Source organism: Patescibacteria group bacterium, assembly GCA_034659915.1.
Taxonomy (GTDB): domain Bacteria; phylum Patescibacteriota; class WWE3; order JAUXAW01; family JAYEID01; genus JAYEID01.
The window spans coordinates 1-57,671 of sequence record JAYEID010000012.1; the positions used below are offsets into that span (position 1 = coordinate 1).

Sequence of the window (57,671 nt, forward strand, 5' to 3'; positions counted from 1 at the left end):
AGAGGCAGGGTATTAGCAAGTTCTTATAATGACTAAAAAAGTAGGAGTACATTATATACTCAAATATAGGATAGGTAGCTTACCCCATAGGTCATTAAAAAGGTCAGGCAGCACACTTTTTCATAAAACTCGCACTGCCAACCACAAAAGGGGCCATTGCCTCTTCAAGTTTCGATCTTTGTGCCCCAGATTCAAGATCAATTTGATCTTTCAAAGCATACAACCGAAAGAAATACCGATGGACGCCAGATGGGGGACAGGGTGGATAATAACCAACCTCTCCACTACTGTTTATTCCTTCTACCGCCCCAGCAGGTAGTGAATTCTCTTCTATTTTAGAAGTATCCGCACTTACATTCCAAACTAACCAATGGGTAAATGTGCCTCCTGGAGCATCAGGATCATCCATTACCAAAACCAAACTAACCGCTTCTGGGGGAATGTCCTCAATTTCCAAGGGGGGACTAATTCCAGCCCCGTTACAAGTATACTTTTGCGGAATATACTGCTCTTTTTCTAGTACAGAGCTCGTAATTCTCATAATGCTGATTTAAAGCTAACAAATTTCTATTAATTATAAGTTAAAAAAGTGTAAGATTTCTTAAAGATTAAAACTTCCTAGCGATACGCCCGGTGCAAGTATTCCTGTACCATCCTGCTAGCATTGAAAAATGAAGCATTTAGCACAATTGCTTGCTTCATAATATTTTGCCACTTAGCCGGTTTGTTATAAAAAGTAGGAACAATATCCTGTTCTAGTTTCTGGTACAACTCTTCCGAGCCCTCGAAAGCCCACCCAGTTTTACCTTCTACCCAACCCTCACGCCACCAGCCATCCAGTACACTAAGTTGAGGAACACCATTCAATGCACACTTCATCCCGCTTGTCCCTGAGGCTTCCCGCAGTGGCTGGGGGGTATTAAGCCACAAATCCACGCCAGCAACTAAGTCCTTTGCCAAATCTATATTGTAATTTTCAAGATAAACCAAACTTAACTTACCAGTAAGTTTCCGGGACAATTTGATAATTTCCCTAATTAATTCCTTTCCCTCCTTATCTCGGGGATGGGCTTTCCCCGCATAAATAATCTGCAACTGACCTTGGGTATTTGCAATATCTCTTAGCCTTTCTTTATCCTCCAAAAAGAGCAGGGGACGCTTATAAGAAGTAAAGCGCCGCGCCCAACAAAGAGTTAAAAAGTCGTAATCAAAGCCAGCGTTTTTTTGACTATTGACATAGTCAATAACCTTTGTTTTTGCCTTTTGGTGCGCTTTCCAGATTTTTTCCTCTTCAATTCGAGTTGCAGATCTTAATGTAGAAGGATCTCGCCGCCAATCCGGTAGTTCTAAATCATAAAGCTCTTGAAACGGCTCAGAGGTCCAAGTCTGAGCATGTACCCCGTTAGTAATAGAATGAACTGGGAAATTAGGAAACATAGATCGGGAAATTTGCGCATGCCGCTTTGCAACACCATTTATGTAACCAGACATCTCTAACGCTAATTCAGTCATATTCAGGCGATCTTTTTCCTTAAGCCCAGAAGGTATTGCTTGAAAAAGAGAGTCACTAAGAACCAACTTCACATCCCTAAGGGGAAACTTGTCATGTCCAGCTGGTACAGGTGTGTGGGTAGTAAACTTACAAAATTCGCGAACTTTTTCCCTGCTACCTAGTTGCTTTTGAAGTTCCAAACAAAGAAATGAGGAATGCCCCTCATTAAGATGATAGTGCTCAACTGAATCATAACCTAACTCCTGAAGCAGCCGAACCCCACCAACCCCCAAAATAAGTTCCTGCTTCATCCGATACATATCACCACCGCCGTACAGCTCATTGGTAAGACCTCTATCTTCATTCGCATTTTCCGGCAAATCCGTGTCCAAGAAAAATAATGGGACTCGGTATCCGGAAACACCCTCAATCAAATACTTCCAAGCAGTAACAGCTACATCTCGCCCCGCCACTTTAACCTGAACCTTAACATCAACAGGTTCTAAAAAGTCGTCCAACCGCCAACTAACTGGAGCCTCTACTTGCCGATCACCCTCAACCTTCTGGTAAAAGTAGCCTCCACGAGAAAGCAGAGTAACACCTAAAATGGGAAGCGAATTGTCTGCGCTTGCTTTTAGAAAATCCCCAGCCAATACACCCAAACCACCAGAGTAGGTGGGTATTCTAGAATCTACACCAACCTCCATTGAAAAATAAGCAACCTGTCGTCTATCTTCCTGCATAATGTGATTTTATCAAAAAGGGGAAAAAATAAAAGGTTTCTAAAATTCAAACTTAAGGCATAAAATAAAAACCGTAAGCTTACTTCTAATTTACTTGGTCCTGCTACCAATGCTGAACAATATCTCTAACCCATATCTCAAAATCATTTGCGGAACCCGAGGGATTATTCTTGGAACAGTACTCCTTCAAAACTCGCATAATATCGGCGCATTCTTCAAGGGTAATTTCAAAACCCAAACTCCTCAAAAAATTGAGAAAGCTTTTTTCATCAAAAAGAAGTAAATTTAAATAATAATTGCTAAACATGATAAAAGTGTTAAGATATAAATATAGCCCAAAAGAAATTTCTCAAGATTTCTTTTGCGGTTTTCGGGGCTGGTGTAAAAGCCAGCCCCAGCCCTTCTCTTTTGTTATTCTTCAAACATTTCTTTTGTTATTCTTCAAACATTGTCAAAATAATTCCATCATTTACATTTTTATTGCTGGGTATTATTGTTTTTGCTCCTACTCTCTTAGCAATAGTTTCACCCAAGGCATTGCTAACTACCGCCCCATCTATCCACTTTGGATTACTAGGCATATAGCTCCGAAGTTCGTCTTTCGGCATCTGACGCATCTTTTCCGCATGTTTTTCCAAAGCACTAATAGATAACTCTTTCGGATGCTGCCGCGAATAATCGGAATTTTCCAATGGAAAACCAGTTATCAGCATATAATCAAGTTCTCCTCCAGTATAAATAAACAGAAGGTCACCCTCCAGCTTACCTATACCTTTTTGATCCAAAACTTCTTCAATCTCACCAACCAGTTTTTTGTAGTCAGTTGCGGAAATTATATCTTCCGCATAATACTTTTCATTAAGATCAGTTACACTCAAAGGGAAGCTAACATTCTTAATTATTTCTCCATCCGGATCACTTGTTACCAGCCGGGTAGTACTTCCGCCTACGTTCAAAACAGCCAAAGGACGTTCAACTCCCGCAAAACTTTCATGAACAGCCTCAAAAACTAAGCGAGCCTCGTCTTCCCCCGTTAAAACCTCCAACTCCAGCCCTGTCTTTTGCTTTATTGTAGACATAAACTCCTCGGCATTTTTAGCCATCCGCAAAGCACCAGTCCCTACCAACTTCACATCAACTGCACCGCGAGAGTCTGCTTCTTCCAAAAGCTCTTCAACTGCCTGAAGAGTTCGCTTCCGCGGCAATTCGCCCAAAACTTTTTTTTCAAAGAAGTTTTCTACCAAATTAGTATAAACTGATTTTTTGTGGACGGTCTCCGCGCTGCCATCCTTATTAACTTTACAAACATAAAGTTTAACTGTGCTAGAACCAAGATCAATAATTCCCAATATCACCGGATAGTTAAGTTTCTTACCACTCTGTAACTCTGCCTTTTCTCCTATACTATTAAAAATATGCCAATTGCTTTCATCAACATACTTTGGAATACCAATATCACCCCAAGTTACAAACCTTAGAGGCTGATCTGGCTTATGAGCAAGCCAGAAATAAATCTCCGCCAAAACACCCTCCGGAAAATTGGAAATATGCGCTGAAGTTTCTTTTCCATCAAACAGCGGACGCTCCTCTCCAAAGACCCACAACTCATCACACCCTTCAAGCAAGGAAAAACAATCCTTTACAACCTCTTCCTTCTTATTTTTATGGGAAACGCTACTCAGATAATAATCGAGAGTACCAATAGGGTGAATAGGAACGTAGTTTAAGGAATAAGCAAACTCCCGCATAAAGTTTATGTATTTGTAAAACCTGCCTCCGCTAGAGAGATAAACTGTTTTTCTAAGATCTCGGTCAGGGTTGTGAGAAATTTTATTTAGCTTTTTCCTTTGCCCCTTATCTAATAATTGGGCAAAATTGTCAAAGCTCAACTTGGTGGGGGAGGGAAGGCTATTGCGAGTGTTGAAATTTTTGTCACTTGACATTTGGCACATTAAGTGTCATTTTTAATAAAATTAGGTGGCACTTTTTACATACTGGTTTTAGTTAACTATTTTCTAGTTACCTTGTCGAGGAGTTTATAGATTTATGAACGAAATTGTTCGCGCCTATTTTGATGCGCAACCTAAACAAAAGGAGGAAGAGGTCCTCTGTCACAAAATTGTAGATATTCTTAGTCAAAAAGGCTGCAACGTAATCCAAACCACACTGGGAATAGAATGGGATTACATGGAAGAGTGGGGGAGGGAAGCTGCCACAAATATTTACAGTTCAAAAATCGAGGATATAAAAAGCTCTGATATTATTGTTCTAGAAATGTCGCGTAAATCACACCTTCTAGACTTCGAAGCAGTAGAAGCTATAAATCAATCCAAACCATCTCTCATCCTCTTTAACAAAAACAAAAATGAACGCCCCGACGTTGCTCTACTCGGACACCCCTCTAGCAATTTAAAAATTATTGTATATAAAGAAGAAAATTTGGAAAAAATAATTGAGGATTTTCTCAAAAAAGCACAAAAGAAAGTTCCCCGGGTACGCTTTACAGTCCGCCTTTCCGAAGAAATAAATAACTATCTAAAATTCCTGAAAGCAAAATTAAAACTATCTTCCAAAAACGATGTTGTTAACAAGATACTTGAAGAGAAAATGAAAAACGACCCCGACTATCAAAACATAAAACTCTAACGCCCCACAAATAATTCCAGCCCGCCACAAAAAAACATTGTGACTTTTAAAGGATTTTTTAGTTCTACTAAATAGAGTGCTCATAAATATTACAAACGATTTGGTTGAGTTTCTTCGGGCTCAACTATTAAAAAAACATAAAGCAGCTGCCTTTGAAGAACCAAGAAAATCACCTACCAAGAGTAAAAGGTTAGCCAAAATCCAAACAAAGTCGGAGCCAAAATAGGTTATCTTTGATCCCCAGAAAAACCGCGCTTACGTCAGCTGTATGCGGGGGAAATGCATTCAAATCTTTAAGATAAAAAATAAAAACCTTTTCCTAGAATCTGAAATAAGCCTTCCCGAACATTGCATAGAGCTAGAAACTTTTGACTCGCTGCTACTTGCTACCACCAGTAACTTCAAACGGGGACCAATAGAAAGAAGCTATCTCTACATTATCAACAAGAACACTCAAGAAATAGTCTCTAAAACTAGGACAGGTGGGTCTTGGAGCAAAGTTGCAAAAAAGCATCCCCAAAAAAATTTGGTTTTTGTTTCCAACTGGAGAAGTAATAACATCTCAATCATTGATATGGAAAATACGAAATCGCCCAAAATCAAACAGGTAATTCACTGCGGCAACCGTCCCCGGGGAATAACATTTACCCCAGAAGGCACAGTCTTAGTAGCAGGTTTTTACTCACGAAAACTACATTTCCTTAAAGAAAATAGGGGAAAATACCAAAAAAGCTCTAAACTTGTCCGGTTCGCGTCAAAAGCTTACAGCGGAAATATGCGAGATGTGCTCGTAACCAAAAATGGTAAATATGCCTACGTTTCCAATATGGGAAAAAATATGGTTCATAAATTTGATTTAGAAAAGAAAACATTTACAAAATCCACACTGGTAGGAAAATTTCCTAGTTCAATCCGCTTTTTAAACAATAAAGAAAACGCACTCCTTGTATCATGCAGAGAATCAAATTTCATTTATTTTCTTGACACAAAAAGAATGAAAATTATCGGTCACTCAGAAAAAACAAGCAAAAAGCCAACAGGACTAGCCCCTGTGCCAAGGGGTTTTCTTTGCACAGCTTTTAGATCAAATACCTTGGAATATCACAAGATTTCGACCAATATATTAGTGTAAAGAAAAGGCGGAGGGTGAAGCCTGCCTAAAACAAGGCAATTTTGCAATTTCAAACCTCCGCAAAAAAAGATCAAACCAAAACCTTCTCTCCCTCTTCAACTGCTTGTGGGTCAACTGTAGTCCCACCCACATAAACAACCTCGAAAGCACCAAAAAGAATAAGGGTACGCCAATACTCATATTTTTCAACAAAGTCCTGGATTCTATCCAAGCAATCATTGGCATCACCCGCAGAATCAAACCGCAAAGTGACTGCCCCCTCTTTTTCCCCGCCATAAAAAGTATCAATCTCAGAATGTCTGATTACACTTGCGGGAATCTTAAAACCGTTCACAGATCCCACAAAAATAACTCTCTGAAAGTTTAGCTCCACAGGACCAGATTCCTCTTCGCACGATAGCTGTATCCGAGCCTTATTGAATTCGTCTCTGCGCTGCCTGCCGTTCGGGAAAACCAAAGTAACCCAAGCCGCCATTCTACACCAACGTCCCTATTGTCCACAAGCGGAATTACATTGGAACTTTTTCCGAAAACACAGTATTGAAACTTTACAACCAACACAAAGTCCAAGAAGATCTTTTGGTCAAAAATATTAAAGATACCTTAACTTCTCGCGCAAATACTGCTGAAGTAGAGTTTTTAGACCCTAACGTTAGCTTTTATGAAGTTATGTAACAGTTTCAAAATTACATCAATGAAGGAAAGCGGCTAGGCGTAATTTACCTAACTCCCGGAAGCAAAAAGTCCGGCAATATAAAAGGAATCATAACCGCCTGGGACCTTTATAAGGGTAAAGAAACATAACTACTTTTACTGGCATTTCCAATGGTCTGGTTTCCTATCATAGAACTCCATTGGCCCTCCGCCATCATATCCTCATCTCCACCACCATCTGTACCAGGTTTAAAACTTACTTAAATAACAGACTCACACCAGCAATAAAAACAAAAGCATAAATCGCACGCTCTATCCAAATTGGGCTCACTTTCTTAAAAAGCTCTGTTCCCAAGAACAGCCCCAAAAAGAGGCAAGGTAATGCGAAAAGAACATAACGCAATACTTCTCCAGTTATCCGCCCGGAAAGAAGGTGTCCCACAACAACAAAAACCCCGGTAATACCCATATAAGTAGCAACCAAATCCTTATTCTCATGTTTAGAAAGGTTTTCGTTTGCAATCGAATAGAGCCCAATCAAAGGACCATTAACATTAAAGGAAGCACCAAAAAACCCAGCAATAGACCCCATAATAAAACCGCCAACATTGCCCATCTTTAAGAAACTCTCTTTGCTAAAAAAGTTATAAAGGACGTACACAATAAGAACCACCCCCAAAATCAAAGAGAGTGTTTCCTCCTGAGCATATCCCAAAAATAAAATTCCCAACGGAACTCCAACAAAAGCTCCCGCAAAAAGCGGAATTAGGTGTGGAGAAAGATTGTGCGTTTTAGTCTTTATAGCAACAATACCAGTAGCAACTAGCGAAATAACAGCTACCAGGGGGATAGCAGTAGAGAGAGGCAAGATAAAAGGAAGGAGAGACATTAAAATTGCAGAAATACCAAAACCAATTAGCTCCACTCCAACACCAGCAATTAAAAAGGCAATTGCAAAAAGCAAATACTGCACCATGCAAAGTCTATTATAACAAAAGCTTATTTCAAAACCACAAAGAAAGAAAAAAAGCGGAAAGAGTAGAACCTGCGTTCTTGCTCAAGAGCGTTGAGCTTTTCTCCCCAGGGGAGTACTCTTTCCGTAATACTGCTCTTCCTAACGCGCATTTAGCGCTTGGAGGGAGGGGGTCCCTGCTTACTCTCCAACTTGTCCCAAGCGTTTCGGTCCGCTTCTTGCCTGTCTCGGCCCCAAGCTCTCGCTCGGTTTCCAGTCTTGGTATCCTCAACAGTCGTCGAGCGACCCGTGCCGAGCAGGGCATCTAGAACACCAGTACTGTCATACTTCTTGAATCTTTTACCCATCAGTCTCACCTCCTTTCCATCTCTATCTGCAGCTAACTTTTTAAGGTTCGCCAAAATTTTAAAACTACCTAGAAAAACAGGCAATTCCACATATTTATGCTGTGCATAATTTTTATGCACGTAAGAACAAAAAATTATCTGAGAAAGTAGGAAAAAGTAAGTAGGGGAGGGGTTTTACACTTCTTTTTTAATAAGCTGGCGAATAAACTCCGACTTGCTTACCGAGTTTCTCTCAGTAGCTTCATTAAGCATTTTGTCAATTTCTGGCGAGATGTAAAAAGTAAATCTGCGATTAAAAGTATTTTTTACTTCTTCCAAACACCAATCCAAAACATCTTCCAAAATGTCCTCATCGTAAGCAGACTTAATTAATCGGCTGGAATCAGCCCCGTTTGCAAAAATAGGATTCCTATTACTTTTGTAAATTAGTATGGTCGGTTTTTGCTGGGAAACAAGTTGTCCCAGCTGATACCCAGTGTGGATCGAGGATGGATACGAACCTTCAACAACTGCGCAGTCAGCTTTTGCCATCTGTGAAAACCACTCCTTACTCAACTCATTAAGCTTAAACTCAGGCAAGTTGCTAAATTCCTTTACATCCCCTGAATATAGTGCTTTGTAAACATCATGGCCTTGACCTTCTAAATAATTTACAATTCTTTCGTAGATATGCTGAAAGTCCGCTTTTTGTTCTTGCGAAGCTGTAAAATATATTTTCATCTTTTCTTTACTCCCTAATAAAAAAGCTCCCATTAAGGGAGCTCAAACCGCGGATTTTCTATATTTCCGCGAAAAAAAAAAAAAAAAGCTCCCTTTTGCGGGAGCGTCCAAGAATTATCAAGGTGCTAGTCACTATTCACTTGTTATCAACTTTATAGCACAAAGAGTTTTGGTTGTCAAACGTTTTTTACATAACATAACATTCATCTGCTCTAAGCCAGAATTGATCATACCCATGCACAAGCCAAAAGTTTGTGCTACCCTAAATTCAAAGCAAAACAAAACAAACCTAAAAGGGGGTGAATTTATGTATGGTTAAAATAAGAAAGAAAGATAATAGCTTGGAAGATTTTGACCGCGAAAAGCTTCGCCGAAGTGTTTTGGCAGCTGGACTTTCAAAGGAAAATGCTAATGATGTTACTAACCAAATTGAAACCTGGGTACAGCAAAGCGAGGATGTCGTCTCCACTGCCCAAATTCGGTCAAAAGTGATTAACTTTATGGAATCCAAAAATCCAGAAGCTGCTAAAAACTACAAAAGCTACAAAAAATAAATTTAGACCTCTAAGGTCTAACAGCCGCTACCCTACAGGGAGTTTCAATTGCTTGCACACTTTTTTACACTCTTTTAGTTGTTAGTTTATTTCTGAGAGTTCTTTTGAGTACAAAACTAAAAAGGCAATCAAAGGTAATACCTTTGCGAGCAACCACTTACACAGCACTGGGTAGCACACTCCTCGTACCTACTTGGCCAAAACTATAGCAATGGGAAGTTCTCTCCCCGGACCTACTGCATATTTACCGTTAATATAAAGGGCAGAACTTGCCCCGCCGTCCAAATTCAAGGCGTCCCTTGCTCCCAAAGCTTTCATCGCATAAGCCGATTCTGGCACAGTCGCCCCATTAACAAGCGCTAGGTAAAGGTTACTACCATCCACACCAATTGCTCCTCTTAATCCGCGAATATCAGTCTGGTAAGAAGTAAGGTCATCTATATCTACCACAACTTCACCTTCTGACAAGAGAGTAGGATAATTAGAAAGCCCAGCAGAACCCGCCTCGCCACCATAATCAGAAGATCTCTGGTAAAACTTTGCTGAGCTATCTTTAAACGTGGCTAAACCCGTCTTGCTCCAGCTTAGAGCTTCTTTTTGCAACCACCGCCCATTACTAGAATTGTAAAATGCAAAATCAGTAGAATTTGTTTTATTGGCACAGGTAACGTAATCCGGGGGGCAAAAATAACTAGCACTCATCCCCGCATAACCGCCGTGATCTTTAATATGCTCTTCCAGAGGTTTAACTGGACAGTTGTCATAACAAGTATCTTCGCTTGCTGAAGAAGTTACTACCCGCACATCAGAAAGAGCAACTTTCACCAAATGCACTCCAAAGCTTCCTCTCTCTGTATTTACAGTAACAAAGTCGTACCCTTCAATGTCAGAACGAGGAACTTCCCGGGGACGGAGTGACGCCAAGTATTCTTCGTGATCATCATCTAAAGAACTTATTATATCCAGCATATTCTCTTTTAAAACATCGAAGTCTTTCTCCAAGAGCAATCCCTCCAAATCTTCCATTTCTTCTAATTCGTGAGCCACATCTAAGCCTAGTTCCTCATTTCTCTCCAAGTTCAACTTAAGAGAATTGTAAAGGCTGTATATTTCCTTCATCTCCAAATATTCCTTATTTTCTTCTTTTTCCGATAACTCAGTAAGTTCCTCTTCCAACTTAGATGCTTTTGATTCAACCTTAATTTTTTCAATGTGCCTTAAGTGATCTTCATAAATACTTCTTTCATAACTTTCTTCTTTCCGACTCAATTCTTGTGATAGGCTTTCCAAGCGCTGATTAACACTTTTTAACTCATGAAAAAGATAATTAACTGTATAACCAAAAGACCCCACTATCACCAAAAACACAAATCCAATCAATACTATTTTTCTAGCCCAAATTTTTTGAAGTAGGGAACTCTCCATATTAGATATATTACTACGTTAACCAAACATATAAAAGCAAGCTTACACCGTAGGTCCTTTATAGCATCTTAGTGAAATCTACAAAACAAACACCGAAACGGCGTATCAAACTAAGTTAAAGCCTGAGCTGAGTAAATAGGGGAAGTGGTCTTTACTATTGAACTTGAAATTAAAACAAAGTAAGCAACTTTATGGAAGTCGGAAAACCCGAAGCTGTTGAAACCAATCAAAACTACAAAAATAAGGAGGAAAGAGTAGAACTTTCGTTCTTGCTTAGTGGCCATAAGCTTTATCTCCGCAAGGAGTACTCTTCCCTTAAACTAGCCACACGTATCTGAGTTTGGCATCTCTATGCCTCTTCCTTATTGGTCCGCGCCTTAAACTAAGACAACCAGCTCTATATGCTAGTCATCATCCGAACCATCACTGTCCGAACCATCACTATCCGGATCAGGGCAAGGCGATCGGCCGCCAGCCTCTTCGAAGCACCAATTTGCAGCCACCGCATCCTGCTCACTAGTGTGGACGCGACCATCCGCCGAAATGTAAAGATCTCGCCCTCCTTCATCCTTATCATCTGGGCACACCGCAACTCACCTCCTTTAACCCCGTTCTCTTCCGCTCCAAACCCAAAGCGCGCCAAACTTGCTCTCAGTATAGTAAACAAAAATAGGTTAAACTTATCACAAAAATATACAGCCAAAGAGAAGGAAAACAGAAAAGACCAACTGCTTAAAAAGCCCTAGAAACAGTAACTATGTAAAACATTAATCACATTTTTGTTACAACACAAAGCCTTTTGCAAGAATAGGTTTTTAACTTGAATTTCTAATCACAAGTGTTAATCTGTTCAAAATATGAAAAACAAGGTCCGAATTGCTTTTTTTGCTGATCCTCACATTAAGCACAGGAAAATCCAATCCCAAACCGACTTTGGCGCCCCTAGCAAATGGCTACCCCGCAAAGCAATCCGCGCTCTTAACGATATAAAACCTAATTATATTTTTGGACTGGGAGATCTCACTGCTACAGGGCACAAAAAGGACTGGCAAGGATACAAGAGATGGGTCCAAAAGTTAGAAGCTCCTGTCTTTGACCTCATGGGCAACCATGACCGCGACTACACGATATTTCAATCTCACAATTACGGAGAAGGCTTTTTCACTGTTTTGGGAAGAGTATCTGCTACCAAGGCAGTGAAGATTGGAAACTTAATCTTTATTCTTATCTCGGAAGAGCACGACCCAGAAGGAAACAAAAAACTCTTGACTTCTACAGTACCACTAAGAACCTTCGAATTTATTGAAAAAATACTAAAAAAATACTCCCCAGACCATAATATCTTTGTTCTCAGCCACACCTTGCTTCGAGGGACAACTGCACTCTCTAATGATTGGTCATTTAACGATATCAACGATTGGAAAACTATTTCCGAAAGATTTTTCCAGCTGTTTGAAAAATATCCCGTGGTAGCGCATTTAACAGGGCATGCGCATATTGACTACCGCTACCGCGCAAAGCTAAAAGATATTGGTGAAAAAAAGTATAAACAAAAAGTAGGAAAGTTTATAAATGGAAAGGATTTTGAAAGCTTACCTAATACCCACTTTTTAAACATGCCTTGCGTAGATACTGCCCACGGTTGGATTGGAAGCAACTTCGCACTACTACGAAAGCTGGGTAAAGCAACAGCTAAAGCTAAGCGCTCTCCATTCCGCTGGCTGTATATTCAACTAGAAGAAAAGGGACCACCTATCTTTGACATTTTGTACACTTCAAAAATTCACTATATCCTAGGCAGACCGGCTGTCTATTACTTGGACGTGGTTCCTGGAAAAGATACTATAAAAATAATCACTCGGTGGGTAGGAAAGAATAAGGATACAGAACAGTACAATGTGGATCTAAAAATCCCAATTGAGCTTGGAATAACACCACACGCAGAGGTTATTAGCACTGCTCTTAGCTTACAAAACAAAGAAAACCTCCAGATCACTAGAGACAACTGGTTTCAGATCCCAGCTAGTAAAAAAGGTTGGGGAATCTTTTCGCAAAGATTTACAAAAATGAGAGAATTAATTGGGATCAAAGTAGATGCAAAAAACCTAGAAGACTACACTGTCTGGTGGCAAGGCAGTACAACCAAAGGTAAAACCTGGACAACAGAATGGACAAGGACCTTCTCAGAACTAGGTAAGGTCAACGCTGTTAAAATAAAAGTTGAGTTCCAAGCGGAAAAATCACCTGCAAAAATAAAAGACATCATAATAAAAACTAAAAAGCCAGCCTCCTGACACCGTTAGGTAAACTTCTTTTAGCCTATTCTAAACTCTCACTTTCTCATATGTTATCCTAAATGTTAGAGGACCTTCACAATTAAAAAGTTCAGTCGCAGAAGAACAAGAAAAGGAGCGTGACATGAGTAGGTCGAAAGCTGTCCTTAGTATAACCCTTATCATTAGTATACTGCTAGCACCCGTAGTAGGGTGGGGAGCAGTACCACTCCAAGCTTCAAAGCCTGTTGATAGTTTTAACTTGGAGATCGATATCGAAAATGACGGGAGTATTACTATCCGCGAACTGGAGGTGGGGGATCTAGATATTTCAATCCCGGTAGACGGAGAAGAGGTTGAAATGCATCTGGATGGACTCCAGTTACGAAACATAAGCACCCGTACCTTGGGAAAACTACTTGCCAACTATGGTATTGAAACCGAGATTCCAGAATTTACCCTGGACCCTCAGCAGGTAAGGGTACTGGTAGGTTATGGAGTTGAACACCTTGGGCTACGCAAAGTATCCCACGGAGCATGGCAAGAGCTAAGCCTCTACATCAACAACACCAAGTCTTTAGAAGCAGGTTTTGCAGATGAGACTCTAGACCTCCTGCTTACAGAAATGCGGTTAAGAAAAGAGGAAGCAGAGATGCTTAGAAGCTTTCTCTTGAAAGGCGCGGGGCAATTACTAGTTAACCTACCCAAGGCAGAAACAAAACCCTTATTCACCGACCAAGTCGAGGCTGAGAACAACCCACCGTTAAACACGGTGAGAGTAGGCGCTACACTCTCAGGAACAACTTCTGCTGGGGAAATAATCTCAGTGGGAGGAATAACCTTCGAGGAAGCAAACAAGGTACTACAAGGTATGGGCATCCCAACCCGTTGGCCCTTCTTAGTAGCCAACCCGTTAACAATCCTAGAGACGGAAACCCTAATAGCCAATGCAGGCAGAAACGGATTCCGACTGGAGAGCAACAACGGGCACTGGGCTCAAATAAGGTGGGACCAAGAAGGACGAGAAGCCCTATACAACATAGCCCCTGTTGCCTTCGACCTGGCAGAACAGTACAACTACAAGCTCCCTGTTTCGGCAGAAGAAGTTGCGACTGCTGCCTCGCTAGCAGAAGTTGCGCTGCCCAAAACAGAGCTGGTGCTTACTATTCACAACAGCACAGCACAGGTGGAAAGCAGCCCCAAAATCAAGGTTGGCCAAGTGCTGACATTCGAACTAGACAAGAGCGGCAATATCTTGCTTAACGGTGTTCCAGCGGGAACAACCTTCCTGGATTACAATTGGCTTGACTATCTAGGACCGGTTGCTGTTAGTTGGGACGGAGAAGCAAGGGAAGTCCGCTACACTGCAGATGAAGTAGCTTTACCACCAATATTTGTAGCCGAAGATGCTGCTGTCCAAGCAGGTGAAATTGCAGCCAAGAGCTTCCCGAATAGTCCAACGCTTGCGGAAGCTCCCTGGTCTAAGCTAGATAACTTGCTAGCAAACACCAGCTTAACAGGGATTGTTCTAACCACAGCCGGAGAAGCGCCCAAAGAGCTGAACTTGGAATACAGTGCAAAAAGTAGCATCGAGCCGCAAACAAGTGTTCTCCCTTCCTTGGCTTTGGATAGGGAAGGGAATATTGCACTGGGAAGCGATAAGGCAGCTCTCAACCTAACGCCCTACTTGGAAGAGAATGGCATATCTCTAACAGAGATAGCAAGCCTAGTTCCGCTAGGTATTAAAGATGCCAGACTCTCTGTAGATTCCAACCAAGTGGGCATCAACCTCAACGGGGCAAGTAACCCTATAATAGGTCTGCGTTGGGATTACGGATTACGGAAGAACGCTTTCAACACAGCAGACAAGGCATTTGGCGTGCGAAACTTCGTAAACCTCACAACCTACGGGATCGCAGACGCAATATTCCCTTACTGGGAGGAAACCGCCACCGAAATGGTTGCAGGGGGTCGCGGGTTCCAGTGGGGAATCCGAGTGATCATGGTAGAGAATGTAGAAGAGCTACCATCCTCACCCGCCGAGAACCTTCTCAAAAGACTAGGCATTACGCCCTAGCTATACAAGCGGAAGGAAAAATGTAAGGTCCTCAAAAAGGAAAAAGAAGAGAAGACACGTTCCTGACTCACAAAGCCTTGGCCACCCCTGCCAAGGCTTTTTTTCTGGAAAAGGCTAAGCCTCTTAGTTCTTTGCTATACCCCAATTCAGCAACCCAATTTAAATACTTAAAACTAAGTCCTCTAAAAATAATTATTCAGATAATATGACTATTGAAACTTCCTAGCTTCTAATATATAATGAGGCCTACGATATAGGCTAGATCTATTGGCCGACCATCGGGTGGGAAGAACTCCCACTTTTGCTCAATCTTGGCACCTAAACAAACATATTCCTAAGGAGGGAAAAAGTACATGCGGAAGATACTAGCAGTATTGATAGTTCTGACATTGGCACTTACGATCACATCTTCAGCCTTGGCCGACGGTGAAGAGTACACCGAAGGCATTGCCGACAACCCCCACAAGATCCGCAACAAGTGGGATCTGTCGGGAACCTTCGAAACGCGCTCCGGATACGATTGGGGAGGGCTTGCTGAAGGAACTTGGACGTACAAGTTCCATATCAAAGAAGCAATGGACGGAGAGTACTCCGTCGGCTCGATCCACTTCATTAATGGTGATATCGATGTCGTTGCTCATGTAGAAGCAACGGCAAGGGATTACGGTTATTGGAGTGGAAATGAGGGCAACCTCGCAGCAGTAGGCACTACCAACTACAACGACACCACCTATTACTTCATGTTTTTGTACGGGGAACGTTCCGTCTGGATGGCTCTAAGTACCACCCCTTACGATTCGTACTGGGCTAACCAGACCGTATGGGGAAGTTCCCTGCGAGCATACCAAGTCCACAGCCCCAACACCTACGACTTCCCACTCGACTACAAGATGATCAACCAGTAGTGATCAGCAACATCAGCCAAGATTGAGCAACCAAAGGTGAGGAGAGGCAACAAGCCTCTTTGCGCATACGCGCCCTCACCTTGTTTTTTTTTAAAACTTACTAAGCAGAGCTGCCCTTCCATCCAAATTTAAGACATCTCTTGCCCCGAAACTTTCATTTCATAAACCGCCTCGGGCACTGTTGAATCACTAACAAACGCCAGATAAAGACTATTACCATCTACATCAATTGCGCCTCTTAGTCCGCAAACATCAGTTTGGTAAGAAGTTAGATTAACTAACAATATTTCCTTATACTACTACGCTATTAGCTTTCAGAAAAGCAATTAACTCGGGAGGTAGCAACTTCTTTACAAATAGTGTACAATAACCGTCTGCAACTTAGAGATTTTAACTTAAAATCTCCAAGTAAATTAGCTTTAGTGCACAGAAGTTCAAATAAAAAGGAGAGCTCGTTGAGTACAATGGGCGCGTTACTAAGCCTGAGTTTGGTACTTTCCGGAACAGCCTCACAATACGCACCGGGAGTAATGGAAGCAACAATCCAGACTCGGCAAAGCGGAAGAACAGCCTATAATCTACCCAAGAATCTGCCGCCAGTAGATGGCTTTGCAGCTCTAGCTGAGGAGTACTACATAGGGAAAATTGTTTTCTTTCGCTCCCAGGGAGCAGGCGAGTGGGAAGCGTTCCTTGTAGTAGACTACGCAGGAAAGAGCGATTGGCAAAGCGCAACGGATCACCGCTCTGGTTACCAATGGATAAAGACCAGCAGTATTGTTGCAGAAGTAGATGCTGCTACCGGAAGAAGGTGGGGCAAATCCTGGGGAGGTATTCCGGTACAAATGATTATCCCTCCTAAAGGATCCCTCATATTCCCCTCAAGGCTAGGTAACAGATTGCCTAAACATATGCTAGATAGCTACTCCGAAGCACAACTAGCTGGGTTCACAATCCTCCTGCCCGAAAAATAAGCCGCAGCCTCTGGGTGCTCTTTCAACGTGCGTCCCGCACAAAGAAGAGCACCTTCTTTAGACCTCCGAGGTCTATAGACGCTGTCTCCACGGGCTTAAAGGCGTGGTTCTAATTTAGCCCTTTTCAAACCCATCATTACAAGGTTTTTATACCTCGGAGGTCTAGGAAGGGCTAAGCGATAACCACTGCGAGGGGGGTGAGGGTAATTTCCATCTTTGCCAAACTTTTTTGGTCTTCAACCACACTTTCAATATCTTTGTACGCCCAGGGGGATTCTTCGGGGATATCGCTCTTTTTAGCTTTACCTAGAACTACACCGCGCTCTTTAATGTCTTCCATCACTTCCTGAACAGAATACTTCCTTTTGGCTTCTTTACGGCCCATTGTTCGTCCGGCACCGTGGGCACAAGACTCAAAGCTATCCGGGGTACCCAAGCCTTTGCCAATATAAGAATTGGTACCCAAACTACCCGGAACAATAACCGTTTCTCCCTCTCGCGCGCGAATTGCACCTTTGCGGTGAACCCAAACCTCCTTACCAAAATGTTCTTCCAAAGCCGCGTAATTATGGTGGGCATTTAACTGCTCCCCAAACTCAACCGGACCAAAGGTTTCCTCAAAGATTCTCTTAGCTACCTTCAAAATACGACGTCTGTTTTCCCGAGCAAACTTCATTGCTAACTGCATAGCCTGAATATACGCCTGTGCATCTCCTGTTTCCAAATCCAAATAAGCTAAATCCCAATCGGGTAAATCCAAACCTCTCTTTTGGCATTGCTTTTGCGCTTTCTTATGAAAATGTTCAGCAATTGCGTAACCAAAATGGCGGGAACCAGTATGGACCATTAAAGACACCGAACCTTCATCTGTTTTCAAAACATCCACAAAATGATTACCCCCACCCAATGTACCCAAAGATTTTTTCGCTCGTTTAACCTCATGCTCCAACTCTGGGGGAAGTAAGTTTTTATCTAAAAACCCGGAACCAGCCTGGACTTTATCGTGAACACGGAAACCCATCGGCACTGCACGCATAACTTGCCCCGTGAAGTGCTGCAGCTTTTCTTCGGCAGCTTCTGCCGCAGGAAAATCTGTCGAAACGTAAGCCATCCCGCAGCCAATATCTACCCCCACCGCATTAGGGCAAATTGCCGCCTCCAAGGCCAAAACCCCACCGATGGGCATACCGTAACCAATGTGGGCATCGGGCATTAGCGCGGTGTGGTGGTAAGCAGGCAAAAGGTTGGACATATTCCTTGCCTGCTGAAGACAATCTTCTTCCAAATTTTTGGGATCTGTAAAAACGTAAAGAGGAACTCTCTCGGTATCAATTATTTCCATGCCTTTATATTACAACAAGTAACAACCAATACCAAAGTTCTATGTGCTAAAATATCAAATAATGAGCTTGATAACGGAAAGGGGTTTACGAGAGTTTCTAGAAAAATATACTATTCCTGTTGCTATCAATATTGTCTGGTTAGTCCCAGCTTTGGGTTTAGCTGCAAGTTATTTTAACCTCCTACCTCATTATGGCTTTCTTTACTCACTATTATTCGCATTTCCCGCTGCTCTTATCCCTTTCATAGCTAGGGAAATTCTACAAAAGCGCCAATTACAACAAACCAAAGAGAAAGAATTTAAAGAAAGTGCAAGAGGCGAAAGTTGGAAAGAACCCCACTTTGTGCGCAATCTAACCAAGAAAGAGAGAAAAATACTGGGTAACCAAGGCAAATTTGCCAAACAGCTGTACCTAAAATCTTTTAAAACAATATTTTTAATCCTACTAGGTGTTGTCGCGCTTTCCCTTCTTTTTGGAATAGCCGCTGCAGCAGAATATAGCGCACCACTCCTACCTCAAACTTTAATATATTTTTACATTTTCGGTACTTTAGCAACTTTTTTTGTAATAAGAGAACATAGCAAAGAAAGAAAAATATACAAAGACTTGCAACTACCAGTAAAAAAGGTCTGCGGTAACCTTATAAAACAAGAGGATTATTACGACGAAGAAAATTATGATAGAAGACTTATTGTTCGTGGTGTAACCTTTTCCGGAAAATACAATGATATTGATAACTTTTGGAACATAGATGAGGAGGATCAGGTAATAATTGAGTACAGTCCAAACACAAAAAAAATCTGGAACCTAAAAACAGTTAACAATAATTAGCTTTTTTCAAATCTTACAAAAAGATAGCATGTATTACTTTTATATTCTACGCTGTTCTGATAATTCTCTGTACTCCGGAGTAACAACCAACCCCAAAAGAAGGGTTAAGGAACACAATTTTGATAATGTCAAAGCTTCAAAATATACAAGGGCGCGCCGCCCGGTAAAACTAGTTTATACAGAAAAACACAAAAGCAAAGAAAGCGCACTGAAGCGGGAAGCAGAAGTTAAGAGTTGGAAAAAGAAAGAAAAAGAAAAACTAATCTCTTCTAACTAACACATTTTAGAAAAAACCTGTGCTAAGATAGGAAAGGTAACTAGTAAAGGAGGTGATACTTTTTGGCTAAACCATACCAAAACGCAACTACAATTTGCATTATTCTCACAATAATTGCAGTCATTGGAATAATATTAGGATTTGCAACCGCTAATCCTCTTTTCCCAGTTCTATTACTTTTACCTACTGCCGGCTATGAGCTTTACCGGACAGAAGGGAAAAGTACCAAGTTTGCTTCCATTGTAATGTTAGCTGTTCTTGTTGCCGAACTAGCATTCATCTTATTTGGTATTAACTTCAATGTTGCTGAATACCTGGGACACTCAGGACAATATATTAGCGGTTATTATGTACCTTTCGGTGATATTAAAATTCTTGCTCCATCACTAATGGCGGTAGCTGCTGTAGTTTTAATTAGTAACACAAGGGGAAAATACACAAAATGGCTAGCAGCAATTATTTTTGTTTCAGCTTTTGCTATTGTCCATATTGTTGATCCTACAGCTTTTCAGCAACTGTTAAATGTTGGCGTGAAAGAAGGAATGCGCAGATTGCGCTTCTAAGAACACAAATTACCCCAGCCTCCTTAATTATGAAGAGGAAAGTTGTTGTAAATGACAAAATGCAGCAAGGCTACACTTATTACTGCACTGATCCAATAGGGAAAGACTTTCACCCTGAATTTAAACCCGAGTTAACTCCAAAGGAAATGTTGGAGCTTGGTGTTTTTGGCGGCAAGTACATGACAGATTGCAAAGAAGAGTTCCCAAACAACTGGTTTGAAAATGCTAAATTATCTCCAGAAAAGAAAAATCCAAGCTTAAATTACTTTGGCGTGGAAGCTTCCATGCCGTTGAAGCACTGGCAAGAAAAGGGCTGGATTTATGAAGAAGATCCCCGCGGCTGGTTCCAATGGTATGCGCGTTATTTCATGGGTAGGAGAATACCAGAAGAAGACGAGCGGCAAATAAAAAGGTGGAAAGCTTTTCGCAGACATAAAGCTGCAGTGGAAAAGAATTGCAAGAAAGGTAACCTTACTTGCAGAAAAAAGCAACGCCAAGCGTTACTCCATTGGGCTTACGATTCAAGAAAGATATAAAAAAGTGCTTGTATGATAAAATAAAAAGCGCGTCAAATGCATTCCGGTGGAAAAGCTAGATAAGGAAAGAACTATCCGCTCTCTTCCGTTTTCCTATGTCCGAATCAGAACTATCCTTTGTTAGAAGAAAGGAAAAGATGCTTTGAACACAACAATTACTCGGCTCTAGGTTCTGTCTTTTTCTTTTTATAAGCTACTACTAACAGTTTTTCAAAAAAAATCGAAAGTGAAAAAGCCAAGCAACTGTTGCAAATATTATTACCTCAATCTTACATTAACTTAATTCTACTTTTATCTGTAAGGTGTATATTTACAAGTATGGAAAGCAAAATCCTTAAAAGAAATGCTGCGCAAAAGGCTGTAATTATAGTGCTAATATCATTTTTTGTTTTGGGAGGAGCTAGTCTATTTATAATTTCTCGAAATAAAGGGCGAGTTCAACAACTGCTACCATCCACTGCACTCCAAGAAATACAAGAAACAGGACAAAAACCACAGCTAGAAGAATCATCACAAAAAGACACAGAAATTGTAGCTAAAAATTTAAATATTCCTTGGGAAGTAGTTTTTCTTCCAGGAGGCGACTTGCTAGTAACGGAACGGCCAGGAACCTTACTTAGAATTTCTGAAACTCAAGCCGAGATTCCCATTCAAGGAGTGGAACACAGAGGAGAGGGAGGACTGTTAGGGCTTGCTCTTCACCCCAATTTCCAAGAAAACAGCTTTATTTACCTTTACCTTACAACCCAAGGTGAGGGAGGTTTAGAAAACAGAGTAGAGCAGTACCGTCTAGAAGAAAACCAAGTAGAAAAAACAGCTACTATTATTGACAGCATACCCGGCGCAGTTTATCACGATGGGGGAAGGATTAAATTTGGTCCTGACGGTAAGCTTTACATCACTACTGGTGACGCTGGTAATGATAATCTAGCTCAAGACGTAAACTCTCTAGCTGGTAAAATACTGCGCCTAAACCCAGATGGGAGCGTACCAGAAGACAACCCCTTCAACAATGCGGTATGGACATACGGGCATCGCAACCCCCAAGGTCTAACCTGGGACAATCAAGGCAGGCTTTGGGCTACAGAACACGGACCCTCAGGATTACAATCCGGTTTGGACGAACTTAATTTAATTGAAAGGGGGCAAAATTACGGATGGCCGGAAATACGTGGAGACCAAACTCGAGAAGGAATGGTAACACCAGTTATAGACTCTGGACGGGACACCACCTGGGCTCCTGCCGGCGCAGTTTATTTGGATGAGAAAATCTTATTCGGAGGGTTGCGCGGATCAGCACTTTACGCAGCAACAGTTTCCAAAGGAAAAATTACACAAGCGTTATCCTATTTTCAAAACGAGTTTGGTCGTATCCGCGCAGTAACACTTGGACCGGACAATTATCTTTATATAACCACTAGCAACACAGATGGTCGTGGCAATCCAGCACAAAACGATGACAAGATAATTCGAATCAACCCTCGTGTACTTCGTTAAAAAACCAAAAAACACTAAGTAGCTATTTTCTTTCTACTGGTTTATACTTAAAGCATAACTGTTTTAAACTTTTTAAAAATTTACATTGCAGCTGGCGTACCATTTTGGATTCTAGATGCGATCTGGCTGGGAATAGTATCCAAAAATTTTTATCAAAAAGAGCTTGGGTCACTCCTAAGAAAAGATATAAATTGGTCTCCTGCAATTATATTTTACCTACTTTATCCACTGGGCATTACTATTTTTGCCCTTGTTCCAGTTAAAGACACAAACTCTCTACAAAAAGCAGCTAGTCTAGGCGCACTGCTGGGTCTTATTGCTTATGCAACCTACGATTTAAGTAACTTTGCCACACTAAAAGATTGGCCTATTTCTGTAGTTATAACTGACATCTTTTGGGGAATATTTGTAACAGCAACAAGTACTGCTATTGCTTATCTCCTGCTTAACAAATTTTGAACTTAGTCCTTAGGAGGTAGGGGAACAAAAACACTAGTTTTCTTCTTGTACTCTTCAAATTCTGCATTACCTTCCATCTTCTTTTCCAAAAGAGGAATTCCCGAAACTTTTAAAATTAAGATTGTAATTGCCAACGGACCAATAATACTTACCAAACCATAGGGATGGGCTAACGCTAATAAAAACACGCCCCACCACAAAAGAACCTCACCAAAATAATTAGGGTGCCTTGAGTATTTCCACAATCCTGTAGTAAGAAGCTTGCCCTTATTATCCGGGTCCTTCTTAAATTTATACAGTTGCCAGTCAGCAAGAGACTCGAAAGAAAAGCCTACAACCCAAATTATTAGACCTAATAGATCTGAAATCCAAAAACTGCGTCCGGAAGTAGAGTGGATTAAGAGTAGGGGAGTAGCAATAACTAAAAGCAAGAATCCCTGCAAAATAAAAACTTGAAAGTAACTATAAACAAGGGCTTTCTCTCCCCATTGCTCTCGCCACTTTTTATAACGAAAATCCTCATCCCGCCCGCGCCCTCGTAAATATATGTGGGTAGCCAAACGTAGCGCCCACAAAGTAACCATGGTTAAACTTAAAATTTCTCGCAAGGTAACCTGACCCTTAGTAAGAAATGCAGTATAAGTAACAACTATAAATCCTAATCCCCACGCAATGTCAGCTACTGAGTTATCTTTTCGAAGAGTAGCAACAATAAAAGCAATGTTCAGATGAATGAACAAAATTAGAGCAGGAATCTTAAATATTTCAAGCCAGAACTGAATAAAATCCAACATTATAAAAGAGATAGCATTTAGTTGACTAATCTATTATAATCACAATCAGAACACTATGTCCAATATTATTAAATTTTTTACTTCGCTGTTAATTACTCTTAGTGCTGGCGGCATTGGTTCTATTTTTACAACGCCAGCTATACCCACCTGGTATGAAACTCTAAAAAAGCCAAAATTTAACCCCCCGGGATGGGTTTTTGGCCCTGCCTGGACTATTTTATACATACTTATAAGTATTTCCTTTCACCTTATTTGGTCAACGGTGGGTTTTGAAAAAAACAAAAAAGTTTTAGTGATTTTTGTTATTCAACTAGTTTTGAATGCTTTGTGGTCCATAATATTTTTTGGCTTACAAAACCCAGCCCTTGCCTTCATTGAGATAGTAATTCTATGGGTAGCGATCCTCCTAACCCTGTTAAACTTTTACAAATTAGATAGGACTGCGGGGCTACTTCTCGTACCTTATCTACTTTGGGTCACCTTTGCTGCACTCCTAAATTTCTCCATCTGGCAACTAAACTGAAAAACTGTGACAAAACCTCTTTAACTCGTTTCCCTAGTCGATGACTATAAAAAGATACGCAAAGTCTCTTAAAGACCACAACCTCATCCTAGATACAAACCTCCCTCAAAATCTAGAAATAAGTGGGATCAGTTCCGACTCCAGAAAAATCGAAAAGGGTAATATCTTTGTAGCCATAAAGGGTTTAACATTTGACGGGCATCGCTTTATAACAGAAGCAAAACAAAAAGGAGCTGTAACTTTTGTAGTAGAAAAAAAGCTGCCCCAAGAATACCCCTATATTCAAGTAGCCGATACCAGAAAAGCTTTGGCTTGTCTCTGGTCCACCTATTACAACCATCCGCAAAAGAAGCTTAAAATAATTGGAGTAACTGGCACAGATGGAAAGACCACCACTACATATCTGATTCAACACTTTTTAAAAGCTGCTAGGTATGAAGCAGGACTGATTTCAACAGTTAAAGCGTGCTGGAACGACAAAGAAATCCCAACTGGCCAGCATGTTTCCACACCAGAACCCAAAGATTTGTTCAAAATACTTTCTCAAATGGTTAAAGATAACTGCACCTACATAGTAGTAGAAACAACCTCACATGGGCTGGATCAAGACCGCGTTTTTGGCATTAACTTTGAAGTAGGCGTACTAACTAACATTACACCTGAACATCTTGATTACCATCACACATTTGAAGAATACAAGAAAACCAAGGCCAAACTTTTCCAAAATTCCCAAATTTCCGTCTTAAATGAAAATGACCCCCAAATAAATTATTTTAAAAACAAGGCAAAAGGTGCAATAAAAACATATGACCACAAAAAAGAAAAACTCAACCTAAAATACGACAAGAAAAAATTACCCGGGGACTACAACCGAGCTAATATTCTTGCTGCAAAGAAAGCAGCCCGTATCTTTAATGTTTCCGACCGTTCTTTACAAGAAGGACTCAAAAAATTCCAACCCCCAAAGGGTCGGTTCCAAGAAATAGTTAGCAACCAACCGTTCAAAATTATTATTGATTTTGCCCACACCCCCAACGCTTTAAAAGCATTACTTTCTACTGTTAATAAAATCAAAAATAAAAACTCAGGAATAATCTGCGTGTTTGGCTGTGAGGGTGAGCGAGATAAAGGAAAGCGCGTTCCTATGGGCAAAATTTCTGCTCACTACGCAAAAATCTCTATCCTCACCGCAGTTGACCCCCGCAACGAGTCCCTAAAATCAATAAACAAAACAATTGCCTTCGGCCTAAAAGTGGGTGGTGCTCACAAAATTCACCAAAAAAATATTCATAAATTGGACAACACTAATACAAATAAACACTTTTTTATACAAATTCCGGATCGCGCTCGGGCAATTAAAAAGGCTTTACAACTCGCGAGAGTAGGGGACTGGGTACTGGTTTTAGGTAAGGGCCACGAAAAAACAATGAATCTTGGCAGCGGGGAGGTACCCTGGAGTGACCAACAAGCAATAAAAAATGCTCTCACCACTTTTAGTACGTAATTAGAGTTGAGAGTTGGGGTTAAATATGCTTAAATTGGCGTAAGCATCCATCTTATCCTCCTTTCAAAAAAGGAGGTGGCAAGTGTCTGAGGAACGGCACATATTCGAGGAGACGGTAAACGAAGAAATTGAAAGGTTGCTGGACGTGCACCTAGCAGAAGAAGGAATCTACAGGTTAAGGGAAAACCTCAAACTAATCGTCGAGGTTATGTTGAGAATACCACCGGAACCCGTAAGGGAACTAAACACCTTAGCCCGTGCTTATGTGCAAGGAAACAAAAGTCAAGATGAGCTTATTAATGCTCTCGAGACTTTCCTTGCAAAAATCCCCCCAGAGGCGGTAAGCCTCTTAACCGAACAAAGGGACGGGACGGGCACTCTGATGAGCAACCTACGCAAAAAGGTAGAGGAAAAACGCCGCTTCGTCAAAACACAGGGGAAAGTATACAGATGAAAAGTGCAAAAAGGAAATGCGTGAGCTCCACAAACAGGAGGAAAAGATGGCTAGCCCCAAACGTGAAGCGCGCCGTCCCAATGCGGTCCCAACAAAGGCGCTTCACATTTTTTTAATTGGTAACGCTTTTCCACCATTCAAAATAATACCCCGTTTGCTATACTTAACCTGTGCAAATTGAACTTAGCACTGATCAAAGAAAAGTCCTCAGAAAAATCTGGAAATGGTTTGTGGGGAAAAGACACCCCTTCTTAACCTTTGGTGGTTACGCTGGTACAGGTAAAACCACCATGACAGCACTTTTCCGCCAAGCTCTAAAGCAAGAATTCCCCGAAGTAAAAGTTGCTTTCTGCTCCTACACGGGAAAGGCAGCTCGTGTTTTAGAAGAAATATTAAAAAACCACCACGCACAGTTCCCAGGTGACACCACCGGTACTATTCATTCTCTAATCTATGAACCAGAAAAGGATGAAAAGGGACACATCCTTGGCTGGTATCCAAAAGATGAATTAAAAGCAGACTTGATAATTGTTGATGAGGCTTCCATGGTAAATAGAAAAATTTGGCACGATTTACTACGATTTGAAAAACCTATTCTTGCTGTAGGTGACCATGGTCAACTACCCCCAGTCCACGGGGAGTTTAATCTTATGGAAAATCCTAACCTAAGATTAGAAAAAATTCACCGCCAAGCTCGAGGGAACCCTATAATTGAATTATCGGAAAAGGTAAGGTCAGGAAAAGAAATACCTTACGGCGATTTTGGTAAAGTTAAAAAGTTAAGACGAGAATCTCCGGAAACGGGAGAATTAGTGGAAGAGATTCTCAGCGATTATAATGAAGAACTTCTTGTACTAGTAGGTTATAACCGCACGCGTGTACAATTGAACAACGCAATTAGGGAAATGCAATACCGAAAGAGCAGGGAACCACAAAGTGGGGACCGCATAATTTGTTTGCGGAATAATCACCGCAAGGGGATCTATAATGGAATGCGCGGAAAGATACAACAAATAGAACCCTGGAGAGGTGATAGGGGAAGAACCTTGTGGTACTTTTTAGAAGCTGAGATGGACAACGGGGAACTGTATACGGGAAAGGTTTTAAAAAAGCAGTTTAATCAAGAAAAAACAATTCAAGAACTGCCTAACCTTTCCTTCAAAGAAATGGGAGATTTGTTTGATTTTGGGTATGCTTTAACTGTGCATAAAGCACAAGGAAGCCAGGCTAGGCAGGTGCTGCTTTTCGAAGAGCGGTTTCGCCAAATGGATGACGACGATTGGTTCCGCTGGCTTTACACCGCAGTAACAAGAGCAGAAGAAGAGCTGGTTATTGTAGGATAACTATGTTAATTTTCAAATTAGAATTATGAGCAGTCTTACCACTTTTGAATTACTCTTAATCACGCACCTAGTAATGGATTGAATTTTTCAAGGCCATAAAGAAGCAACCAAGAAAAGCACCCAACCCAAATATTTGCTCCGCCACAGTTTAATTTACACCCTTGGATTTATTCCCGCTTTTACCTATCTAAATATAAATCTTCTTTGGCTTGCGCTCCTTTTTACAAGCCACCTTATTCTTGATGAAAGAACGTTTGAAACCTGGATTATGGAAAAAATAAAGGGAGTAACTGAGAAAAACACAACACCAGAGCTGCACCGCATTGTCTCGACCGGAGTGGATCAGACACTACATATCTTAATCCTAGCTACCATTACCGCTCTGATATAAATCTTAAAGCTTAGTTACTTTTTTCTCCCACGTAAACAGCGCCCCCAAAGACTTGCCTTGGTGGATCCTCTTAATTACTAGGGAAAATAAATCAGCTAGGGAAATTATTTTCATTTTTTCTAGTTTTTTTTCTCGGAGAGAGGAACTGTATCCAAAAGCAAAATTTTGGAAATAGGGGAGATCTCTAGCCTTCCTACTGCTGAACCAGATAAAAGAGCATGTGTAGCACAAATAATTATATCCTTCGCCCCAGCTTGCTTTAAAACTTTTGCAGCATTAGTAATGGTTCCTCCCGTATCAATAATGTCATCAACAATAACAACTAGCTTATTTTCCACATCTCCAATTACTCGAACCACTTCCGATTGATTGTGCCCCACCCGTCGCTTGTCCAAAACTACCAAAGGAACTAGCAACAATCCTGCCATTTTCCGACATCTTTTCATTGCGCCAGTGTCCGGAGCTGCAATTACCATATCTTCATAATCCTCATCCTTTAAATAATTCGCAAACTGCGGATAGCCTACAAAATGGTCAAAAGGAATATCGTAAAATCCTTGAATCTGATCGGAATGTAAATCCACTGTAACTACTCGATCTGCTCCTGCCTTACTAATCAAATTAGCAACCAACTTGGCTGTAACTGGTTCTCTAGAAATAACCTTCCTGTCTTGCCGAGAGTACGCTAAATATGGACAAATGATATTAATTCTTCTCGCTGAAGCCCTTTTCAAAGCATCAATAGTAACTAAAAGCTCCATTAAGTTTTCATTAACGGGGTTACCTAATGTCTGAATTAGAAAAACATCATCACCACGAACCTTCTCTTTTATCCGTACGTAAGTTTCTCCATCAGAAAATTTTTCAATCTGAGTGGGAGTAAGAGGAATTCCCAAATTAGAAGAGATTTTATTAGCCAAATCTGGGTGAGAACTACCACTTATTAGATGGGTTTTTGACATTACTAATTCTAATCTAAGCTAGATTATTTTAAGTTTCAAGAACTGTCCCCATCTTCATTTCCACTATGATATTCCTCGTGCACTTCTTTTAATTTCTGGTCAGTAACATGCGTATAAATCTGAGTGGTGGAAACGTTTTTGTGACCCAAAAGCTCTTGCACCTCTCGCACATCTGCACCTGCACGGAGCAAATCTGTTGCAAAAGTATGGCGTAAAGTGTGTGGTGTAGCCTCAGTAGTTAACCCTAATTTATGTACATATTTCTTTACCAAGCGCTGCACACTACGAGCAGAAAGGCGGTATGCCTCGTCCTCATCTTCGCCCTCATCTGGCGCTGGACCGCGGTACCGAATAAACAATGGATCTAAGTCATCCTCTCGAGTCTCTAAATACTCAGAAAGAGCACGCGCTGCGCGATCACTTACAAACACAACCCTACTTTTTCCACCTTTTCCAACTACTGAAAATTCCCGGGTTTCTAAATTTATCTTATCTCTATTAAGAGAAACAAGTTCGCTAACCCGCAAACCAGTCGAAAACAGAAGCTCCAAAATAGCCCGATCCCTTTTCCCAATCTTTGTTTTAGAATTAGGAGCAAAAAAAAGTTTTCGCAGCTCTTCCGATTGCAAAAAATCAATTTCTCTTTCACCAGTTTTTCCCAGCGAAATTTTCTCCGGAGGCATAACCTCTAGCCCTCGTTCAGTAATAAGATAACGGAGAAAGCTTCTAAGAGCAATTAAGTGGTAATTACGAGTCTTAGGCTTTAATTTACGACCTTTTTCATTTTTAAAGTCAAAAAGCTTTACTTGGTAGTCGCGAATTAGAGTAGGGGAGATGGAAGAAACTTTCTTAACATTAGTCCAATTTAAAAATCTGGTAAGGTAGTGGCCATAACTTTCTAAAGTTTTTTCTGAATAATTTTTTTCCAGTTTAAGGTACTGTAAAAAATTATGAACCAAGTTTTCAACTTGATTTGCTTCTTTTTTGTCACTCATTATTATTAGTGTATTCCAAACTAGGAAAGTGGGTCCCAAATCCTAACCCAGTGTTTATAAGAAACGTCGCTCAATGTAGATTATACGACGTATAGGCTTAGATTAACCCATTTCTAAACAAAAATCAAGCAAGCCAACACCCATCTTCAAGCCTCCTTCAAATCTAAATCCTCATCCAAACAAAAAAATCAAACCTCCTACCCTCAGCAAACTTTGCGGCTTAATTTTTTACAAAAAAAGGGATAGAAACTACAAAGGGGAGTGCAAAAAAATTAAAAGCAAAAATTGAACAAAAAAACAATTTTTTAGCCAATACTTATATCATGTTTAGAAAAAAATTGCCTTAGAAATGCTCTAAGCGGCTCAACAATTATTCCCTATAATAATAGGTTATCCACAAAATAACAAAATAGGGAAGTTCCAGTTTTCTGAAAAAGTTCGGATATAAATTTAGAGGGAAACCTTTTTGGGGAATTAAGCAAAAAAAAATATAAGAAAAAAATACAAAATAAAACTTAAAAAATTTAGGCTTGGTATTTTTTTTTGTTTTTTTTGTTCCACCAGCTGGTGGATTGGATTTGGAAAGATGAAAAGACTTCAACAATTAAGTTAAGGCGCCCTTTATTATAGGATAAGTACTAACTACCGTGTTATAGGATAATAATTAGCACTTGCTGCTTCTCGCTGATAAGTCCCCTACTCTCTCACCTACCCAACACTAAACTTAAAGATGCTAACCCCTAATAATATAAGCAAAACTAAATATTCAACAATCAAGCGGCTGTTGAGCTTGTGCTCAAAATACTCTCTTTCAATTGAAATTCCAACATAGAACGCAGCCGAAATAATCAAACCTCGAAAAAACTGCTCCACGGGGACAAATGCAAAACTAAGAAAAATCTCAAGACAAAGAAAAGCAATTAGCACTGCGCCAAGAAGAACTCTCCTTTCAAATCCTTTTATCAAAAAGAAAAGAGCGAACGAAAACAGAAATGAGAAAAGAATAACAAAGAAAAGTTGGAAGATTAAAATCTCCAACCCCTTGAGAAAAACCGTAAAGGAGAAGAAAGATATAATCGTAGTTGCAAGAAAAAGTGTTGTTCGGGCTGGGCGCAGAAGAGGGATTTCCTCTTCTCTACTCCTTGCAACCTTAAAAATGTTTAAGCTAAGCATCAATGCATAAAAGAAAAAAAGAAAAAATACCACAAACGCAATTTTAAACCATGTTACTGTATACGGAAAATAATATTGGGTAAGACCTGTACTCAAAACAAAGAAAGTCGGAAAGAGAGAAACAACCAACCAGTAAAAATCAAAATCTGTTTTTAAAACAAATTTAATTCCCAAAAAAGAGGCAAGGGTAGCAATCCCTATAGAAGCAAGATTATAGGGAAATTCAAAAAAATAAACAAAAGAAAATAGCAACGAAACAAGAACTGAAAATAAAAAAAAGAGTTGCTTTTTAGAAAATTTAAAAGAAGAAGCCTTATTAATTAAAGTTTGCATTGGTAAATACATTTTCTACATCCTCATGCTGTTCTAAGATATCGAGCATTTCTTGTACTCTATGTTTTGTTTCTTTGTTTACATCAATATTAAACTGTGGTTCAGATTCTTTAAAAATATATGCAGTACAACCAGCCTCACCCAAAGAACAATTAAAATTCTCAAAAATTTTCCTAATCTCCGAAAGGGTACGGTTTTTGTTATCGGTCTCAATTTTAATAAGAAAAGCAACACCACCTGGACCATAACCTTCAAGAACCTGATTCTTGCGTATATAATCGCCTTCTCCAGCTCCTCGTTTTATTGCCCGCTCAATATTTTCTTTCGGCATGTTATGCTCCTTTGCTTCTTCAATAGCAGATCGAAGCTCAGGATTAAAATCAATATCTTTACCACCCTCTCGTACTGCAGTAGATATCTGATCTGCAAGTTTTGAAAACAGCTTACCCCGCCGGCGATCCTTCCGTTGCTTTCTATGTTTTATATTTTGCCAATGAGAATGTCCAGACATAATTAGTAGTAGGCAGTAGTCATCAGTAATCCTCGATCCGCTTTCGGCAGTCATCCTGAAGGAGTCCCGATTTATCGGGACGACTGAAGGATCCCCTGCAAAAGGCACTGTACAGTAACATCACGGTCGCCGAAGAGGCGACTTCTACCCGTCATTTAAAATTCAAAATCTATTCCCTATTCATTATTTATTATTTAGTATTTCGTATTTATTTGGAGCTTCGTATTTCGAATTTTCTTTATTTGTAATTTGTTATTTAGTGTTATTTAGTTATCGAGACCTCCAAGGATTAAACAGGTTAAACCTTGCAGGACTCTCAGGTCCGATTCTCCAGTTACGAGTTACGAGTCCCTGCCGGCCGGCAGGCAGGTCCAGTCTCTTATCTTTTATTCCTTAACTCTTATTTCTTATCTCAGCTCAACTTCGTCTTTTTTTTTCTTCCTCATTTTTCTTCCTCATTTTTCTCCTGCATTTTCTTCCCCTCTCCCCTACTCTGCTCTTCCCCACCAAGCTGCTTATCTTCTTCATTTTTTAAAACATTTTTCAAAGCTGCAAAGGGAGCTCGCTCATTTTCCTCTGGAATTAAAGCCACAGCCTCATCACCCTCCTCCCCTTGATAGTAACTAACAGCTGCCGGCAGAAGTCTATACGAGCCGTGGGAATCGACTACATGCCAAGCACCATCCTTCTTAGCCAAAACACCTCTTATTTCCCGCCGCTTTACTCTTTCCACCTGCTTAAAAAAGTTCCGCCCCTCTTTATCAATCATCTTCAACCGATCCCCATAAACCAATTCTGATTTAGAAGCATAGTTCTCAGGAACCTGATATTTTTCACCTTCCTCAGTTACCATTTCATGCCCATTAAAAGTCCCAAAAACACCAGGAAGTTCGCGAGGATCACGTTCTTTCGCCTCTTCCAGCTCATTTAGCAACCGCTTAGCTAGATGAATACTCGAAACTGCTGCTGATAATGCTTGGTGTATATTTTGGATTTTTTTTCTCTCCTTTTTCTCAGTCATTTTGTTTCCTACCTCCTTAGCAAAACTAATAAATTTTTGTAATAGCTTATCTAATCTTCTTCTTTTTCTCTCTGCCTAGCATCTTCTGCCTTAGCCATACCTAAATCAAATTGTGTTCCATTCCACTTTGCAATTGCTTCCGAAACTGCGCTTTTCCCCCGAGCATATTTCTCGCGGCTTCTTTCTATTATAGTATTCCTATTACCAGTTCTATACTCCTCATTCAAGGGAAAGGTCACTGCTGAAAAAGGCGGGGAGGTCATACCATCAATCATCAATTCCAAATAAACATGGTATTTTTCCAAACTAATCAAATCCTCTTCAGTAAAAACAGGGGTAAATTCCTCCGCCAAAACTTTTGCATCGGGAGCTCCAAGTGCAAACGAAATAATAGTACCCACATTTCCAAAAACAGCATCCTGCATCTCCTCAGGGAGCTGAGCAACATACTGGTGAGTTATATTCAAACAAAGATGATATTTCCTGGCTTCAGATAAGATAGAAGCAAAAGACCCAGAAGCAAAGTTCTGGAACTCATCAACATATAAATAGAAATTGGGTCGGCTCTCTTCCGGAATATTAACCCTACGCATAGCTTCAAATTGCATTCTCGAAACTAACATCGAACCAAGAATTTCCGAGTCGTCTACACCCAACTTACCCTTTGACAAATTAACCAAAAATATCTTTCTCTCATTCATAATTTTAGTTAAATCAAAACTGGAATGAGGCTGACCAACAATATTCCTAATAGTAGGAGAGGCAAGAAATTGCCCTAAGCGATTCTGAATAGGAGCAATTGCTTCTGTAACTAGACGATTATTAGAAAGCATTCCCTTAAACTCATCCTCCCAAAACCTCTTTACTATTGGATCGTCTATTTTGTAAACAATATAATTCCGGTAATTTTTATCTTGAAGCAAGCGGGTAACTCCTAACAAAGTAGTCCTAGGAACCTCCAACAAAGTAAGAACACAGTTTCGCAAGATGTGTTCTAGCCGCGGACCCCAAGAAAAGGAAAACCGTTTCCGAAAGACATCAATTAATCCGGAAGCAATTAAACTCTTTTGGTCAGGATCCTGCAATTCAAGCATATTAAACCCAAGGGGAAATTCCTTGTCAGCGGGGTTAAAAAGGACCACATCATCAATACGCTCCTCAGGAACAAAGTCTAAAAGGCGATCAATTGACTCGCCGTGAGGATCAATAAAGGCTACGCCTTCCCCCGCCCGCATATCTTGAATAGCCATATTCTCAAACAGAGTTGTTTTACCTACACCTGTTTTTCCAATTGAATAAATGTGCCGCGGCCGATCTTCTCGCTTAATCCCAAACCTAACCATTCTATCCCGAAAGGTAGTCAACCCCAAATAAGTTACATCCTCTCCTGCAATTGGTAAATCCAACGGAGGCTCGCCCTTTTTGTAGCGGGACCAAGCAAGTGAGGGCGTTTCCACACTTACATTTGGAAGGTGGAACACAGATGCTAGTTCTCCAGTGTTAAGAATATAAACCCAATCTTCTGGAAACTTCCGAGTTCGGTAGTTTTCCAAAAATTCATCAGGATTACCACCAACCGAACTTCTAGTAAAAGAATTAAGATTAGCAGTACTAAATTGCTTAAAAGAAGCTGAAGCACTTCTCAGCAAGCTTTCTGACTTTTCCGGGGTACTGCCAATAGCAATAAGGCGTATGGCTGTTTCAAAACCAACTCTGCTCATTTTCTCTTCCACAGCCTGAATTTCTGTTTGCTGAGAAGGTGTTAGCTGTACTCCACCGCCTTCTTCCACTTCCACCTCTCTACCTGGATAAAAAATCATAGTGGGTATATCAGTTAAAATAGAAATTACACCATTCATTACACCTTCAGAAATTTCTCCCAAAGAAAGAGCAGGTCCTCCCACACCAGAACGAACTGCATCTATATAATCATAACCCTCCTGCTGCCAAACGTCTGGGATGGGTCGGAGCAGAATCTGAATCCACACCTGATCTTCTTCACCCACCTCGGAAAGCGCACCAGTAATAGCTGCAAGGGGGTCTACATCAAAATCAGGAAAGGTTTTGATGGAAAAAATATGACTTTTAGCAAGTTCTATCTTAGCCCCACTTAGGCTCTTACCCAAATCGTCTAATTCTTCTGTATAATCATCTGCTTCTTCAATTTCTGCATTTGGATATTGAGCAAAAATCTGGCTCTTAACAAAATCTGTCAGATGCTCCGGAACCCAGGTGTAAAAATATATACCGGCAGAACTAGCTGCAATCTCAAAAGATATATGCTCTTGAATTCCAGGAGTTAGACGAAGCAATCCGTGCAGGGAAGCAAACATTTGTTCGGCTGAAAGAGCTCCTTTCTCGTTCTCTTTAGGAACTTTTATCACCAATACCTTCCCTTTATAAATAGGTTCTTTCATACCTTGTCTAGCTTTTCTTATAGCAAGCAAGGCACCACCAACCAAGGCCACAGCTGCTATAGCTACAATCAGTGTCACGCTCATCTCCTTTATTGTATGGTCTACAGGGAAAAGAGTCAAATAGCATCAGAAGAGACGCGCTAAAAGCATGGAACATAAAAACATAGAACATAGGAAATAAGAGATACGAGATAATAAATAATAAAAATAAGAAGAAAATATGAAGGGACTATAAAATTACGGGTTCGCCATTTGAAAAAAAAAATCTACCCCCGGACTAAATTCTGGTCCGGGGGTGAAGAAAGGAGAGAGACTAGGGAAATCCTATCAAAAAAAGGATTCCTTGTCAAGCCCTAATATTACAACAATATCAGCACGACGTGCCCAATTTATGTCACCGCTTAGTTCCCTAATATCATCAATTCCAAAAGCGTTAGAAAGCCTTCGCACAGTATAAGAACTTGAATTACGCGCCAAAATAACAGAATTTTCATAATTCTGTCGTGGTGCGTTAGCTACATCCAAAACAAAGCAGCCCAAATTTTCTGCCCAGGAGGCAGCATCCCCTGCCAAACCGCTCACCTTTGTTCCGTTTAATATCAAAACCTTAAACCTTTCGCTTTTTATCCTATTATCAGAACATAAATCATCCAAGGAATCGGGGCTGAGATCTTCTCCACTTGGAAATATCTCATAGCGCTGGTCTTCCCTAGTACTTAGAAACACTTTTGCTAATTTCATAAACTCAGGAAGGGAGAGATTACTCCAAAAATAACCTTTAAAACTTCTTAAATAGTGGGGCATTCTAAACACAGTAGTCCAATCAAAACTCGACCAGTCATTACAATCCCCAGAACTATTAGCCAATTTCTCCAATGCCGCCTTCTCTACTAAAAAGTAACCTTGAATAGGAATATTCAATTCACGAGAAATTTCTGTCAGAGAAAATGCAACGCCACGTGAAAGAGAAAATCTCCGAGAAGGTAAGTTTATAACAACTACTCGAGAAAGTTGGGGATTAACATGCAACACAGCCGCCTTCTCCAATGAATTATGGGAAGAGTCTTTTGCCACGAACCAAGCAAAATTAGCTGGGGAATTACTACTCCAGGAAAAATCCACCTCAATATTGTCACCAGCACGGACAAACGGGTGTTTAAAAACATGGTAGAGGTAAGAAAATGAATAAACCACACCAGCACCAAACACTACAACCAATGCCATACCTACTACCCGTAATTGCTTCTTAATTCGGCTTGTAACCCAAATTTTTTTTCTTGAGCGCGATCTAGACATGGGCAGGTTAAAAATCAGGTAAAGTGCTTACTACAACAAATTAAACTACTAATCCCTCTAAAACGTCCAAAAGTTCTTCCGGTAAGCCTATTTCAAAATATTCAAATTCCCCTGTTTCGGGATGCCGAAAACGGAGGGAAAAGGCATGCAAAAACAAACGGGGACACCACTCTTTGTCACGGCGAAAGCGCTTATCACCACTATACAAGGGATCACCAACTAGAGCGTGGTTAAAAGCAGCAAGGTGTACACGCAACTGATGTGTTCGACCCGTTTTTGGATAAAGCTCCAAAAGCGTAAAGTGCTTGCCACCCTTTTCAAAATATTTTTGCACAACAAACTCCGTAACTGCAGACCTACCCCCTTCTACCACTGCCATTTTCCTTCTCTGCTTCGGGTTTCTATCAATAGGTGCGTCTATAACACCCCGTTCAGGCTTAACCTTACCATAAGACAAAGCAAAATAGCCTTTTTCCACCTCCCTATTCTTAAACTGACTAAGCAACTTCTCAAATGCCTTTTCTTTTTTTGCTATTAATAGCAACCCTGAAGTGTCTTTGTCCAAACGGTGCACAATCCCCGCCCTCCCACCAATACCATTATCAGCAAGGGAAAAATACTTACGCAACTGGTCCTCCAGCGTATCTCCTTCCCAAGTATCACTTCGATTAACAACCAAACCCGAAGGCTTGTTTACCAACAAAATAGACGGGTCTTCATAAACAACAAACATTATAAACAAATCGCATCAGCTAGGAAATAAACTTGTCCGCCTTTTCAGCACATTCTTTGCACATAGTTGCTGCAGGATAAGCTCGAAGTCTTTGAGGATCTATCGTCTTGCCGCATCTCTCACATTCGTGGTAATTTCCCCCTTGCAACCTACTTAAAGCCTTGTCAATTTGGCTACCAAATCGATGCAAAAAATCAGACATTACCTCTACATACTCATGACTTAGAAGCTCCTCAGCCTCATCACCACTTTCAGCATTATCATCTTCTCTCCCTTCCCTAAAAAATTGATCACCCTGCCTAAGTTGGGTTGTTTCTTTCATAATCTCGTCCTTCTCGCTTCTTAGCCAATCCCGCAGCTGATTAGATATATCCTCAAGACTTACCTTCTCCTCTTCCCCAAATTTATCCTTACCACTCAGCACACGGTAACCCAACAACAAACCACACACTACCATAACAGAAGAAGCTGCCTTTTGAAAAGTAAACAAGCTATCCCCTGAATATAAACTATAAAAATCAAAAACTAAACTAACTAAGCCCGACCCCACCAAATAAAAAGAAGTTAATGCACCTACCCTAACAGATCCAAAGAGGTTAAAGAATCGCTGCCGCTCAACAACCAAAGCAAGCACGAAAAGAACTATATACGCCAAAATTTCAACCCAAATGTGAGGAACAACTAAGCGAGATACCAAAACACCAACAGACCCAAAAGCCTGTCCCAATAAAAGAGGGGGAACAGCTAAGTCAGCTAGCTTTAGAACAGACCACCCCTTACGCCTAACAAAAAGGTAAAAAGAACCGGCACCAAAAGCAAAACCACCAAGAAAATTTAACCCCGAGCCCAATGAACGAAAAACGTCGCTCCAATTGCTCTTAAAAACTGAAAAGTTTATAGCAATAAAAACCAACCTTGCCCCAAAAATTCCAGCTACAAGACTAATTAAAGAAAGGTCCAATATCTTCTCTTCATCAAAACCCTCTTCCCTAGCCCGCTGCCAAAAAAGAAAAGCTCCCAAAAATACCCCTAGAGCTAGAAGAATTCCCTGGTAATAAATTGTTACTGGTCCAAGATGTAGAAAAACGGGATCAATCATATAGAAAAAGGTTGCTTAACCTAGCCTTGTCCCGACTCGCCGTATTCGCAACCCATCAAGTCTTAAAAGATACAGGTCCTTCGCACAAGGTTACGGGCGACACCCCTTCTTCTAAACTCGCTTTGTCCCGACCTGTCGGGACCGAAGCTCGTTAAGAATGAAGCGCCGTAAATATCTTGCCACTTATGCCGTCCAATTTCGAACGCTCGCTAAAGCAGGTTAAATCACGTTAAGTTCGAAGGAAACGTGAAATCCCTCGCGGGATTAACGTCCCACTGTGAAAATTAACGAATCGGTTTCGGACTACGTCCTTACCTCTTCGAATTTTCACGTGATGGTGCCGCGGGAGGGATTCGAACCCTCACGGAGGGTGGCTCCAGCGGTTTTTGAGACCGCCCTGTCTGCCAATTCCAGCACCGCGGCATGCCTTTATTTTACCACAAAAACACTACTATTACAGCCAAATGTTACCGATCTTCTGCTTCATAAAAACGGGTTCGTTCTCCCCGGAAATACAAGGGTACTTCCCCAGTAGGGCCGTTTCTCTGCTTAGCAATTGAAAGCCGCACATCTGCTCTATTATCAGGATCAGGACGGTACAAAAACATCACTACATCCGCATCCTGCTCAATTGATCCCGAAGCTCTAAGGTCGGAAAGCTGCGGACGAGCATCTGTTCTAGATTCTACTGCCCGTGACAACTGGGAAAGAGCAAGAACAGGAGCATTGAGCTCTCTAGCCATATTTTTAAGAGCCTGAGAAATTTCCGAAACCTCTTGGACCCGATTCTCCAATCCCCTGCCCTGAGCCAACTGCAAATAATCCACCACAATCAAGCGCACCCCGTGCTCTAATTGTAATCGACGTGCTTTTATCCTCATCTCAACTACATTCGCGCCCGGAGTATCGTCAATAAAAATAGGAGCCTCTGCCAGCTCTCCCATTGCCCTCCCAATTCTCTCAAAATCATCTTCCTCCAAATTCCCTGTTGTCAACCTCCAACCATCAACGTCTGCCTGTGAAGCTAACAACCGGCAAACAAGCTGCTCTTTTGACTGCTCCAAGGAAAAAAAACCAACTGGAATCTCATCGTTTACTGCAGCATACTGGGTAATATTCAACGCTAGGCTTGTCTTTCCTACGCTAGGGCGCGACGCCAAAACAACCAGATGCGAATCTTGCAATCCCGCTAACATCTCGTCCAAAGAGGGCAAACCAGTAGGAACACCCCGAAGCTGCTCTGGATTACGGTGTAATTCGTCCAGCTTGTCAAACGCCTCCTCTAAAATACCTCTTACTGGGGAAAAATCCTGCGCAACTTGGTCCCGAGAAATGGAAAATAACCGTTGCTCAGCCTGATCCAAAAGGTCACTAGCTTCTTCCTCTTCCTCATACACTGATTCCTGAATTCGAGCAGCTGCTGATATCAATCCACGCTTAATAGCGCATTCTTTAACAATTGTTGCGTGATGAGCTGCATGCGCACTTGTTGGAACAGAATTTACTAACTCAGCCAAATATGCAGCCCCGCCTACATCTTCCAACTTGCCTTTCTTCCGTAATTCATTAGTCACAGTAATCATATCCAAGGGTTCCCTTCTCTCAAAAAGGGAATAAATTGCCTCAAAAATATCTCCATGTTTTTTACTGTAAAAGTGAGAAGGTTTGAGAAATTCAATAACGTCAACAACTGCGTCCTCATCCAAAAGCAGCGCACCTAAAACTGATTTCTCAGCATCTAAATTTTGGGGCGGAAGTCTTTCTGCCATGTAATAAATCTTCTTGTGCAAAATGCAACAGAGGTTTACGCCAACTCCAATACTACAACTTCAGTATCTTCGTCTAATGTAACATTAGACCGTAATTTAAGTTCTTCTCGCCTATCTAACTCCTCACCCATCTCTTCTATAAACTTCTCCACCGCCGCCAAATCTCTTAAACCATCGTAATCCATTTTGTAATTCATAGGAATAACAATTCCTGGTTCAATTTGAGCCACCACTTCAGCAGCTTTTTCTGGTTCGATTGTTTCTACGCCACCCACTGGCACAAAAAGCACACTAGTCTCCCCTACTTCTGCTAACTGCTCATCAGTCAACACATCGTTAATAGGACCAAGATGCATAAAGCTTACTCCATCTATAATAAACTGGTAAAAAGTAGCGCCGTTCAGGGTTCCCGCAAGAACATGAATACCCTCTACCTCATACTCTCCAGGACCAGTAGCTACATACTTAAAATCGTGCACAGCTTGTACATTGTTATGCGCGGGATCATCCTTCGTTACCAAAACTAAATCTCCCTTCCTTTCCGGTAGGCTTAAACCGCTAACCTTCTCTGAAAAGGGATCAATAACAACACTACTACGTTTACCTCTTACTTTGAAGCAAAAATGTCCAAAATACTCAACCTTTAACATGTGTAAAATACATCTTACCAAAAACTGAACCACCTGAGAAGACCCTGACCCAAATAACCTACCAAGGCAAGTTTTAACCAACATCCGGTACATGGTATGCGCTACGCTTTGCTAGTTACCAGTTTCCGGTTTCTTCTTTCTTATTCGTAGTATATTCGTTGTACGAATAGAATTTATACCTTAATTATTCGCAATGTATTCGCTATCCCAATGCTTACTACTAACTACTGATTACTAATACCAGCTTCTTTTTGCTATAATATTGCCAACATGAGCAAAAGTAATGAAGATTTACAAAATCTAAAGGGTTTTCGCGACTTCCTTCCCTCAGAAATGAAAATTCGCAAGTATGTGCTAGGCGTCCTAAAGGATGTTTTCACTTCCTATGGATACGAACCGCTAAAAACTCCTTCTCTAGAATACGCAGAAACTTTACTTGGAAAATACGGTGAGGAAACAGACAAGTTAGTCTATCAATTTACTGATCAGGGAAATCGACAAGTTGCCCTTCCATATGACCTAACAGTACCAACAGCCAAAATCCTCAGTATGTATCAAGCAGAAATACAAATGCCATTCAAGCGCTACCAAATCCAAAGAATATGGCGGGCAGAGAAACCACAAAAAGGGCGGTACCGCGAGGTTTTACAATGCGATATTGACATTTTTGGAATTGAAAATCAGTTAGCAGATGCGGAAATCATTACCGTTATCTACCAAGTCTTTTCCAAACTAGATATACCAAATTTTAAAATATTTATTAATTCCCGACCCGCACTATTCAAAATGCTTTCAAAATTGGGTATAGAGCAAAACAAATGGTCTACTACTCTTCAGACTCTAGACAAAATTGATCGAAAGACAAAAAGCGAAGTTGAAAAAGAGCTGGTTGAAAAAGGCTACACGAAAAGCAAGAGTACAAAGATACTAAAAGAATGGAAAGCTCTTTCTCCCCAAGAAAACGATCCAAAGTTAAAAACACTAGAAACTTATCTACAAGCTCTAGGAGTACCCAAAGAAATTTACGAGTTTACACCTACCTTGGTCCGCGGTTTAGATTATTACACTGGACCAATTTTCGAAACCAAGGTCACAGAACCAGATTTTGGCTCAGTAACAGGAGGGGGGCGCTACGACAACTTAGTAGAAAAGCTAGGTGGTCCAAAAACACCTGCAGTGGGTACAACAATAGGATTAGATCGAATTTGTGATGTAATTAAAAAACTAAACCTACTGGAAGGGAAAGTAAAACCATCTGTGGATCTACTCCTAACCATCTTTAATCCCGATCTTCTTGAAAAAACAATTAATATAGCGCAAGAAATCCGCTCGCAAGGCTTTTCCACCGAACTTTTCCTAGATCCCAACACCGACCTCCGAGATCAGCTAGCCTATGCTAGTAGAAAGGAAATCCCTTACGTAGGAATTATCGGACCCCAAGAAGCAAAAGAGGAGAAAATTACTCTAAAAAATATGCAAACTGGAGAACAAACCTTGGTAAGTACCAAAAATATAGGAAAAACCCTTGAAAGTTAAGCCCCAACCTCTTATAATCTACAAGGTATGAAAGAAGATTTGCATCCCAAATACTATCCCGAGGCAAAAGTAACTTGTGCCTGCGGAAATAAATTCACCTTAGGCTCTACTAAGCCAGAGCTAGAGGTAGAGGTATGTTTCGCCTGCCACCCTTTCTACACAGGCAAGAGCAAGTTTATTGACAGTGAGGGGCGCGTAGAAAAATTCGAAAGGAAACGAAAGGAGGCAGAACTTCGCGAAAAGGAAGAAAAAGAAAGGGAAAAGAAAGAAAAAGAGAAAGAAAAGAAAGAAGAAGAACAACCAAAAACACTCAAAGAAATGCTAGAAAGGATAGAAAAATAATGCCTCAGATTTCCCCTAGAAGCAACCGTGCCATTCTTGAAATAAGAGCAGGTACTGGCGGAACAGAAGCTGGCTTATTTGCCAAGAATTTATGGAATATGTACCTGAATTACGGCAAAAGTAAAGGGTGGAAGTTTAAAATACTTTCCAAAAGTATTGGAGAACTAAAAAGTGTACGGGAAATTACTGCCGCTATCGCTGGCAAAGATGTCTATCAACTACTTAAAAACGAATCGGGTGTACACCGAGTCCAAAGAATTCCAAGAACAGAATCCTCAGGAAGAATACACACTTCTACAGCTACTGTAGCTGTACTTCCTGTTATTCCCACTAAAAAGATCAAGCTTAAACCCAAAAACTTGGAAATAGAAACATACCGAGCATCTGGACCAGGGGGACAATTTGTAAATAAAGTTGAAACAGCAGTTCGAGTTACACACAAACCAACCGGAATAACAGTTGAATCCCAAGATTCCCGCACCCAGCAAAAAAACAAAGAGAAAGCTCTAAGTCTTCTCAGAATGAAACTCGCACACTTGCTAAGGGAACAAAAGAAAGAAAAGATTGACGATCTTAGGCGTTCCCAGATTGGTAGCGCCGAGCGTTCCAGAAAAATAAGAACCTACAACGTCCCACAAGACCGGGTCACCGACCACCGCATTAACAAATCCTGGCGCAATTTAGAAGGAATACTTGAAGGAGATATCGAAGAAATTCTTGCTGCTACCTCATAGCTAACATTCTAACCAAGTCGGCAAAAAAGCTAATCAGTGGGAGCCTCTACCAACTCAGCCTTGAGCGTGATTTCATTACCATTTCGATATACTTCCATAGTTATCTCATCCCCAACCGACTTTTGAGCAATAATTTCAGCAAGAGTCTGATTTTCATTCACTGCAGTATTATCAATCTTTGTAATAATATCAGAGGGCTGCAACCCAGACTCCTCAGCAGGAGAAGCTGCAACAACTTCCCTCACATAAGCGCCTTCAGGTAAATCCCGTGTTTCTGCTATTTCTGAACTAATTATTACATAGCTAATACCCAAAAACGGACGAACAATTCGCCCGTGTTTTTCAAAATTTTCCAAGGTTGGCTTTACAGTATTAACAGGAATAGCAAAACCAATATTTTCCGCACCTTGCGTCATTGCTACATTTATTCCCACAACCTCAGCAGACAAATTGAGCAAAGGACCACCAGAATTACCAAGATTAAGCGCTGCATCAGTTTGAATAACATCTTCTAATAGCTGAGCAGTTCCACCAAAAGGGTCAGTAGCAGCTGTAATTCCACGACCAATTCCCGAAACTATTCCACTTGTTACAGCATTAGGAAATTCACCCAAAGCGTTTCCAATAGCTACCACTTTCTGCCCAACCCTTAATGCGTCCGAGTCACCAAGTTGCAATGATTCCAAACCCTGCGCATCTATCTTCAAAATTGCTAAATCGTTAAAAGCATCTCGATAAATATCCTGAACCTGATACTCCTCGTCATTATCCAAAACCACAGTATAGCTAGCAGAACTATCCGAAACCACATGCCGGTTAGTTAAAATAAGACCATCCGAATCTACTATAAAACCAGTACCGACCCCGCCCTCGATTTTCTCTGGTCCTGTTACTGGATTCCAACTTACCTTACCCACTAAAATAGAAACAACCGACGGGCGGGCTGCTTCCACTACATCTATTATTGCAGTCTCTTCACTAACAACCTCTCTTTCAACTCTCGTGGTTACCAGTGGTTCTTGCTGAGACAATGAAGAAAAAATTGCACTAATCTGGTATCCCCCCAGCCGAAAAGCAAGTGCAATTCCTAAAACAACCAAAAGAATAGTTGCTAATGCTGTATTAAAAATTAAAAAACAGGAATGCCGTTCTTTCATAAATCTTAATCAAGTATAACACAGGAAAATCCTAACAGAAGTTACCTTTTATTCCCGCAACAGTTGCTTTGCTTTCTCTAGATGGGGGTCTCGGTCCTGCTCTATATCTTGTTCTTCAATTTCAATTTCAAAATCAGGACTTAAACCCTCCCCTTCTACACAAGTACCGTTGGGAGTTAGCCATCTAGCTACAGTTATATGAACACCTGAACCATCATCTAAGTCACGCGCATCTTGCACTGTCCCTTTACCAAAAGTTTGCCTACCTACTAATACAGCTCCTTGGTGATACTTCAAAGCAACTGCCAAAATTTCTGAAGCAGATGCCGAACCGCGATTTACCAACACCACTACTGGAACACCAGCAAGCCTTGCTGCTCTAGTACTAGTAAAATCTGTTTCTGGACCTTCTGCAAACTGCTCTTTAATTATAACACCATTATCAATAAAATCTGATGCTATTTCTATGGAAGCAGTAAGAACACCCCCCGGATTGTTCCTTAAATCCAATACCAAACCTCTGAGATTTGCCTGAGAACTAATTTCCCTTATTGCAGAATCCCACTCAGATACGGTTTTTTCACCAAATCTTGATACCCGAACATAATATATACCACTTTCCTCCTGACGCCACTTAACGCTTTCAAGCTCAATAGTTCCTCTTACAATAGAAACCTCGCGAGCCTCTTCCTCATCTTCTCCCAATAAAGTCAGCACCACCTCTGTACCTGCCTTTCCCCTAATCTTTGCCACAGCCTCCGACAGCGTAAGATCGCTTGTATCCTTTCCATCAATTTCCAAAATCCTGTCTCCTGCCCTAACCCCAGCAGCCTCAGCAGGAGATCCCTCAAGAGGAGAGATTATAAGAAGCTGACCCTCACGCATACCCAGTTCAGCACCAATACCCTCATATTCACCATCAATACCTGCCTTAACTGCCTCATTTTCTGTCGGAGTTAAAAAGGCTGTGTACGGATCACCTGTAGCTTTTGTCAAGCCGGAAATTGCTCCGTAAATTAGATCCTGGGTAACTAACTCATTCCGATTCAAGTGATACTTGTAAAGGAGATCCCAAACTTTCCAAAACAAATCAAGGTCGGCACGACTCCTACCTACGCTTTCATTCTGCCTAGAAAGGCTAACAACACTATCTAGCCACGTGTTTCTTACCTGGTTAAATTTACCAGAACCAAGGCAATGACCAACCCAAAAGGTAAAAAGGGAAAAAACTAAAGAAAGGAAAACTAATCTACGGTATTTAGAAGACATAAACAAATAAGACGCGGCAACCTGTATTAGCTAAAGCTACGAATAAAAAACAAAACTACCTATTAACATAAGAAATAAGTGCTGCCTCCCGCGCACGTTTGATAGCAGTGGCTATTTCGCGCTGGTGCCTTGCACAAAGACCTGTTTGCTCTCGTGGACGAATCTTCCCCCGACGTGTCAAAAACCGTTTCAGGTGCAACACATCTTTATAATCAACATCCCTACCACTTTGACAATAAAAACAGGGTCCTTTATGATAATTCTTTTTTTTATTGGATCTTTTTCTCGGCATTTCTTAAAAAAATTTCTAACAAAAATTACAAACACTTCCCGGTAGGCGGGCACTAGCCCGCCCCCGCGGAAAAAAAAAACAGAAGAGTAAAAATCAATCAAAACTTTGCGGCGTTACTCTTCTTCTACCTCCTCGACAATATCCTCATCAACATCCTCTGCTTCCGAACCTTCCTCAACTTCCACATCTTCCGTTGCCTCTTCCTTCCTGCCAGATGGCTTCCGACTATCCAACACTACAACTTTGTCAGCAACAATCTCAGTCTTATAGTGGCGTTGCCCACTTTCATCCTCCCAAGATCGAGTTTGAAGGCGCCCACGCACATATACCTTACTACCCTTAACCAAGAACTGTTCACACACCTTGGCTAAACCATCCCACGCTACCACTTCGTGAAGCTGCGTATCCTCCTTCTTCTGCCCATCAGAAGTTACCCACTCTCGGTTAGTAGCCACACCAAAACCAGCCACTGTATGACCGCCAGATGTATCACGAACCTCCGGGTCGCGCGTTAAATTACCAATAATTACTGCTAAGTTTTCAGATCGTGCTCCCATTCTTTGCAACACCCCCTTCCGCAAAAGAGCAAAATATAATATCTATATGTAAACTACTACGCACTTTAATAAGATCCTTCCCTACTTAACAAGCATAAATCTTATAAGGTCATCGTTCATTCCTAAGGTCTTTTTCAAATAAGCTACATCTGTTTCAGGCACAGAAATTTGCCAAACAAAATAATAGCCTTCCTGAAACCCCTTTATATTATAAGCCAAAGATCGCTTTCCCCAAGAGTCTTCCTCAATTACCTCTCCCCTACTCTTTTCCACAACATCCCGAATCTGTTCCAAAACTCCTTCTAACTCAGACTCAGCAAAATCTGGTTTCAAAATAAAAAGCAATTCATAAGTAGACATAGCGGGCTAAATCTTAACATAAAACAAGTAAATTGTCAGCTATTAGCTATCAACAACCACTCGTCACTCTGCGGTCCAATCCGCCCTCCGCTTTCCGTACACCGCGATCATCCTGAAAGAGTTCCCGATTCAATTTAGCAGTCATTCTGAGCCGAGCTTCCAGCGAGGCGAAGAATCCCCTGCAATAAACTGCAACATCGCGGTCGATTCTTCGTCGGTTTAAGAAAACCTCCTCAGAATGACTTCTAGCCGTCATTTAAAATTCATCCCCTATTTCCTATCTCTTATTCATTATCCCTTATTTATTATTTATTATTTCTTTATTTGTTTGGAACTTGGAATTTGTAATTTGTTATTTAGTTATCGAGACCCGAAGGGACGTACCCTACGCCTGCCGTGTACTCTACGTAGTACTGCGGTGGTGCTGTTCTCCAAGGACTACATCCGTAGACCCCTGGGGTGTGCCGTATGGTACTACCCTTGCAGGTTCTCTTAGGTTCCAGTCCCTTCCTCCCAATTCACATGAATTTGCTATTATTAAATTCGCAACGTATTCGCTATACTAATTCGCATTAATTAGCTATTTCAAATCTTAAACTCAACCACATCACTATCGTGGACAATATAATCTCTCCCACGCACATCAATAATTCCCTGTTCCTTTGCAGCTAACCACGAACCAGCCTCAATCAGCTCTTGGACTTGAACAACTTCTGCCCGGATAAAATTCTCGGCAAAATCACTATGCACAATTTCAGCTGCCCGCAAAACAGAAGAACCCTTCTTAATTGGCCAAGCACGAACAATCTCCCCTCCCTTAACAGTGTAGAAAGTAATCAATTCCAAAAGATTATAGCAGCCGCGGATTACCTTATCCAAAGCAGACTCCGAAATACAAACCCCCTCTAAGTACTCTTTCCTTTCTTCCGGCGTAAAATCCGCTAAATCCTCTTCCAACTTGGCACAAATGGGGATGGCCGAAGATAGGCTACCGCATTCCTCAGCCTCAGGAGCTAGACCTGCCTTGCCGGCAGGCAGGTCCGCAGAAGCCCCTGGGGCTTCTCCTGCAGCAGCCTCGTCTATATTGGCCACCACCAACTGCGGCTTCATAGTTAATAAATTCAAATCCTCTATCGCCTCTTCCTCTTCTTCTGTAAGCTTTGCTTCCACAGCCAATCTCCCCTCCTCCAAAACCTTTGACACCTTCTCAACCGCCCTCTTTTTTATTGTTTCTCTCTTATTTACATTTCCTTTTTGGAACTTGGTCCGCCGGCCGGCGGATTGGATTTGGAATTTCGAAATCCTCTCTAAATCTTTGAGCAACAACTCCGTATTAACTGTTTGCAAATCCTCCGCAGGATCAGCACCACCTACCCTTTCCACACCCTCGCCTTCAAAAGCACGAACCAAATGCAACACAACATCCACATTTCTGATATGAGAAAGAAATTCATTGCCCAGACCCTCACCCTCATGTGCACCTTTGACCAAGCCAGCTATATCCACAAACTCAATAGCAGCAGGTATTTTTTCTTTTGGATTTAAAACTTCTGCAAGCTGGTCTAAATGCTCGTCTTTTACTTCCACCACCCCCACGTTCGGCTCAATCGTACAAAACGCGTATGGAGCGGTATTAGCCACACTACGACCAAGAAGAGCATTAAAAAGTGTTGATTTTCCAGCATTAGGAAGCCCTACAATTCCTACAGATACATCCATAACTTAAGTTTACTATGGAACGCAATCTATTAAAATCAATTTAACTGGCGCAAGTACTCCTTAGGTTTACTCCAATTTTCATTATATTTCACTGCTAGTTCAAATTGCTCCCGTGTCTTAGCCTCTTCACCTTGTTCCAAATATATCTCTCCCCGAAGTTGGTAAAGCTCAGAAAAAGCGCGGTTTCCGTTTTCCAAAATTTCATCAGTAATATCAAAAACTTTTTCATAATCACCCAATTCTGTATATGCTTTTATCGGCTCAATCTGATACCAGAGCATTCGGCGGGGCAAATCTTCTTGCACCTCTTCAAAAGCTTGAACAGCCTGTTCATATTTGCCTAAATGAAAAGAACTAGTAGATAGATTGAATTGAGGATAAACATTCTCTGGAGAAAGCTTTGCCTCCTTTTGCGCTCGCCTCAATGCATTTTCCCAGGCTGCCCCTTCCCTAAATTCCTCACCTAAAATTTCCCTTAGTAATTCTTCATCTTCCTTTTGATAAACTACTATATAGTTATAATTAAAAGGTTGCCACAGTAACAAGAAATCATAATAAGAAATTCTTCGGTCTGGTCCCTGATAAGAATCATCCTGAATTATCTTTTGGGCAGAGTCATTGTAACCGCGAACGAGTCTAAAATGACCAATATCATCATTAGCATAAAGCCAAGTTTTTACTACTACTGGAAAGCCGTTTGCTGTTAATTTTTTAAGCATTTCAATGTCACCATTTACCCTGTTAACAGCTCCAAGACCATACTCCTCCGCCCAATCTACAAATTCGTGGGTAAAAATAGTTTTATCATCATTATCCCCTTCCGGATTTTGATATGGCCTCATCTTATCGCCAATCTCAGCCTGAGAAGCATCCACGCCGTACCAAGATAAAATCATAGAAAGGGTTGCAGGACCGCAATTATTAAAAGATTGATACACATGCTTAGGAGAATCTAACAATACTTTTTCTCCGGGAGACCTAACACTAATGCCCGAAGAGCCTGTTGCACTTTGCTCTTCCTCCTGAACTTTCTGGACATCTGATTCCTGCACTAGCTTAGTCCCCTCGCGTACATTTTGCACAAATTTCTCCTCTAGGGGCGGGTCTTCACGCAAAAATAAGAATGAAAACGCCCCCAAGACAAAAAGCGGTAAAATTATCAGAATCAGCAAAATTTTTTTCATAATTTTAGTAATTACCAGATAGTTTATTTTATTGAGGAGCTATAATAATTTTTGAATTCGGGAGCCTTCCGGAGTATCTTCAACAGAAAACCCTAATTTTCTTATCTTTTCTCGAACCTTATCTGCTTCATTGTATTCACCAGCTTTTCGAAGCTGCTCACGTTTTTTAACTAACTTTTCCACTTCCTCAGGAACATGTGTAACTTCCACATTTCCTAGACCTAAGCCCAGAACATGATCAAAATCCGAAACAAGCTTGCGGGCTACAGATTGAAAAGCAGAGTCTCTTTCTCCCTCTTTGACAACTTCCCACACCACAGACAGCGCTTTTGGCATATTTAAATCATCATTTACTGCTTGAAGAAACTGTTGTTGATAATAATCCTGCTTTTCAACCAAAGGTTCTGTCAATTGGTAACTTTCCTCGACATTGGCACTTCTCCTTAATTTTTGGCGGAGGCGCGTCAAGGCGCTCTGGGCCGAGTCTAATGCCTCCCAAGTAAAGTTTAGAGGATGTCGATAACGAGCTGTAAGACAAAGATACCGAAAGGTTAAGGGGTCGTATCCTCTTTCCACCAAATCACCAATAGTATAAAGGTTTCCTTCTGACTTACTCATCTTTCCACCCTCAACCTGCAAAAAAGCTGCGTGTAACCAAGTTTGAACAAATTTCTTTCCTGTTGCAGCTTCGCTTTGGGCAATTTCATTTTCATGGTGGGGAAAGATATTATCTTGGCCCCCAGTATGGATATCCAACTGTTCACCCAAGTACGCCATACTCATTGCACTACACTCAATATGCCAACCAGGATAACCCGTACCCCACGGTGATTTCCACTTCTGGAGATGATTTTCATCCACTATCCATAATGCAAAGTCAAAAGGGTTCTTCTTCCCCGGTACTGGTTCAAGCCGCGCACCAGCACGAAGCTCCTCCAAATTCTTCCCCGAAAGCTTCCCATATTCTGCAAATTTTGAAATGTCAAAGACCAGATACCTACCAGCCTTGTATGTATAATTCTTTTCTTCCAGGGTCCTGATAAGCTCAATCATCTCTCCAACATGCTCTGTTGCCTTAGGCATTACGTGTGGCTGTTGTATATTAAGTCTTTCTAAATCTCTTAAAAAGGCGTTGGTATAAAAATCCGCTATTTCCTCAGGAGTCTTTTTCTCTTCTCGTGCTGCCTTTTCAATCTTATCCTCACCACTATCCGCAGCCAAATCATCATCGGTCAAGTGACCTACATCAGTAATATTCATTACTTGCTTAACAGTATAACCATTGTATTCCAAAACGCGCCGAATCAAATCCGACATAATATACCGCCACATGTTTCCAATGTGAGCATACATATAAACTGTAGGTCCACAGTCATACATTCGTACAAAGTCGTCTTTCAAAGGTTCAAACTCTTCCTTTTTTCGAGATAATGTATTGTAAAAAATCAGCTTAGACATAACTATATAATAACATAGGAAAGGTAAACCATGGGAACATAGAACAAAAAACATGAGAAGAGACTGAAGACAAGAGACTAGTAACAAGAGATAAGAAATAGAAAATAATACGGAAGAAATTACAAATCACATCCGCCGGCTGGCGGATCAAGTTCCAAAAACGAAAAATAGAGAATAAGAAAAAAAAATCAACAAGAGGTAACTTCAAACTTTGAGCAAAAAGTAGTCAACAACAAGCAAAAAATCTGTATCCCTAAAATTCTGTGCGTCCCTCAAAAGCGTGGGAAAGTGTTACCTGGTCAGCATATTCTAAATCCCCTCCTACCGGCAAACCTTTAGCAATTCGAGTAATCTTTATATTCAGCGACTCTAACTGCTCTTTTATATACATTGCTGTTGATTCCCCCTCCATCGATGGGTTAGTAGCAATAATTACCTCGGAAATCCGCTCATCGCTTTCCGATTCATCGGCCGCAGCAGGAGAAGCCCCAGGGGCTGGGGAACCTGCCTTGCCGGCAGGCAGGTGCTGCGGGCTATTTTTCACGCGGTCCACCAATTCATTAATCTTCAAATCTTCAGGACCAATATTATTAACAGGCGAAATAACACCATGTAGAACATGATAGAGACCTTTATAATCAGTAGTACCCTCTACCGCCAAAACATCCAACGGGCTTTCAACTACACATATAGTTGATTTGTCCCTACCCGAAGAGCGGCAAATTTTACATGGGCTCTCCTCATCAACACTAAAACAAATTTCACAAAGAACAGTCTTCTTTCGCAACTCAAACAATGCCTCAGCTAACAAGTCCACTTCTTCTTCAGGAACATAAAGAAGATAAAAAGTCAGCCTTTTTGCTGTCTTTGGTCCTATACCAGGAAGCCTTTGCAATGCGTTTATTAAATTTTGTACTGGTTTTGGTATTTCCATTTTTTTTTGCCTACCAGGAAGAAAATAGAAAGGAAAAGTACAAGCCGAGGTTAAACTAAGTCATCACTAAAAATCTTAGCTGCTTCCTCATCATATTTTTCCAAGCTCTTATGATCCGAGACATTCCCCTTCCCCCCACTCTTTTTTTTGTCCTGCGGAGAGCTCTCCTCAGATCCCTCACTACCTTTTTCCTCTTCCGCTTTATTACCTCCTTCACTACTATTATCCGAAACAGAAGCAAAAGAATCCTCCGAGCCCAAAACACACTCCACTCGCACAGGAACTCTAATAACATCTTCTATCACTTTTTCAATAAGCGTTTTATTCTTAGTTGAATTTAACTTATCCTTATGAAAAGAGTAAAAAGCTTCTAGTACCAAAACTTCGCCATCGTAAGATTTGGGCCGGACAGATCTCAGTAGTGCACCAAGAGAGTGGTTATAAGGCTTTACTGAATTTAAAACTTGCTTCCAATTTTCCTTCACCTTTCTTAAGTTCTGCACACACCTACTCTTAACATAAGCACTTTCAGCAGTAGCGTTCCCATCTTTCTCATTCTTATTTCCCTCAGAAGCTGTATTTCCCGAATTAGGAGCCTTTTCCTTACTATTTTGAGAAGACTTGCTCTCGCTATTTTCTAAAAAACTTACAACTACCAACTCAAGACCTAGAGTAGGAATAGGAGAGACTGAAAGGTATTTCTCAGACTGAGTAATTTCATTAATCAATTCCCTATTTCTCGCTACCGTCAAGGACTTTGCCTGTTCACACATTTTTCCAAATTCCTCTTCTGAAGCTTCCACCAGCTCCTCTCCAACCTCGGCATTAATAAGCAAAAGATCTCGCAAATAATCCAAAAGGTTGCTATAGAAAAACTCAAGGTCTCCCCCACTTTCGTAATATTTATTTAGAAAAACCAATGCAGCTTCTTTGTCACTCTCTATCAAAAAATCTACAAAAGATGGGATATCCAAGTTTCGGCTCCCCCCAACCACGGCATCAACACTTTCTCCTCCAACAATAACCTGCTCCAAAATTGTCTCTGCATCTCGATACGCCCCGCGCGCAGCCCGTGCTATTTTTCTTAAATCATTTTCTGGCAAAGATACTCCTTCTTTCTCACAAATCATTTTCAACAAATCCACAACCTGATCTTCTCGAGCACGCTTAAATTCGAAAATTTGACAACGGGACCTAATAGTTGCTGGAACCCGCTTTGGCTCAGTAGTAGCCAAAATAAAGATAGCATGCTGCGGAGGCTCCTCTAGAGTTTTTAAAAGCGCATTAAAAGCTTCCCGAGTAAGCATATGAACCTCATCTACCACATAAACTTTCTTCCGACCCTGGGTAGGTGCCAACTTAACTCTATCCCGCAATCTTCTAACATCTGAAATCCTCCTGTTGGAAGCAGCGTCAATCTCAATTAGATCCATAAACTTGTTTGCCGCAATTGCTTTACAAGAAGCGCACTCTCCACAAGGCTCGCCAGACCAATTTTTCTCACCAGCTTTCTCACAATTAACTGCTTTAGCCAGCAGTCTAGCCGTGGTTGTCTTACCTGTTCCCCGAGGGCCTGCGAAGAGATATGCATGCCCTACTCTCCGCTTAGAAAGGGATTTTAAAAGAGAATTCTTAACCGCCTCCAAGCCAACTAGCTCTTCAAATTTCTGTGGGCGATACTTAGTATAAAACATAAGATGTGCAGCTCAGAAGCTGCATAAAACAATAGTAATTTGCGGCTGGGAAGTCGCGTAAATTGTGATTAAGAAACCACACGTAACTCAATAGTAATAGTAATTGACAAAATCCCAAACTACCACCGTACTACTAATCCTCAATCCACTCCTTAATAACAGCTACCAACTCATTTTCAGTTAAACTCTTGACCATATTCAATTCTTTATCACTAAACAGTGCCAATACATAGTCTGCAGCATCAATCCCTTGCGAAGGTAGACCAATCCCTAATCGCAAGCGCCAAAAATTCTTCGTACCCAGGGAGCCAATGATAGACTGAACCCCATTATGCCCCGCTGCACCACGATACTTTTGAAGCTTGTAATCACCTAGACCAAGGTCCAAGTCATCATGAATTACCAATAAGTTGTCGAGGTCAATGCTTTTTTCTCTAACAATTTCTGCTACCGCTTCTCCCGAAGAATTCATCCCAGTCTGGGGCTTAAGTAAGAACACATCATCACACTTATACATGACTGCAAAATCTGTACTTGTCTTTTCAAGACTAGAGAAATCCCTACAAATACTTCTAACAGACCTTAGCAAATCTATAACTAAAAAGCCCGCATTATGGCGGGTATTTTTATACTCTTCGCCGGGATTTCCAAGGCCAACAACTAATTTTGACATAAACTTCGTTTGAATAACAATTACAGTGCGCTACCCTCAAAAAACTATATGGAGTTCGAAAAGTACAGCTCGAAAGCTGCAATAAATGCTTGGCCTAAAGGATTCGCGATAAACAATAGATAAACAATTATGTATCTTTTGTACATGCATCGTATAGCTATTGTATATCAAGCATTTATCTACTGTTTATCCACTGTATATCTAACCTTTAACATCTTACCTCTTAAGGGGTAACAAGCTATCAGGATATCTCTAATGCTCTAATCATGATGCTTACCCAGAAGATGCAAAACGCCGTGCCGAATCAAATCAGCTACTTCTTCCTCAACCTCTTTTCCTATTTCTTTTGCCTGCTCTTCTGCTTTCTCTTTATCAACAACAACCTCACCCAAGAGAAAGATGCCGTCTTCTGTAGCCTCTTTTATTTCAAAAGAAAGCACATCAGTTACCCCTTCTTGGTCACGATATTTTTCATTAAGCTCTTTCATTTTATTATCATCCACCAGAGCAAAGGAGATTTTAAACTTAGACATAATAAATTATTCAAAAAAGGCTTTCAGCTCAACCTTCTAAAATATCCACAACAAGCTCCCTAACCTTGCTTCCCTCCGCCCTACCTTTTACCTTTGGCATTACTGCTCCCATTACCTTACCCAGATCAGCTGAGTCCACAGCACCTAAATCCTCTATACTTTTCCTAATAATATCTCGAATCTCCTGCTCGGAAAGCTGTGTAGGAAGATAGCCCTCAATGATTTCTAGTTCTTTCTCCTCCTTACTAGCGAGGTCTTCCCTCCCACCTTCCCTGTAAGCTTCTATTGACTCTTTCCGCTTCTTAGCTTCCTTTGAAATTACCTCAATCTCTTCTTCCTCCGACAACTCTCCCCTACTTGCAATTTCAGCATTATGCAAGGCTGCCGAAAGCATACGGAGAACTGAAACTTTTAAAGAAGCTTCTTCCTTAATTGCTTTTCTTAAATTTTCTTTTATACGAGAAGTTAAGCTCATTTATGATGCTGAGAGAATCGCCATTCAAGTTCTTTTCTCTTTTTCTTCTTTATCTCTGACGGTGGTCTGTAATACTCTCGCTTTTTCAACTCTTCTATAATCCCGGCATCATAAACTTTTTGATTAAAGCGGCGAAGCGCTTGCTCAATAGACTCCCCCTCCCGTACCTTAACTTCAGTCACGTGTACTAAATTACACCTCCTTATTAAAAAAACTTTTAAACTTAAAATAAATTCTGTCGCTTAAATTTTACACTTTTACAACAAGGTAAGCAAATTATGCCCAAAAAGAAAAAGGCTTCCCTACAGGAAATAAACAGGTCAAACCTCAACTCCTCCCTATATGAAAAGAAAAATTGGGATAGCGAATCTATGCGAATTGATATAGCTAATTTATGCGAATTTAACAGTAGCGAATTAATGCGAATTAGTATAGCGAATACGTTGCGAATTTAATATAGCGAATCTGTTACGAATAGTTAAGGTATGAATTCTATTTATGCTACGAATTGACTACGAATACTACAAATATACTACGAATAAGAGAGAAGAAACTGGACCTGCCTGCCGGCAGGCAGGCACTCGAACCTAAAAGACCTGCGGGGTTTCGGAATCGAATCCCCGGAGGTCTTGGTAGATTGCAGAAAGAAGATAAGAAATAGTAAATAGGAGATAAGGGATAAGGGATAGGAGATAAAAATAAATTACAAATGACAAATGCGGAGAGTGGGGTGCTGTACATCGTACGCGGAATACGGACACCCGATCCGCCGGCCGGCGGAGGCGGACGAAGCTCCAAATAAATACGAAATATTAAATAAGAAATAATAAATAATGAATAATGAATAAGAAATAAAGGGAGGTGGAAAATAATTGCTTATTGTTAATTGCTGACAGCAGAATGCGGATATCTAATTACTAGTTACTAATCACTAATTACTTACTACTTACTACTCGCTAATTACTAGTTACCAGCTGCTAACTGCTTACCACTAGTTACTTCTATTAAGTAGTAACGTCAATCCATCAACACCCGTTACTTTCTCCTCATCCTCTCCTCTCTTCTTAACTTCAACCCCACCATCCTCCAAAGAACGCGAACTTACTATCACCCGCCAAGGAATACCAATAAGATCTGCATCAGCAAGCTTTTCTCCCGCAGACTGTTCTCGGTCATCATAAAGAACTTCAATATCAGCTTCCTGCAATTTGTGGTAAACATCTTCCGCCACACCAACCACCTCGGAATCTTCCTTATTTAGATCCAAAAGATGAACCTTATAAGGAGCCACGCTTTCTGGCCAAATTATACCTTTCGCATCGTGGTGAGTTTCTACCACAGTAGCCATTGCCCGCCCTATTCCAATACCATAAGCGCCCATCCACATTGGTTTTCCCTCACCATTCTCGTCAACAAAATAGCCGCGGTGGGGCTTAGTATAAAAGAGATCCTGCTTAAAGCAATGGCCAAATTCTATACCCCTTTTCTTTTCCAGCTTGCCGTGTTCGCAACGAGGACAGAGTTTACCTTCCTCTGCCATAACAATATCTGCAAGAATCTCGTACTCAAAATCACGACCATAATTAACATTAACAGAATCTGTCTCTTCTTCCTTTTGTCCCCCAATAAAGTTCTTAACTTTTGTTAATCCCAAATCTCCAATATAAGTAACACCCTCTATCCCCCAAGAATGCACGTACCCAGGCTTTGTCCCAATTTTGGCTAAATCCTCAGGCTCTGCTGGTTCCAAAGCAGCCACACCCAAAACACGGCGGAGCTTAGCTTCATTTACTTCCTGATCGCCACGAATAGAAGCAACCACCAAATCCCCATCAGAAGTTTTGTAAACAACATTTTTCAAATATTTATAAAGAGGCTCCCCATAATGTCTAACATTATCTTCCATTGTCTTTACCCACTCTGGTTGTTCAATAATCTCAAATGGCCTTTCCTCTTCATCTAAGTTAATTTCTTCCCGTCTAAACTCAGCTCGATCCTCACTTGCTGCGTAATCACAAGAATTGCAAGTAAAAATTGTAGATTCTCCATCCTCACACAAAACAATAAACTCGTGGTTGTAGTCCCCACCGATAGCACCACTCTCAGCTTCCACTGGGACTGGGTCTAGATCAAGCTTCTCTGCAATCCGTAAGTACGCATTATAAAACTTTTGGTAAACTTTCAACGCTTGCTCCTCGCTCTGACAAAGTGAGTAGGCATCTTTCATCATAAACTCCTTCACCCGTAATAACCCACCGCGGGGGCGCTTTTCATCACGAAACTTACGACTAAATTGATAAATTAAAATAGGCAGATCTCTATAACTAGGAGAAAATTTTTTAACCAACTCCACCATCATCCCTTCAGC

General features: G+C 40.9%; 61 protein-coding genes and 1 tRNA gene (1 of these 62 running past the window's edge). 21 read left to right on the forward strand and 41 right to left on the reverse strand.

Annotated elements, in window-relative coordinates; all coding sequences use genetic code 11:
• Positions 1-103: 103 nt before the first annotated feature.
• From U9M98_01475 to U9M98_01490, 4 genes are all read right to left on the reverse strand, one after another.
• Complete coding sequence (locus U9M98_01475; GenBank protein ID MEA2020366.1) at positions 104-541, reverse strand: YbhB/YbcL family Raf kinase inhibitor-like protein; 438 nt, start codon at positions 539-541, stop codon at positions 104-106.
• Between the two features lie 77 nt (positions 542-618).
• Complete coding sequence (gene glgP / locus U9M98_01480; protein ID MEA2020367.1) at positions 619-2,235, reverse strand: alpha-glucan family phosphorylase; 1,617 nt, start codon at positions 2,233-2,235, stop codon at positions 619-621.
• Positions 2,236-2,338: 103 nt separating this feature from the next.
• Positions 2,339-2,542, reverse strand: coding sequence for a hypothetical protein (locus U9M98_01485; protein MEA2020368.1), 204 nt, complete (start codon positions 2,540-2,542; stop codon positions 2,339-2,341).
• Between the two features lie 127 nt (positions 2,543-2,669).
• On the reverse strand, positions 2,670-4,178 hold the full coding sequence (locus tag U9M98_01490; GenBank protein ID MEA2020369.1) for a hypothetical protein: 1,509 nt from the start codon (positions 4,176-4,178) through the stop codon (positions 2,670-2,672).
• A 103-nt stretch (positions 4,179-4,281) separates the two neighbouring features.
• On the opposite strand from U9M98_01490, the gene U9M98_01495 reads away from it, so the two are divergent.
• Entirely contained in the window at positions 4,282-4,881 is a 600-nt protein-coding gene (locus U9M98_01495; GenBank protein MEA2020370.1) for a hypothetical protein, read from the forward strand.
• A gap of 574 nt (positions 4,882-5,455) precedes the next feature.
• Positions 5,456-6,013, forward strand: a complete 558-nt coding sequence (locus U9M98_01500) for a beta-propeller fold lactonase family protein (protein ID MEA2020371.1) — start codon at positions 5,456-5,458, stop codon at positions 6,011-6,013.
• A gap of 70 nt (positions 6,014-6,083) precedes the next feature.
• Here the strand turns inward: U9M98_01500 and U9M98_01505 are convergent, their stop codons facing one another.
• The 4 genes from U9M98_01505 to U9M98_01520 all read right to left on the reverse strand — a co-directional run bounded on the left by U9M98_01505 (position 6,084) and on the right by U9M98_01520 (position 8,707).
• Complete coding sequence (locus tag U9M98_01505) at positions 6,084-6,488, reverse strand: hypothetical protein (GenBank protein ID MEA2020372.1); 405 nt, start codon at positions 6,486-6,488, stop codon at positions 6,084-6,086.
• A gap of 435 nt (positions 6,489-6,923) precedes the next feature.
• Complete coding sequence (locus tag U9M98_01510; GenBank protein ID MEA2020373.1) at positions 6,924-7,643, reverse strand: sulfite exporter TauE/SafE family protein; 720 nt, start codon at positions 7,641-7,643, stop codon at positions 6,924-6,926.
• Between the two features lie 149 nt (positions 7,644-7,792).
• Complete coding sequence (locus tag U9M98_01515; GenBank protein ID MEA2020374.1) at positions 7,793-8,041, reverse strand: hypothetical protein; 249 nt, start codon at positions 8,039-8,041, stop codon at positions 7,793-7,795.
• Positions 8,042-8,161: 120 nt separating this feature from the next.
• Positions 8,162-8,707: a CopG family transcriptional regulator gene (locus U9M98_01520; GenBank protein ID MEA2020375.1), complete on the reverse strand. Its 546-nt coding sequence runs from the start codon at positions 8,705-8,707 to the stop codon at positions 8,162-8,164.
• A 311-nt stretch (positions 8,708-9,018) separates the two neighbouring features.
• On the opposite strand from U9M98_01520, the gene U9M98_01525 reads away from it, so the two are divergent.
• Positions 9,019-9,261: an ATP cone domain-containing protein gene (locus U9M98_01525; protein ID MEA2020376.1), complete on the forward strand. Its 243-nt coding sequence runs from the start codon at positions 9,019-9,021 to the stop codon at positions 9,259-9,261.
• A 189-nt stretch (positions 9,262-9,450) separates the two neighbouring features.
• Here the strand turns inward: U9M98_01525 and U9M98_01530 are convergent, their stop codons facing one another.
• Entirely contained in the window at positions 9,451-10,686 is a 1,236-nt protein-coding gene (locus U9M98_01530; protein MEA2020377.1) for a phosphodiester glycosidase family protein, read from the reverse strand.
• 191 nt (positions 10,687-10,877) lie between these two features.
• Between U9M98_01530 and U9M98_01535 the strand changes: the two genes are divergently transcribed.
• Complete coding sequence (locus tag U9M98_01535) at positions 10,878-11,024, forward strand: hypothetical protein (GenBank protein MEA2020378.1); 147 nt, start codon at positions 10,878-10,880, stop codon at positions 11,022-11,024.
• Between the two features lie 66 nt (positions 11,025-11,090).
• On the opposite strand, the gene U9M98_01540 is transcribed toward U9M98_01535, so the two are convergent.
• Positions 11,091-11,273 (reverse strand): hypothetical protein, encoded by a 183-nt coding sequence (locus U9M98_01540; GenBank protein ID MEA2020379.1) that lies wholly within the window; start codon positions 11,271-11,273, stop codon positions 11,091-11,093.
• A gap of 270 nt (positions 11,274-11,543) precedes the next feature.
• On the opposite strand from U9M98_01540, the gene U9M98_01545 reads away from it, so the two are divergent.
• The 3 genes from U9M98_01545 to U9M98_01555 all read left to right on the forward strand — a co-directional run bounded on the left by U9M98_01545 (position 11,544) and on the right by U9M98_01555 (position 15,941).
• Positions 11,544-12,980: a metallophosphoesterase gene (locus U9M98_01545; protein MEA2020380.1), complete on the forward strand. Its 1,437-nt coding sequence runs from the start codon at positions 11,544-11,546 to the stop codon at positions 12,978-12,980.
• A gap of 124 nt (positions 12,981-13,104) precedes the next feature.
• Positions 13,105-15,036, forward strand: a complete 1,932-nt coding sequence (locus U9M98_01550; GenBank protein MEA2020381.1) for a hypothetical protein — start codon at positions 13,105-13,107, stop codon at positions 15,034-15,036.
• A gap of 353 nt (positions 15,037-15,389) precedes the next feature.
• Entirely contained in the window at positions 15,390-15,941 is a 552-nt protein-coding gene (locus U9M98_01555; GenBank protein ID MEA2020382.1) for a hypothetical protein, read from the forward strand.
• A 128-nt stretch (positions 15,942-16,069) separates the two neighbouring features.
• On the opposite strand, the gene U9M98_01560 is transcribed toward U9M98_01555, so the two are convergent.
• Positions 16,070-16,225, reverse strand: coding sequence for a hypothetical protein (locus tag U9M98_01560; protein MEA2020383.1), 156 nt, complete (start codon positions 16,223-16,225; stop codon positions 16,070-16,072).
• A gap of 204 nt (positions 16,226-16,429) precedes the next feature.
• Here U9M98_01560 and U9M98_01565 point away from each other — a divergent pair, with 204 nt between their 5' ends.
• A complete protein-coding gene (locus U9M98_01565) occupies positions 16,430-16,912 on the forward strand; it encodes a hypothetical protein (protein MEA2020384.1) in 483 nt (160 codons plus the stop codon).
• Between the two features lie 172 nt (positions 16,913-17,084).
• On the opposite strand, the gene U9M98_01570 is transcribed toward U9M98_01565, so the two are convergent.
• Positions 17,085-18,254 (reverse strand): RtcB family protein, encoded by a 1,170-nt coding sequence (locus U9M98_01570; protein ID MEA2020385.1) that lies wholly within the window; start codon positions 18,252-18,254, stop codon positions 17,085-17,087.
• 61 nt (positions 18,255-18,315) lie between these two features.
• Between U9M98_01570 and U9M98_01575 the strand changes: the two genes are divergently transcribed.
• The 6 genes from U9M98_01575 to U9M98_01600 all read left to right on the forward strand — a co-directional run bounded on the left by U9M98_01575 (position 18,316) and on the right by U9M98_01600 (position 22,418).
• Positions 18,316-19,086, forward strand: a complete 771-nt coding sequence (locus U9M98_01575) for a hypothetical protein (GenBank protein ID MEA2020386.1) — start codon at positions 18,316-18,318, stop codon at positions 19,084-19,086.
• A gap of 28 nt (positions 19,087-19,114) precedes the next feature.
• A complete protein-coding gene (locus U9M98_01580; GenBank protein MEA2020387.1) occupies positions 19,115-19,363 on the forward strand; it encodes a GIY-YIG nuclease family protein in 249 nt (82 codons plus the stop codon).
• Between the two features lie 62 nt (positions 19,364-19,425).
• A complete protein-coding gene (locus U9M98_01585) occupies positions 19,426-19,926 on the forward strand; it encodes a hypothetical protein (GenBank protein MEA2020388.1) in 501 nt (166 codons plus the stop codon).
• 26 nt (positions 19,927-19,952) lie between these two features.
• Entirely contained in the window at positions 19,953-20,462 is a 510-nt protein-coding gene (locus U9M98_01590; protein ID MEA2020389.1) for a hypothetical protein, read from the forward strand.
• Between the two features lie 318 nt (positions 20,463-20,780).
• Positions 20,781-21,959 carry a PQQ-dependent sugar dehydrogenase gene (locus U9M98_01595; GenBank protein MEA2020390.1) on the forward strand — a complete coding sequence of 393 codons (1,179 nt, stop codon included), beginning with the start codon at positions 20,781-20,783 and terminating at the stop codon, positions 21,957-21,959.
• 84 nt (positions 21,960-22,043) lie between these two features.
• On the forward strand, positions 22,044-22,418 hold the full coding sequence (locus U9M98_01600; GenBank protein ID MEA2020391.1) for a DUF2177 family protein: 375 nt from the start codon (positions 22,044-22,046) through the stop codon (positions 22,416-22,418).
• Between the two features lie 2 nt (positions 22,419-22,420).
• On the opposite strand, the gene U9M98_01605 is transcribed toward U9M98_01600, so the two are convergent.
• On the reverse strand, positions 22,421-23,212 hold the full coding sequence (locus U9M98_01605) for a DUF1295 domain-containing protein (protein MEA2020392.1): 792 nt from the start codon (positions 23,210-23,212) through the stop codon (positions 22,421-22,423).
• Between the two features lie 55 nt (positions 23,213-23,267).
• Between U9M98_01605 and U9M98_01610 the strand changes: the two genes are divergently transcribed.
• From U9M98_01610 to U9M98_01625, 4 genes are all read left to right on the forward strand, one after another.
• Positions 23,268-23,735 carry a TspO/MBR family protein gene (locus U9M98_01610; GenBank protein ID MEA2020393.1) on the forward strand — a complete coding sequence of 156 codons (468 nt, stop codon included), beginning with the start codon at positions 23,268-23,270 and terminating at the stop codon, positions 23,733-23,735.
• 40 nt (positions 23,736-23,775) lie between these two features.
• The gene (locus U9M98_01615; GenBank protein ID MEA2020394.1) at positions 23,776-25,239 is read left to right on the forward strand and encodes a UDP-N-acetylmuramoyl-L-alanyl-D-glutamate--2,6-diaminopimelate ligase; all 1,464 of its coding nucleotides are present in this window, start codon (positions 23,776-23,778) and stop codon (positions 25,237-25,239) included.
• 82 nt (positions 25,240-25,321) lie between these two features.
• Positions 25,322-25,693 (forward strand): hypothetical protein, encoded by a 372-nt coding sequence (locus U9M98_01620; protein ID MEA2020395.1) that lies wholly within the window; start codon positions 25,322-25,324, stop codon positions 25,691-25,693.
• Between the two features lie 170 nt (positions 25,694-25,863).
• On the forward strand, positions 25,864-27,036 hold the full coding sequence (locus U9M98_01625; GenBank protein ID MEA2020396.1) for an AAA family ATPase: 1,173 nt from the start codon (positions 25,864-25,866) through the stop codon (positions 27,034-27,036).
• Positions 27,037-27,546: 510 nt separating this feature from the next.
• Here U9M98_01625 and U9M98_01630 read toward each other — a convergent pair.
• From U9M98_01630 to U9M98_01685, 12 genes are all read right to left on the reverse strand, one after another.
• Positions 27,547-28,347 (reverse strand): ribose-phosphate diphosphokinase, encoded by an 801-nt coding sequence (locus U9M98_01630; GenBank protein ID MEA2020397.1) that lies wholly within the window; start codon positions 28,345-28,347, stop codon positions 27,547-27,549.
• Between the two features lie 77 nt (positions 28,348-28,424).
• The gene (gene xerA, locus U9M98_01635) at positions 28,425-29,384 is read right to left on the reverse strand and encodes a site-specific tyrosine recombinase/integron integrase (protein MEA2020398.1); all 960 of its coding nucleotides are present in this window, start codon (positions 29,382-29,384) and stop codon (positions 28,425-28,427) included.
• A 708-nt stretch (positions 29,385-30,092) separates the two neighbouring features.
• The gene (locus U9M98_01640; GenBank protein MEA2020399.1) at positions 30,093-30,890 is read right to left on the reverse strand and encodes a hypothetical protein; all 798 of its coding nucleotides are present in this window, start codon (positions 30,888-30,890) and stop codon (positions 30,093-30,095) included.
• The gene (locus tag U9M98_01645) at positions 30,874-31,455 is read right to left on the reverse strand and encodes a YebC/PmpR family DNA-binding transcriptional regulator (protein ID MEA2020400.1); all 582 of its coding nucleotides are present in this window, start codon (positions 31,453-31,455) and stop codon (positions 30,874-30,876) included. Before U9M98_01645 ends, U9M98_01640 begins: the two co-directional genes overlap by 17 nt.
• Before the next feature lie 388 nt (positions 31,456-31,843).
• Entirely contained in the window at positions 31,844-32,422 is a 579-nt protein-coding gene (locus U9M98_01650) for a hypothetical protein (GenBank protein ID MEA2020401.1), read from the reverse strand.
• 50 nt (positions 32,423-32,472) lie between these two features.
• Positions 32,473-34,923: a type IV secretion system DNA-binding domain-containing protein gene (locus tag U9M98_01655; GenBank protein MEA2020402.1), complete on the reverse strand. Its 2,451-nt coding sequence runs from the start codon at positions 34,921-34,923 to the stop codon at positions 32,473-32,475.
• 243 nt (positions 34,924-35,166) lie between these two features.
• A complete protein-coding gene (locus U9M98_01660) occupies positions 35,167-36,135 on the reverse strand; it encodes a LytR C-terminal domain-containing protein (GenBank protein ID MEA2020403.1) in 969 nt (322 codons plus the stop codon).
• A gap of 40 nt (positions 36,136-36,175) precedes the next feature.
• Entirely contained in the window at positions 36,176-36,868 is a 693-nt protein-coding gene (locus U9M98_01665) for an RluA family pseudouridine synthase (protein MEA2020404.1), read from the reverse strand.
• A 19-nt stretch (positions 36,869-36,887) separates the two neighbouring features.
• The gene (locus tag U9M98_01670; protein ID MEA2020405.1) at positions 36,888-37,967 is read right to left on the reverse strand and encodes a prolipoprotein diacylglyceryl transferase family protein; all 1,080 of its coding nucleotides are present in this window, start codon (positions 37,965-37,967) and stop codon (positions 36,888-36,890) included.
• A 335-nt stretch (positions 37,968-38,302) separates the two neighbouring features.
• Positions 38,303-38,390, reverse strand: a tRNA-Leu gene (locus U9M98_01675).
• A gap of 44 nt (positions 38,391-38,434) precedes the next feature.
• A complete protein-coding gene (gene dnaB / locus U9M98_01680) occupies positions 38,435-39,757 on the reverse strand; it encodes a replicative DNA helicase (GenBank protein MEA2020406.1) in 1,323 nt (440 codons plus the stop codon).
• Between the two features lie 14 nt (positions 39,758-39,771).
• Positions 39,772-40,386 carry an MBL fold metallo-hydrolase gene (locus tag U9M98_01685; GenBank protein MEA2020407.1) on the reverse strand — a complete coding sequence of 205 codons (615 nt, stop codon included), beginning with the start codon at positions 40,384-40,386 and terminating at the stop codon, positions 39,772-39,774.
• A 270-nt stretch (positions 40,387-40,656) separates the two neighbouring features.
• On the opposite strand from U9M98_01685, the gene hisS reads away from it, so the two are divergent.
• Genes hisS through U9M98_01700 form a run of 3 tightly spaced genes read left to right on the forward strand, consistent with a single transcriptional unit; the run spans position 40,657 to position 42,998 of the window.
• Entirely contained in the window at positions 40,657-41,922 is a 1,266-nt protein-coding gene (gene hisS, locus U9M98_01690) for a histidine--tRNA ligase (protein ID MEA2020408.1), read from the forward strand.
• 27 nt (positions 41,923-41,949) lie between these two features.
• A complete protein-coding gene (gene rpmE / locus U9M98_01695; protein MEA2020409.1) occupies positions 41,950-42,264 on the forward strand; it encodes a 50S ribosomal protein L31 in 315 nt (104 codons plus the stop codon).
• On the forward strand, positions 42,261-42,998 hold the full coding sequence (locus tag U9M98_01700) for a PCRF domain-containing protein (protein MEA2020410.1): 738 nt from the start codon (positions 42,261-42,263) through the stop codon (positions 42,996-42,998). The genes rpmE and U9M98_01700 overlap by 4 nt, the downstream gene beginning before the upstream one ends.
• 29 nt (positions 42,999-43,027) lie before the next feature.
• Here U9M98_01700 and U9M98_01705 read toward each other — a convergent pair whose 3' ends face one another.
• The 16 genes from U9M98_01705 to U9M98_01780 all read right to left on the reverse strand — a co-directional run.
• The gene (locus U9M98_01705; GenBank protein ID MEA2020411.1) at positions 43,028-44,155 is read right to left on the reverse strand and encodes a trypsin-like peptidase domain-containing protein; all 1,128 of its coding nucleotides are present in this window, start codon (positions 44,153-44,155) and stop codon (positions 43,028-43,030) included.
• A 48-nt stretch (positions 44,156-44,203) separates the two neighbouring features.
• Complete coding sequence (locus U9M98_01710; GenBank protein ID MEA2020412.1) at positions 44,204-45,424, reverse strand: S41 family peptidase; 1,221 nt, start codon at positions 45,422-45,424, stop codon at positions 44,204-44,206.
• A gap of 55 nt (positions 45,425-45,479) precedes the next feature.
• Positions 45,480-45,716, reverse strand: coding sequence for a 30S ribosomal protein S18 (gene rpsR / locus U9M98_01715; protein ID MEA2020413.1), 237 nt, complete (start codon positions 45,714-45,716; stop codon positions 45,480-45,482).
• Between the two features lie 113 nt (positions 45,717-45,829).
• Positions 45,830-46,273 (reverse strand): single-stranded DNA-binding protein, encoded by a 444-nt coding sequence (ssb, locus tag U9M98_01720; GenBank protein MEA2020414.1) that lies wholly within the window; start codon positions 46,271-46,273, stop codon positions 45,830-45,832.
• Between the two features lie 81 nt (positions 46,274-46,354).
• On the reverse strand, positions 46,355-46,633 hold the full coding sequence (rpsF, locus tag U9M98_01725) for a 30S ribosomal protein S6 (GenBank protein MEA2020415.1): 279 nt from the start codon (positions 46,631-46,633) through the stop codon (positions 46,355-46,357).
• A gap of 49 nt (positions 46,634-46,682) precedes the next feature.
• Complete coding sequence (locus U9M98_01730; protein MEA2020416.1) at positions 46,683-46,889, reverse strand: hypothetical protein; 207 nt, start codon at positions 46,887-46,889, stop codon at positions 46,683-46,685.
• Positions 46,890-47,218: 329 nt separating this feature from the next.
• Positions 47,219-48,352: a redox-regulated ATPase YchF gene (gene ychF, locus U9M98_01735; protein MEA2020417.1), complete on the reverse strand. Its 1,134-nt coding sequence runs from the start codon at positions 48,350-48,352 to the stop codon at positions 47,219-47,221.
• A 35-nt stretch (positions 48,353-48,387) separates the two neighbouring features.
• Entirely contained in the window at positions 48,388-49,536 is a 1,149-nt protein-coding gene (locus U9M98_01740) for a C39 family peptidase (protein ID MEA2020418.1), read from the reverse strand.
• A gap of 39 nt (positions 49,537-49,575) precedes the next feature.
• The gene (gene cysS / locus U9M98_01745; GenBank protein ID MEA2020419.1) at positions 49,576-50,994 is read right to left on the reverse strand and encodes a cysteine--tRNA ligase; all 1,419 of its coding nucleotides are present in this window, start codon (positions 50,992-50,994) and stop codon (positions 49,576-49,578) included.
• 253 nt (positions 50,995-51,247) lie between these two features.
• Positions 51,248-51,928, reverse strand: coding sequence for a recombination mediator RecR (locus U9M98_01750; GenBank protein MEA2020420.1), 681 nt, complete (start codon positions 51,926-51,928; stop codon positions 51,248-51,250).
• 50 nt (positions 51,929-51,978) lie between these two features.
• Positions 51,979-53,622 carry a DNA polymerase III subunit gamma/tau gene (gene dnaX, locus U9M98_01755; GenBank protein ID MEA2020421.1) on the reverse strand — a complete coding sequence of 548 codons (1,644 nt, stop codon included), beginning with the start codon at positions 53,620-53,622 and terminating at the stop codon, positions 51,979-51,981.
• Positions 53,623-53,755: 133 nt separating this feature from the next.
• Positions 53,756-54,295, reverse strand: coding sequence for an aminoacyl-tRNA hydrolase (gene pth, locus U9M98_01760; protein MEA2020422.1), 540 nt, complete (start codon positions 54,293-54,295; stop codon positions 53,756-53,758).
• A 260-nt stretch (positions 54,296-54,555) separates the two neighbouring features.
• Positions 54,556-54,828 (reverse strand): rRNA maturation RNase YbeY, encoded by a 273-nt coding sequence (ybeY, locus tag U9M98_01765; protein ID MEA2020423.1) that lies wholly within the window; start codon positions 54,826-54,828, stop codon positions 54,556-54,558.
• A gap of 28 nt (positions 54,829-54,856) precedes the next feature.
• Positions 54,857-55,303 (reverse strand): GatB/YqeY domain-containing protein, encoded by a 447-nt coding sequence (locus U9M98_01770; protein ID MEA2020424.1) that lies wholly within the window; start codon positions 55,301-55,303, stop codon positions 54,857-54,859.
• Entirely contained in the window at positions 55,300-55,485 is a 186-nt protein-coding gene (gene rpsU / locus U9M98_01775; GenBank protein ID MEA2020425.1) for a 30S ribosomal protein S21, read from the reverse strand. Before rpsU ends, U9M98_01770 begins: the two co-directional genes overlap by 4 nt.
• Before the next feature lie 809 nt (positions 55,486-56,294).
• Positions 56,295-57,671: the 3' portion of a proline--tRNA ligase gene (locus tag U9M98_01780; protein ID MEA2020426.1), read on the reverse strand. The gene runs 327 nt beyond the window's last position; only the last 1,377 of its 1,704 coding nucleotides appear in the window; its start codon lies beyond the right edge, outside the window; it ends in the stop codon at positions 56,295-56,297.

Bases quoted from the DNA above. Each gene is read 5' to 3' on its own strand.
- hisS (MEA2020408.1), top strand. From the start codon at position 40,657: ATGAGCAAAAGTAATGAAGATTTACAAAATCTAAAGGGTTTTCGCGAC.
- U9M98_01710 (MEA2020412.1), bottom strand. From the start codon at position 45,424: ATGTCTTCTAAATACCGTAGATTAGTTTTCCTTTCTTTAGTTTTTTCC.
- U9M98_01520 (MEA2020375.1), bottom strand. From the start codon at position 8,707: ATGAAAATATATTTTACAGCTTCGCAAGAACAAAAAGCGGACTTTCAG.
- U9M98_01650 (MEA2020401.1), bottom strand. From the start codon at position 32,422: ATGACTGAGAAAAAGGAGAGAAAAAAAATCCAAAATATACACCAAGCA.
- rpsR (MEA2020413.1), bottom strand. From the start codon at position 45,716: ATGCCGAGAAAAAGATCCAATAAAAAAAAGAATTATCATAAAGGACCC.
- U9M98_01555 (MEA2020382.1), top strand. From the start codon at position 15,390: ATGCGGAAGATACTAGCAGTATTGATAGTTCTGACATTGGCACTTACG.
- U9M98_01740 (MEA2020418.1), bottom strand. From the start codon at position 49,536: ATGAAAAAAATTTTGCTGATTCTGATAATTTTACCGCTTTTTGTCTTG.
- U9M98_01485 (MEA2020368.1), bottom strand. From the start codon at position 2,542: ATGTTTAGCAATTATTATTTAAATTTACTTCTTTTTGATGAAAAAAGC.
- U9M98_01770 (MEA2020424.1), bottom strand. From the start codon at position 55,303: ATGAGCTTAACTTCTCGTATAAAAGAAAATTTAAGAAAAGCAATTAAG.
- U9M98_01575 (MEA2020386.1), top strand. From the start codon at position 18,316: ATGAGCTTGATAACGGAAAGGGGTTTACGAGAGTTTCTAGAAAAATAT.
- dnaX (MEA2020421.1), bottom strand. From the start codon at position 53,622: ATGTTTTATACTAAGTATCGCCCACAGAAATTTGAAGAGCTAGTTGGC.
- U9M98_01505 (MEA2020372.1), bottom strand. From the start codon at position 6,488: ATGGCGGCTTGGGTTACTTTGGTTTTCCCGAACGGCAGGCAGCGCAGA.
- glgP (MEA2020367.1), bottom strand. From the start codon at position 2,235: ATGCAGGAAGATAGACGACAGGTTGCTTATTTTTCAATGGAGGTTGGT.
- U9M98_01545 (MEA2020380.1), top strand. From the start codon at position 11,544: ATGAAAAACAAGGTCCGAATTGCTTTTTTTGCTGATCCTCACATTAAG.
- U9M98_01655 (MEA2020402.1), bottom strand. From the start codon at position 34,923: ATGAGCGTGACACTGATTGTAGCTATAGCAGCTGTGGCCTTGGTTGGT.
- xerA (MEA2020398.1), bottom strand. From the start codon at position 29,384: ATGAGTGACAAAAAAGAAGCAAATCAAGTTGAAAACTTGGTTCATAAT.
- U9M98_01705 (MEA2020411.1), bottom strand. From the start codon at position 44,155: ATGAAAGAACGGCATTCCTGTTTTTTAATTTTTAATACAGCATTAGCA.
- U9M98_01750 (MEA2020420.1), bottom strand. From the start codon at position 51,928: ATGGAAATACCAAAACCAGTACAAAATTTAATAAACGCATTGCAAAGG.
- U9M98_01685 (MEA2020407.1), bottom strand. From the start codon at position 40,386: ATGTTAAAGGTTGAGTATTTTGGACATTTTTGCTTCAAAGTAAGAGGT.
- U9M98_01510 (MEA2020373.1), bottom strand. From the start codon at position 7,643: ATGGTGCAGTATTTGCTTTTTGCAATTGCCTTTTTAATTGCTGGTGTT.
- U9M98_01475 (MEA2020366.1), bottom strand. From the start codon at position 541: ATGAGAATTACGAGCTCTGTACTAGAAAAAGAGCAGTATATTCCGCAA.
- rpsF (MEA2020415.1), bottom strand. From the start codon at position 46,633: ATGTCTACTTATGAATTGCTTTTTATTTTGAAACCAGATTTTGCTGAG.
- U9M98_01605 (MEA2020392.1), bottom strand. From the start codon at position 23,212: ATGTTGGATTTTATTCAGTTCTGGCTTGAAATATTTAAGATTCCTGCT.
- U9M98_01500 (MEA2020371.1), top strand. From the start codon at position 5,456: ATGGAAAATACGAAATCGCCCAAAATCAAACAGGTAATTCACTGCGGC.
- ychF (MEA2020417.1), bottom strand. From the start codon at position 48,352: ATGGATGTATCTGTAGGAATTGTAGGGCTTCCTAATGCTGGAAAATCA.
- U9M98_01665 (MEA2020404.1), bottom strand. From the start codon at position 36,868: ATGTTTGTTGTTTATGAAGACCCGTCTATTTTGTTGGTAAACAAGCCT.
- U9M98_01580 (MEA2020387.1), top strand. From the start codon at position 19,115: ATGTATTACTTTTATATTCTACGCTGTTCTGATAATTCTCTGTACTCC.
- U9M98_01490 (MEA2020369.1), bottom strand. From the start codon at position 4,178: ATGTCAAGTGACAAAAATTTCAACACTCGCAATAGCCTTCCCTCCCCC.
- U9M98_01660 (MEA2020403.1), bottom strand. From the start codon at position 36,135: ATGTCTAGATCGCGCTCAAGAAAAAAAATTTGGGTTACAAGCCGAATT.
- U9M98_01550 (MEA2020381.1), top strand. From the start codon at position 13,105: ATGAGTAGGTCGAAAGCTGTCCTTAGTATAACCCTTATCATTAGTATA.
- U9M98_01615 (MEA2020394.1), top strand. From the start codon at position 23,776: ATGACTATAAAAAGATACGCAAAGTCTCTTAAAGACCACAACCTCATC.
- U9M98_01535 (MEA2020378.1), top strand. From the start codon at position 10,878: ATGGAAGTCGGAAAACCCGAAGCTGTTGAAACCAATCAAAACTACAAA.
- ssb (MEA2020414.1), bottom strand. From the start codon at position 46,273: ATGGGAGCACGATCTGAAAACTTAGCAGTAATTATTGGTAATTTAACG.
- U9M98_01595 (MEA2020390.1), top strand. From the start codon at position 20,781: ATGGAAAGCAAAATCCTTAAAAGAAATGCTGCGCAAAAGGCTGTAATT.
- cysS (MEA2020419.1), bottom strand. From the start codon at position 50,994: ATGTCTAAGCTGATTTTTTACAATACATTATCTCGAAAAAAGGAAGAG.
- pth (MEA2020422.1), bottom strand. From the start codon at position 54,295: ATGTCAAAATTAGTTGTTGGCCTTGGAAATCCCGGCGAAGAGTATAAA.
- U9M98_01645 (MEA2020400.1), bottom strand. From the start codon at position 31,455: ATGACTGCCGAAAGCGGATCGAGGATTACTGATGACTACTGCCTACTA.
- U9M98_01570 (MEA2020385.1), bottom strand. From the start codon at position 18,254: ATGGAAATAATTGATACCGAGAGAGTTCCTCTTTACGTTTTTACAGAT.
- U9M98_01640 (MEA2020399.1), bottom strand. From the start codon at position 30,890: ATGCAAACTTTAATTAATAAGGCTTCTTCTTTTAAATTTTCTAAAAAG.
- U9M98_01495 (MEA2020370.1), top strand. From the start codon at position 4,282: ATGAACGAAATTGTTCGCGCCTATTTTGATGCGCAACCTAAACAAAAG.
- U9M98_01670 (MEA2020405.1), bottom strand. From the start codon at position 37,967: ATGATTGATCCCGTTTTTCTACATCTTGGACCAGTAACAATTTATTAC.
- rpmE (MEA2020409.1), top strand. From the start codon at position 41,950: ATGAAAGAAGATTTGCATCCCAAATACTATCCCGAGGCAAAAGTAACT.
- U9M98_01530 (MEA2020377.1), bottom strand. From the start codon at position 10,686: ATGGAGAGTTCCCTACTTCAAAAAATTTGGGCTAGAAAAATAGTATTG.
- U9M98_01610 (MEA2020393.1), top strand. From the start codon at position 23,268: ATGTCCAATATTATTAAATTTTTTACTTCGCTGTTAATTACTCTTAGT.
- ybeY (MEA2020423.1), bottom strand. From the start codon at position 54,828: ATGTCTAAGTTTAAAATCTCCTTTGCTCTGGTGGATGATAATAAAATG.
- U9M98_01730 (MEA2020416.1), bottom strand. From the start codon at position 46,889: ATGACGGCTAGAAGTCATTCTGAGGAGGTTTTCTTAAACCGACGAAGA.
- U9M98_01525 (MEA2020376.1), top strand. From the start codon at position 9,019: ATGGTTAAAATAAGAAAGAAAGATAATAGCTTGGAAGATTTTGACCGC.